We start from the raw sequence: 56,925 nt of genomic DNA, 5'->3' as shown, positions 1-56,925 counted from the left end.
GTAACCAATATTCTGACTACCTGGAGGTAAATGATCTGTTTAAGTTAACCGGGCACGATCTGATAATTGGCGGTAATTATATAGGCGCATATTTTAAAAAGAGACAATCAGATGTAACACCGTTAAACGATTTTACTTACCATACGGTAGGCGCTTTTATACAGGATGGGTGGCATGTGGACGATAAATTTTTGATCGAGACCGGGTTACGTGCCGATCATCATAATGTTTTTGGCTGGTTTGTATTACCGCGCATAGCGTTTTTATATAAACCGGTGTATGCCCTGTCGCTAAGGTTAAGCAGCGGGCTTGGCTACAAAGCCCCCAATATTTTTATCCCCGAAAACCTGGCCGCCGGTTTTGGGGTTTTAAACCCGCTTACCGGCCATGAAAAAAGCGAACGTTCTATAGGGGTTAACTTTGATGCCGGTTACCATATCATTTTAAGCGACGAGGCTACGCTGGATATTGACCAGGCCCTTTATTATACCCAAATTACTGATCCGCTGGTACCGGTTATGAACGGTAACGGCACCATATCTTTAAATAACGCAGCCTATCAAATCAAATCCATAGGTACAGATACCTATTTGCGTTTAAAGGTTAATAGCCTGGAGTTTTATTTAGGTTATAACCACACCATAGCCAAACAAACGCTAAATAATGCGGTGGTTTACCTGCCGTTTAGTCCGCAAAATAAGGCTTCGTTAACGCTGGCTTATGAGGTTGAGGGCGAATGGCGATTTGGGGTGGAGGGTAGCCTGGAAACCAACCAATACATTGCCCAAAATGTGCGGGTACGCAACTTCCCGTTTTTTGCCGGTATGGTAGAGCGTAAGTTTGGCGAACACCTGAGCTTTGTATTGAACTGCGAAAATATTAATGATTTCAGGCAATCGCGGTACGAAAGCCTGTACACCGGCAGTATCACCAACCCTACATTTAAACAATTATGGGCACCTATTGATGGCCGGGTGGTTAATTTGGCTATGCGGGTAAAACTTTAATTAACATATATGCTGGATGTAATAAAAAAATTAAAATTCAGAGGTGACGGAATTATTATTGATGCCCCGGCGGCATTAGCGACCGAATTTATCAAACATGGGTTTAAAACAAGTTTTGCGCCTGAAACCCAAAGTGCCAACACCTTGATATTTGTAAATAACAAAGAAGAGTTTTTAAATTTTTTGAATACCCGGCTAACTCAAATAGAATTTGATAGTGTTTTGTGGTTTGCTTACCCCAAAGGAACCTCAAAAATAAAAACCGATATAAACCGCGATATGCTATGGAAGTTGGGCGAAGAATTTGGCATTACATCAGTTGCTGCCATATCTATTAACGAAACCTGGAGCGCCTTACGTTTTAGGCCGATAGATAGGGTAGGGAAGTAGCTGGTTGGGTCGAAGTAAAAACTTCGGCCATTAGTAAGTGTTTTTTGGGCGTTCCCCTGCGGGTCAGGCTTTCCATTCATACGCCTGCAGGCCTTAGGCTCAGGGCCGGTATCCATTGCAATCCTTAACGCGAGCATCCGTGCATATATGGTATGGTGATAACACCGACCAAAGGTTAAATAAAAAAATAAATTTGGAAGTACGACAAAAATCGTATAATATTGTACGACAAAAATCGTAGTTTAGATTATGGAGCAACAAAAACCAACCGATGCCGAAATGGAAGTATTATTAATACTGTGGCAATTGGGGCAATGCACAGTTAGACAGGTGCATGATGAGTTAGCAAAAAGCAAAGACGCGGGGTATACAACCACTTTGAAAATAATGCAAAACATGTTTGAAAAAGAGTTGATAGAACGTGATGATAGCGCGCGCAGTCATTTGTATAAAGCGGTTTTTACACAGGAGCAGGCGCAGCACACTGCGTTGGATAAAATTATTAATACCGTTTTTAAGGGTTCAACTACCGATCTGATAGTACAAGCGCTTGGACAACATCGGGCTTCGAAGGACGAGATCGATTTCTTAAAAAATTATCTGGAACAATTTAAATCTGAAAAATAGATGATGCAGTTGTTAATTGATAATATGGGACAGGTTTTGGGTATAACGCTTATTCATTCGTTATGGCAGGGGCTGATAATTTATGTGGCATTGCAAATGCTTTTATTATGGTTCCCTGATTTTTCTTCTGACAAAAAATACGCTGTTTCATTATTCGCGCTTTTCAGTATAGCGGCAATTTTTGTTTATACCTTTGTTTCACAGGTGCAGCTATATGATTGGGAACCTTCCGTTTCTAGAGATTACATACCTGTTTCTGCGCCAACAGATATAAAACATCAGGTAGGTTATACTCCCAACGCTAACTTAGTTGAGTTTAACCTGGCCCCCTCAAACATCTCGTTTACCAGCATATTCAAAGCATCGTTACCTTACATCACCTCGTTATATCTTATCGGCCTGGTCATCAATTTGAGTATGCTAGGGATAGCATGGAATAAGATCCAAATTATTAAAAAAAGCCTTTGGGACGCGCAATACCTGCAGGCTAAGGTTAATACCTTTTCAATGCAGTTTAAAATAAACCAAAAGGTGCGTGTCAGCTTTAGCCGCTTAATAGATGTGCCATGTATTGTAGGCTATTTAAAACCCATCATATTATTACCTGTAACCTTAACTACGCTTTTATCTACCGAAGAGGTGGAAGCCATATTGCTGCACGAGCTTTCGCACATAAAAAACAATGACTATGTGCTGAACCTGGTACAACAGATGGTAAGTGTTTTATTGTTTTTCAATCCTTTTGCACAGCTTATAAGTAGGGAAGTAACAGCAGAGCGGGAAAACCGTTGCGACGATTGGGTAGTAGCGCAAACCGGGAAGCCGCTCATTTATGCCAGCGCGCTGGTTAAGTTAGAGGAAACCCGGCATGATGAGGTTAGACTAGCATTGGCTGCAAGCGGTAAAAAACATTTTTTAAGAAGCAGAATAGAACGTATTTTAAATACTCACCAATCTGCCCGAAACACCAGGCATTGGTTACTGCTGGTGCTTTTTATTTGCGTGGTTTTTTGGTTTTCTTTTAAAACAACTTCTAAAACAGCATTTAACCTGTCGGGCAAAATATCGGGGGGGATAGATAGTGTTAGCCTGTCTTACATTAATGAACAAGGGCAGCCGATTACAGAAAACCGCACTGTTAAAAATGGATCATTTGACTTTAATGGACATATAAACGGGTCACGGCTGGTGTTTCTTACTGCTTTCAAAGGAAAAAACAAGCCTGTTAATACGAGTTTTTTCATTGATCCGGGCACAGTAAGTGCAACCGGCAGCTATACAAGTCTGGAACACATAACCATAAATGGTTCGTCCGCCCAGCATGATTATCAAAACTTTAAAACACAATCAGCTTCTTTAAATCAGGGTGCAGCTGTTCTTATTGCACAATGGAAACAGCTTAAAACAGAAGAGCGAAAAACCATAGCGCAGCACAAAAGTGAAAAGGAAATTGATTTGATTGAGCAAAAAATGGAAGAAAATACTGATCAACTTATACCTTATCGCAATAAAATTGAAGACTATGCACGAGAATATATCACCACACACCCCCAGTCCTACGTAAGTGCCTTGCAACTTGTAGTTTATGCAAAAGGATGGCCAATTAATACCGTAAAAGGCTTATTTAACAATTTCGATCCTGAGATAAAAAACAGTTCTTACGGCAAAAGTATTACCCGCATAATATTTGAAATGGAGGGCAATCCGCCGGGAACAATGGCTCCAGATTTTACAGCAAAGGAGCATAACGGAAAGCAGATACGTTTAAGTGATTTAAAAGGAAAGGTTGTAATGCTTAATTTTTGGACAAGTGCTCAGCCTGGACTGGCTAATACGCCTTACCTTATCAATGTTTATAAAAAATATCAGCATAAAGGGTTTGATATAATCAGTGTGGCAGATGATGATAAAGACACCGATTCATGGAGAAGATACATCAGAAAAACCGGAGTTGACCGCTTATGGCACCAGCTTTTAAGAGGGGTGAAGTATAATGAGGATAATATAGATATGACCAACGCCATCGACAGAAAATTTAATGTCAGCGTTTTACCAACCCGGATATTGATTGGAACTAATGGCGAAATTATAGGGCGTTACGTAGGGACCGAAGGGATTGCTGAATTAGATAAAAAATTAACCGCGCTATTTGATTAGAGGGCTTAGCGCCAATTACCACACACATATAACAATTAAATCATGATGAAAAATGTTATGATAACACTGGCGTTTTGCCTTTGTGTAGCTACGCTTTTTGCCCAAAAAAACTGGTCGGTTAAAGGCATAGTTGTAGATAAAACAGAAAAGAACGCACTGCCAAATGTAACAGTAACCATAATAAGTGCGCGCGATTCCATGCTGCAGGCTTTTGGTTACACGCTTGCGGACGGGTCATTTTCTGTCAATAAATTAGATACAGGTAGCTACTTGTTGCTGGTTAGCTTTCATAGCTATGCTGACTATGTAACACCTTTTACTTTAAACAAACAGTCGCCCGATTATGATTTTGGCAGCGTAGGCATTACTCTTAAAGCTACGCTTTTAAAGGAGGTTATTATAAATGGCGGCGTAAAAGCCATTAAGATGAAGGGGGACACTACAGAATTTAACGCGAAGGCTTATGTTATACAACCCAACGACAAAGTAGAGGATTTGCTGCGTCAGTTGCCTGGCATACAGGTAGACAACAATGGCCGTATTACGGCACAAGGTCAAACTATTAGCAAAATACTGGTTGATGGCGAGGAGTTTTTTAGCGACGACCCTTTATTAGTGACAAGAAATATCAGGGCGGACATGGTTTCGAAAGTGCAGCTGTTTGATAAAAAAAGCGATCAGGCCACCTTTACCGGTATTGATGACGGAAAGAAAACCAAAACCATCAATATTGTATTAAAAGAAGATAAACGGAAGGGTACTTTTGGAAAGGTGGAGGCTGGTCAAGGGACCAATAACTATTACCAGCTTCAGGCCATTGCCAACCGTTTTAATAAGGATGAAAAGTTTTCGGCCTATGGCACAATAGCCAATACCGGCAAACTGGGTCTGGGTTTTCTGGATAATAACAGGTTAGGCTCGGGTAACCTGGAAATACCTGATGACGGTGTTGTCCCTTTGCCAACCAACGGAGATCTGGATGCATCAACCGGCGTTTACGATGGTCGCGGGAATCCCTTAGCGCGAAGCGCAGGCGCTCATTATGATAACAAATGGGCCGGCAAAAAACAGTCCATCAATACCAACTATAAAATAGGATCGCTGGATGTAAGCGGGATAAATACCACCGATGTTCAACAAAGTCTGCCATCAAACAGCATTAATACTAACTCCACTCAAACATTTAAAAACTACGTTTCAAGGCAAAAGGCAGATGTTACTTACCAGTTGGCTATTGATACTTCGGCAAACATTAAGTTTTATGTAGATGGAACAACCAAATCTATACGCAATACCGGCGATTTTTACACAGTGAACAAGGACGAGAATAATATATTGTTAAATAACGAAGCCAGGAGTAATAGTAGTAATGGCACGCAAGAGATTTTTAACGCTAATATGTTCCTAACAAAAAAAATCAGCAAACCGCGTCGCACGCTTTCGTGGAACTTTGTTTTCTCGCATAACAAGGCCAGCACTAATGAGCAATTAAATTCTGCGATCAACTTTTATGATAATGCGGGTTTGGTTAGCAGCTCGCAAATTACAGATCAGCATAAGGACGTTGAAATAAAAAATGAGATATTGAGTAGCAATATTGCCTACACAGAACCGCTGAGCAAGCGTTTTTCATTGATGCTTAATTATGCGTTGGGTATAAATAATAATGATTCGCGCAGGGAAACATTTAACCCATCGGGTGCGGGGCGATATGATATTTTGGATCCCCTTTTTAGCAACCACTATAAATTTAACCAGTTATACAACCAAGCTGGGGCCATTATAAATTTCAAGAGCAATAAAGCGGTGTTGAACTTTGGTACGCGTGTGTCATTAGTTGATTTTAAGCAGACTAATATTTATTCGGGCGATGTTAGCAACAGAGATTTCCTGAACTGGGCACCACAAATTAACTATCAATACACTTTCTCAAAAAACCTTACGCTTGCAGCAAGTTACAATGGCAGAAACACACAACCAACTGTAGATCAAATTCAGCCGGTAACAATAAACAACACACCGCTGGTGGTAACGGTAGGCAACCCGGCTTTAAAGCCCTATTACGCCAATAACTTTAGCGTCACATTTAGGGGTAACCGGCCGTTAAGCAATGCATATTTTTATATAAGCCCCAGTTATTCAATTATATCCAGTCCAATTGTTGACGATGTTACTACTGATCCTCTAGGTAAAACAATTATAACCTACCGCAACCTGAACGGCAGATCGGCCTATAATTATGATCTGTTTGCTACCTATGGAAAATCCATTAAATCAATAGGCCTCTCACTGGAGCTAACCTTAACAACAGCGGGCAATATCTCCTACAGCTATAGTAACAGCTTGTTAAACACCGCGCGAAACCACGACTATTCAGCCGGATTAAACCTTTCTAAATCTAAACAAAACAAATACTCCATTTCCGGTAACTTCTCGTCTAACTATACGGTGAGCAATTTTTCGCTGACACCACAGGTAAACAACAACGCCGCAGGCTTTACCGCATCAGGAAACGGTATTCTTTATCTACCAGGAAAGCTACAATTATCAGCAAACGTAAACTACTGGTACAAAGCCAAAACGGAAATGTTGCCTGAGCAACGTGTTACCCTTTTAAATGCCGCATTAAGCAAGGCCTTTTTAAAAGGCAATAATCTTAAAGTGTCTGTTGCTGGGAATGACCTCTTAAATCAAAATGTGAACATAAACAGAGCAGTATCAGGTAATACCATTACCCAATCCAGCATTTCTGCCATCAGGCGATACTTTATGCTTTCCATATCCTGGGACTTTACAAAATTTGGTACAACAACTACAAATGAATAATATGAAACCACTTTATTGGCTTGGCATTGCCGTAATTCTATTGAATTGTAACACTGCCCTTTCTCAATCCTTACAGTTTAATGGTCCTTTTAGTATTGAGTACGATAGAACTGTAAATACCTATGCGGTAATTAAAAAGCTGCTCGGAAAAGATCCGACGGCTTTGGACGCGGAGAAGTTTGAGGTATACAAAAAAACGCAACAGCAGTTTAAGGTATTGAAAAGTACATTGAGCTATAAAAATGGTAAAAGTATTTTTGTTCCGGCGGCTGCCGATATAAGTGTGCGGCCATTATTTAATGTTCCCTTTGCCGAGCAGCAAAATACAGTTTACACCGATTTTTCAAATAAACGGATTATGTCACAGAAAGACCTTTCAGGCGATTTTCTGCTGTTAACCGATAGTATGAGGAACATTCGATGGAAAATAACCGACGAAACGCGCGATGTGATGGGCTATCAATGCCGCCGTGCTAACGCCCTTGTGCTCGATTCGGTTTATGTAGTTGCGTTTTATACCGATGATATTCATGTACCAGGCGGACCGGAATTATTTTCCGGTTTACCAGGAATGATATTAGAACTTGCCTTACCGCATGATAATGTGATTTGGAAAGCATCTAAAATAACCCTTACAGAGCCTGCAATTAATATAGTACCGCCACAAAAAGGCAGGATGATGAATTACAAACAACTAGAAGAATTCTTTAAAGCGCGTGCTAAAAATAAAGTCGGTGTAGAGCAGGGTTTGTTTATTAAGGACTGGTTGTTATAAATAACCTCACTCCTCACTGGTCGAAGTTTGCACTTCGTCCAAAAAAACATGCAAGCGTACTGTTTCACCCTCTGGTCGGTGTTATCACCACACTAGTGCTTAGTGATTAGCCTATGCAGAGATTATTGATTTATAATTTGTTTTTTAAAGGCATCAATGAACTCACTTTGTTCGGTTGTCCACGCTACGCACGCAATGACGCGCGGAGAGAGGAGTTAACACAATTTTATATTTTTTGACCGGTGAGGTGAATGGTTACCAAACTGTTTTATAATTCGTGTTCCTGAATTTTTTCGAGCAATGATTGCATTACAGTTTTAGGCAGTACGTTATTTTTTACCTGCAAACCTTTCTCGCCGATGATGATCTCGGCCACCGTCTCTTCGTTTTCTAATATGGCGTAATGGCCTACGCTTGGCACTACTTCAAATTCTCTTACTTTGCCGCGGGATCTTACCGGAACAAAAAATCTTTCGTGTATACCTTCCATAATTAATAAGCTTTGGTTGGTTGTATAACAGTTATGGTACTGATTATGTTTGTTTTAGATGGTTAGTTTAATAAAACTCGTGCCTTTGTTGATTACAACATCAATAAGGGCGGCAGGCGTACTTTTACCGGAAAGCATTATAGGCAAAAATAGGTGATACATGCATATAACACAAAAAGCCCTGATAACTTTTCAGGGCTTATGTGTTATTAAATTAATCTTACTTGCTTTATTGCCTTACCCTATTTTGTTCACTGCCCGAACTTCCGGTGTCTCGCTTTTTAGGAGTTTTACCAGATTGGCCAAATGAGTAACTAAAGCCTAAAGATATAGCCCGGTTTGCATTATCGTTATGGTAAGTGGCGGCAACACCAGGAATATTAGTGATCGATCCGGCCGAGAAATTTTGCCTCAATATATCCCGTAAACTTAATTTTATAGCTCCTTTATCATTCAGTATCTTTTTTTGAAACCCTGCATTAACAATACCCCGTGCATTACCCACAAATTGCCCGGTAGTTGATTTTGAGATATGGAAAATAGCAAGGTCGGCACTCCAACCTTTTCCTAAACGAAACTGGTTATTGATGTTGTAATAATAATACGTACGGTTAGTGTTTAAATAAGTGCCATACAAGTTGCTTTTAAACGAATTATTGACCAATTCTGCGTAGATATTAAAGTCCCACCATTTAACAGGGCTAATAGCAAAATAAGCGTTTACACCTTTGTTGATGCTTTGACCAAAATTTACGGTTTGCGCTATAAAAATATTACCGCGCTGAAAATCTGCCTCTGCCTGATATCCGCTTATATGGGTATAAACCAATGATATGGAGAATATACTTTTATAGTTATATGTCAATTGATAATTAGACGAAAATTGTGGTTTTAGCAAAGTATTACCTATAAAATAGCTGTATTTGTCAATAATAGTCACAAAAGGATTCAGGTCCTGATAATAAGGTCTCGTAATTCGCTTTCCATATGAAAGATTTAACTGATGATGGCCTGTTGTATCCAGTTTATACGAAATATAAGTTGTAGGGAATAGGTTTGTGTAGCGCTGTGTGAATGTTGAATCGGGATTTTTTGCATTACCTAATTGGTGCCCATTTACGTTGGTGTTTTCGACACGTAATCCGGCCTGGATAGAAACACGTTTAAATTCTTTATTAAAGTTAAAATAAGCGGCATTAATGTTCTCTTTATATAAAAAACGGTTAGTATTATTTTCGTCTACCGTACTGATATTGTTTATAACATTAAAATAATTGGCAGCATTATCCGTATTTACATAGCTGCTTTTAAAACCGGCTTCAAATTTTGATTTACCTTTTAACGGCTGTGTATAATCAACTTTAGCGGCATATATATTGATGTTTGCCGGCAGGTTAGCATTAATTTGTTCTACAGCATCCAAATTATTATTGCTATTGTATATGCTATTAAAAAAAGATTGATTTTTATTGGCATTATACTTAACATAGTCCAGGTCAGCGGTGATGGTTTTTCCTAAACTATCAAATTTATGACTGTAGTTTAAATTGATACCTGCATTATGAAATTTGCCTGTTGAAGAGTTATTAGCAATAATTGTCGAATCAATTTTGCCGATGTTATTTTTGATGGCGCTATTAACATTAATATTATCCTGTGATGAAGTAAACAAGCCGGAAAGCACAACACCAACAGTGGTTTTAGGGGTCAAGTAATAATCCATGCCTAATTTAAAATTCGGGCTTTTGGTAACGGGATTAAAAACGGCCTGCTCACCATACGTTGATCTTAAATTTCCGGCCGGGTCAAAATAGGTTCGGCCAACAGTTAAGCGGCGATAATCTTTTTGATGATTGTAACTACCGTTAAAGAAAAGGTAAGTTTTGTTTTGGCGGTAATTTAACACCAGGCTTTCATTACTGCGCCAATATTGTCCTTTACCGGCGCTTGCGCTTACCATGCCATTAAAACCGGCATTTTTTAAATGCTTAGTTTTAATATTAATTACGCCGGCGTCGCCTGCAGCATCATATTTTGCAGGCGGATTAGACATTAACTCTATTTGATCAAGTTGAGCAGCGGATAATGACCTTAGATAATTTGCCAGGTTATCGCCAGACAGGTATGTAGGTTTATCATCGATCATTACCATAACGCCGGTTTTTCCTTTAAAAGTGATCTTACCATTACCATCTACCTGTACGCCTGGCGACCGTTCCAGAACTTCTAAAGCGTTAATGCCGGTAGTTGAGATCATAGCACCCACATTAACTACCGTACGATCAATTTTTTGTTCAATAAACGGTATTTTACTGGTCACATTAACTTCTTTTAACCGTATAGAATTTGCACTTAATACTATATCAGGAAGTTGTAGTAATCTCACATCTGCCAATAACACGGCAACAGATAAACTATCCATGCCAATTGAAGAAATAGTGATGAGATAATTCCCTTTTTGAGCTACCGATAGTTTGAAATAGCCGCCTGTGTCGGTTTGCAAAGTTTGATAGGTGTGAACGGTTGTAGCTGCTTTAATACTTACAGTTGCAAATTCAACAGGCTTTTGATTAATATCAATTATCCGCCCACGAACTTCATAAGCAGTTTGATTGGCTTTTTCGATAAAAATACTCTGGCCCGATTGTCTGAAATTTATAAACGTGTTTTTCAACAGTTCATTAAGCGTTTCTTCTACCGTGCGCGTGGCGTAGGGTAAAGTAAGATTACTGAGCGTTTTTATATCGGCCCTGCGATAATAATAAACAAAAGAAGTTTGCTGTTGAAGTTGTTTAAGCGCTGTTTCCAGGCTTTGTTGTTTAATACCAAACGTCACTTGTTCTGTAGCCAAATTTTGACTTTTAACAGGCGTAGCTTGCATAAGCCCAACAATAGTTAATAATAAGACGATTATAACAAAACTTACACGCACCAGCTGTATGATATATTTTTTTACTTGTTCACCAGTTATTAAAGCATACAATGCCCCTGGTTTCCGCATTATTGCAGAAAAATTCATAATTTTAAATGTTTTAATGATTTCCGAATGAGTTAAAACCCCGGTTTTCCGGGATTACCTGTAAGCCGGTTACCGCCGGCTTGCAGGTTATAATGATCTTTCCGCCTTGCGGATGATCATTGTGTTTCTTGCTATCTCTTGTTAGTACATTAATAGTTTATGTATTAGTTATTACAACCCGGGCCATCAATAATAATGCTGCCGTCGGGTTGGGTTTTATAGGTTGCATTATTGTAGTCACATATAGTTTTTAATACCCTATCTAATTTTTCGCCGTTTAATGAAGCCCCGGAAAAACGGCATCCTTTAATACGTTCGTTCGCAAAATCAATACGGACACGAAACCGTTGCTCCAGTTTTTTAGAAGCCTCGGCAAAAGTGACATCGTCAAACTGAAGATCAGTTTTTTGCCAGGCAATAACCTGTGTTGCATCCACAGCTTGTTTAACAATTTGCTTACTGGCAGTATTGAAAATAATTTGTTGATTGGGAGTTAAAATGGCTAACTGCTGGTTGTCATCAGCTACACTTACTTTTCCACGGGTTACAGTAACTTGTACTGTATGGGTATGAATATCTTCTTTGATGTTAAATGCGGTACCTAATACGGTTGTTAACACATTCCCGGTATGAATGATAAATGGCCTGTCAGCATCATGCTTAATGTCAAAATAAGCCTCTCCATTAAGGTAAACCTCGCGGTTTTTGCCATTAAATAGGGCAGGATATCTCAGTTCTGAACCAGCATTTACCCATATCTGACTACCGTCTGGTAAAGTGATTTGTTTTTTTTGATTAACCGGAGCATGAAGAGCCGTTAATTGTATAGGGTGCAACCTGTTTTGTAAAACCGGCCACCCGATATAAACAGAAAAAAAGATAATTAAAATAGCTGCCGCTGCGGTAACGCTTGGCAGCCACTTAATTTTACGCACAGGCACATATAATGGCAGACCACGGCCAATCAATTCCAGGTCTTCATTAAATTCTGATAACGAAAGTTCCTTTATGGAATGAATATTATGTTTTAGATACCAACTTTCCAAAAGTGATCTTTCAGCTTCAGTAGCTTCACCATTATTATATTTATCTAAAATTTCTATTATTTCGCTCTTTTCCATTATACCGAATGTTGCCTTATTAATAACATAGTCGGTTTACAAAGGCCCTGGGCGTAGGGAAAAAAGAAAAATATTTAAAATAGAAGCGAAAAAAGGCTGTCTCCTAATTTAGAGCGCAGTATTTTAAGTGAATTGTTCACTTGTTTTTTTACTGTTTTTTCAGATAGGTTAAGTCGTTCGGCAATTTGCTTGTGGCTAAAATTGTTTACACGGCTTAATTCAAAAACTTCGCGCATTTTGGCAGGCAGGGCGGCAATTTCTTTAGCAATCAATTCGGCTAACTGCTTTTCTCTTATCAAATGGTCAGTTATAAAAACGCCTTCGTTGGCAAATTCTCGTATTGAATCAATATACTTAGCTTTTACCTGTTGCCTGGCAATTAGGTCAAAAACCCGGTAGCGTATGGCTGAGTGTAAATAAGCCATCAGTGTTGTTTGTAGCTCCAAACTCTCTTTTTTATGCCAAAGGCTAACAAATAAGTCGTGCACCATGTCCCTTGATTCTTCACGATTACCTAATTTATTATAGGCATTAATATAAAGTTGAGCATGATAGCGTTTATAAATTTCTGTATAAGCGATTTGATCCCCCTTTTTTAAAAGAGAAATTAATTCATGATCATCTAATTTATTATACACCGACATTTCCTGAACGAAAGTAATATTTAACAAGACATGTTCAAGTATAATTTGTTACACATTAGTAAATCCAATGTTATCATTACATCAGTTATTGATTAGCGTGTGCAGAGATTATTGATGTGTTGTTTGCTTTTTAAGGAATCAATGAACTTCCTTTGGCCGGTTACCGCGCTCGTAATTACGCGTGGTAAAGGAAGATTACCGCAATTTTTTATTTTTATTTATATTGTTGATTATCAATTAATTATGATTTTTTAACATGGTTTACATATTTTTACGTAATTTTTTGTTAAATCATTGATTATAAGATATTTATATGTTATATTAACCCAAAATGTGTTAAGTTGTGTAAACCATGATTTGGATGGAGAGCGTTGTCATGGTGAGCCCGTCGAACCATAGCGGGCAAAGGCCATCGCACGCACCCTTCGACAAGCTCAGGGTGACAGTCCCTTAAAACAAAAAACCCCCTCCGTCCCGATAGCTATCGGGACGGGAGAGGGTATACAGCTGCAAACCTGTAAGCCGGGTTCTGTTCGCCTGTTTAACGGACGCTTCTATCATTAATCTGGTATTACCGTTGCCGGCAATCTTAATCAACCTACCCATCCTAACGATCCACCGATGGTGGATACGGGAGCGAGCAGCTCCGCTTTCAGGACCTATTTGGTCTTTCAACTCCTGAGGTTTACCGCAATTACGGTCGCCCGTAAAAGCCGTGAGCTCTTACCTCACGTTTTCACCCTTACCCCCGAAGGGGCGGTATATTTTCTGTGGCACTTGCTGTCGCCCGCTGCGGGCGCCTTCCCGTTAGGAAGCAGGATGCTCTGTGTTGCCCGGACTTTCCTCCGTCCCGACGTGTCGGGACAGCGATAGAACGTTTTGCGGTGTAAAATTAAACAATAAATGTCATTTCGACCAACGGGAGAAATCTATACACAAGCCGGAGTAGCAGGTGTATAGATTTCTCTCTATGTTCGAAATGACAAAAAGGGAGGGGGACTATTTACACCCCTTTAAATCAGCTTCTACCATTAACGTAGTAGTAACCCCCATTTTATTACCAAACGAGTTGGTGATGTAGGTAATTACCTCGGCCAGTTCAACAGGGGCGAGGTCGTTGGCGGGCATTTGGCCTAAAAAGGCTTTGCCGTTTACTTTGACGGGTTTGTTAAAGCCATATTTAATGATACAGGGTAATTGTTTTTTGTTGGCTTGCAGGTAAACGCTATCCGTAAGCGGGGGTATCAGGGCAGATAATCCCTCGCCGTTATCGCCATGGCAGTTTTGACATTTACTTTGGTAAATAACCTTTCCGGTAGTGTAATAGCGCTTAAACTCCAGTTGGTCCTGGCTTTCGCAGGATATCAATCCTACAACCAATAAGCTCAACGCTATTATTACACCTGCTTTCATTGGGTTATTGTTGATCGAGTTCGGCCTTTAAAATGGTGATATCGGCTATTAGTTTTTCAACCTGTTTAGTGTCGGTACCGTCGTATGTTCCGCGTACGCGTTTTTGTTTATCTACCAAAATAAAATAGCCATCGTGTATAAATTGCTCCTTAGCATCCTCTTGTGGCATGGTTACCAAAAAGCTTTTGGATAGCTGGTAAGTTTGCTCTTTTTGTCCCTGTAAAAAAAACCAGTTATCGCCTGTAATGCCCAGCTTGTCGGCATAGTTTTTTAATACATCAACACTATCATGTTTTGGGTCAATGGTGAAAGATATGATCTTCACGTCCTCCATGTTTTTAAACTCGTTATACACCGTTAGCATATTGCGGTGCATAATAGGGCAAATGGATGGGCAGGAGGTAAAGAAAAAGTCGGCCACGTAAATATTGCCGTCCAGGCTTTTATTGGTTACGCTGTCGCCATATTGGTTAACAAAATTAAAATCAGGGATGGTATGGTAAATTGTATCGGTAACATCTGTTCCGCTTACGGTTTTAACTACTGTTTCACGCTCGCCGTATATAGGCAGGCTTTTAGAAGCATCGCCATCAAATTTACACGCACTATATAAAATTATAATTGCCGCCGCACCTATCAGTTTCTTCATGATTATTTTTTTAGGGTATTCAGGTATTCATTCGACTTATCAATAGCCGCGTTCATTAACGAATCAATGGTTATGATCTGTTTTTTTTGCTCAGTTAAATAAGCCACTTTTTCTTCGTGCGATTTACTGCCCTGGTCCGGATCAAATTTTTGCATCCAGTTTTCCATCGCTTCTTCAGATACCGTTAATTCGGCCTTTAAGCGGGTTAGTTCTGCTTTTTGGGTAGTATCGGTAGTGGTGCTTATCAGGGTGTCGATCTTCATTTTGTTATCCATCAAACGATTATCATTGCCCATTACTTTATCATGCACTTCAATTACTTCGTCTTGCAGGGCTTTTTCCTGTTCCTTGCCATCATTACAGGCGCTTAACGCCAATACAGCAAATGCGGCTATTAATAGTTTTTTCATGGTTGTATAGTTTATGGCTTCAAAATTACATTAATGTTGATTGCGGATGTAGAAAATATAATCAGTAATAGGTAAACTTTTATCAGCCTCTTTTAACAATTGTCCAATTTGTGCCCGATGGTGCGTGCCGTGGTTGGTTACCTGGGTTAACATATCTTCCAGTTTATTACTAAACTCGTCCCCTTTAAAATCACGGTAAGTTATTTTGGTTGCAAAATCGCTTTCGTTTAACGCGCTTAAAAAAGCTATCCATTGGTTATGGTTATCATCGATGATCTGCTTAAACATATCCGCATCTGTATCGGGCCATATTGGTCCGGTGAGTACATTTTCGCGCTTACAGCGTAATAACCACACTTGTTGTGCACCCAGTAAGTGCGCCATCAGTTTCCTGGTTTCTTCGGGTTTACCGGCTGCTAACAGGGCATCAACAATAATATGGTTAACGTAATGGTCGTATTTAAAAAGTTTGATAAAGTAATCTTTCATGATGTTGTAAAAATAGGGAAGAATTAGGGTTTTGAGATGTAAATTTCTTCCAAAACACTTCACAATAACATAACATTAACCTCATCATAACTACACACCCGCGCACTAACTTAGTATCAACATAAAAGATAAGGTTATGAAAGCTATATTAAATATATTCAACAGTATGTTTGAGTGGATGATCTTAAAAAACATGAGGTCTTCATTTATTCATTAAGCCGTTTTTTAATAAACGTTTCTTTTATATAATTATACTATACTTTTGGGCTTCGCGTTTAGCTCAAGCTTAATGGACTCTAATACACCTAACATACTTCTAAATAAACAACACTTTGGCGATGATTTTGCCTGGGGTGTTTCTACGGCAGCGCTTCAAATTGAGGGCGCGCACGATGCTGATGGCAAAGGCGAATCTATCTGGGATGTTTTTTCGGCCCGAAAAGGGAAGATATTTGGCGGGCATCACCATTATACCGCTTGTGATTTTTATAACTGCTATCAGCGGGATATCGACTTAATAAAACAACTTAATATACCCAATTTCAGGTTCTCTATAGCTTGGTCGCGGTTGCTGCCTAATGGTGTGGGCGAGGTGAACCAGGCGGGAATTGACCATTACAACAAAGTAATTGATTATTGTTTAGCGCAAGGTGTTGAGCCCTGGATAACGCTTTATCACTGGGACCTGCCACAGGCGCTTGAAGCACAGGGCGGCTGGACAAACCGTGCTGTTGTTGATTGGTTTACCGAATACGTTACACTATGTGCCCAAAGCTTCGGCCATAAAGTTAAGCATTGGATGGTGATGAACGAGCCTACGGTATTTACCGGGGCGGGCTATTTTTTCGGTATACATGCGCCGGGAAAAACAGGATTAAAAAATTTTTTACCCGCCGTACACCATGCTACTTTATGTATGGCCGCAGGGGGTAAGGTTTTGCGAGAGTTACTGCCCGATGTGCAAATTGGTACTACCTTCTCATGTTCGCACATCGAGCCTTACTCCAATAAAGCAAGAGATGTAAACGCCGCCAAAAGGGTAGATGCATTGCTTAACCGATTATTTATTGAGCCGGTATTGGGTTTAGGTTATCCCGAGTTATCGGTTTTAAAGGGGATGGAAAAATATATTTTGCCCGGCGATAGGGAAAATTTACAGTTTGACTTTGACTTCATCGGCATACAAAACTATACCCGCGAGATTGTAGCCTACTCTTTATTTACCCCCTATATACACGCCAAACTGGTAAAGGCCGAGAAGCGTAAAGTACCCACTACCGCTATGGGGTGGGAGGTTTATCCGGAATCTATCTACCATATTTTAAAGCAGTTTAACGCTTACCCGCAGATCAAGAAGATATACCTGACCGAAAGCGGCTCTGCTTTCCCGGATGAGTTAATGGATGGCGAAGTTAATGACCCCGAAAGGGTGGCATACCTGCAGCAATACCTGCAGCAGGTATTACGCGCCAAAAATGAGGGCTGCGAAGTGAGTGGCTATTTTATTTGGACGTTGACCGATAACTTTGAATGGGCCGAAGGGTATAATCCCCGCTTTGGCCTTATCCATGTTGATTTTGAAACCCAGCAGCGTGTAGTTAAAGCTTCGGGCAGGTGGTATGCTGATTTTTTGAGGTAAATTCTTGGATTAATAATCCAAATCTTCTCCATTTAAAACACGAAAAATGTTTTTCTTAGTATTATCGTCAGGTTCAACTTTGCTTAATTCTTCCAATTTTAGGGATAGGTTTTGTGACCAATTTTGTTTGCCCCATTTATGTAATGTTTTAATAGCCATGTTTCTATTTCTGGTGACAGGGCTATCTAATGCAGCGAGTACTATTGGTTCGCCTTTAGCAGGATAATTTTCAAGTAAAGTTATAACATTATCAAAGGATTGATATTTTGAATAGTTTAAACCTAACCCTAATAGATTGCTTGGTCCAGTTGCAATTTCATTTAACGGAAATGTATTAATAGCTAATTGAATAACTTCTTCTATGTTTTCGGGTTTAGCTTCATGAGTGACATCATACCATAGAGAGATCTCATGAGGATTGTCTTTCAATTTATGCCATACGATTTCCCAAATGTCAATATCAAGTATCTTTGCAGCCATTTTTGCGTTCCAATAAGTGATATTATCGTTGCTGTTTAAGGCTTCCATTGCCATTGATAACCAATCTTTACTATTTAAGATATCTACTATATCAATTAAGCAATTTGAAATTATATCTTGCGTCCAGCCGTTTTTTGATTGTTCATCTAAGTCATTTTGAAGTTCTATTAAAAAATCTTTTAAATGGTTAAGCACCACAAAATGAAAAATGTCATTAGCCTTTGTTTTGGCGTGCCTTACAAAATTCTCTACCACAACGGATGCATATTGATAATCCGAAAAGTCCTCAGCTGGCCCTCCGGCTATTAAAGCCCCTATAATGTCGGCTGATGCTTTAAAAATTTTGTTATCTACGTTTTCTTGTTTTAGGGTGTTATGTAGTTCTCCATTTACTGCACAGGTGTAAGCCAATTCCTCGTACATGATACTGTTTTTGTACCCCTCTGTAATCAACCAAGTTTTAATCTCATCTGGTAACTCCATTTTTGCTAAACGATCTACTACCTGAATCTTTCCCCAGCCGTCTACTTTTTTGGCTATTTCCCAAAGGTCATTAACTACATTATCAGTCATGTTTGAGATAGCCACGATTGCAAACACAGTAAATTCATCGTGCAAAGCAATGGTTTTAATTTGCTGGATTACGTTTGTACCTCTACAAATACCAATCAGTGCCACGCCAACCTTAACACTATTGCGGTGGGCTGTTTTAAACGCCATAGCTTTAGCAAACTCAAAAAGATAAGGATTTACCGCAAGCGATAAATTAGTGGCTCTCTCCAACAGGTCATCAATAATGGTGATTATAGAATCTGTTTCTGTAATGAGTTGATAAAACCTCGCTTCACTTCTTTTATCCCCATATACTGATATGTGCTTTAAAAGCTTAGCTAATTCCTCTATTATCAATTTTGATTCCTCTGAATCCTGTGGTCCAAACATTGAATCAAGTAATCCCGGTGCCCATCTTAGTTCATTTTCGGCGGTTGGTTTCTCATCTGGTAAGTCAATTGCGCTATCAATTAACCTGTATTCTTCCGTTAAGTTATCGGTTATGAATTTATATATAGACGCATCTGTTTTCCACTCTAAAATTTCAGAATTGTCGTTGTTAATAAATAGGTTTTTTATCCAATTTAGCACGGCGATGTTGGTTTAGCTTGTGTTTGAAAGACCAATTTAGCAAAAATCCGCGCTACCACAAACAAGGGATTAACTAAACAATTCTATTAGAAACTTAATTGTCATTTTGCTATTCTTACTTACATTTGAAACATGATTAAAATAGCTTTACACGGAGCAGAGTTTTTTGCCTACCATGGTTTTTATCCGGAGGAACAGAAGCTGGGTACTTGTTTTTTGGTAGATATGGAAGTAAGTTTTACTCCCGCAGCCGACCTGAGCGATGATAATTTGGAGAATACGGTTGATTACGAACAACTGCATGCCATTGCTGCTGACGAAATGAAGCAAACCAAAAAGCTTATAGATACCGTGGCGCAATCTATCCTCAATAAAATAAAAACCAAATACCCGTTTGCCGAGAAAATAGAGGTGAGCATTAAAAAGCTTAACCCGCCATTGGGCTGTAAAGTAGCCGATTCAAACGTGGTAATTACCTATAGCAAATAACATGGCTTTTAATAAAATAACACCTGAACTTTTAACTGCTATAAAAGCCATAGTTGGCGATGAAGCGGTAATAACTGCCGAAGCGGGACTGGAAAAATACAGTCGCGATGAAACCGAGGACCTGGTTTATTATCCCGAAGTAGTAGCCAAACCTAAAACACCCGAAGAAGTTTCGGCATTGATGAAGTTGTGTAATGAAAACATGATACCGGTAACTCCGCGTGGCGCAGGCACAGGTTTAAGTGGCGGCGCATTGCCCATAATGGGCGGCTTGTTGCTGGCAATGGAGCGGTTCAACAAAATAATAGAAATTGACGAAGCAAACCTGCAGGCAACCGTTGAACCGGGTGTAATTACCGAGGAATTTATCAATGCCGCTGCTGATAAAGGTTTACTATATCCTATTGATCCCGCCAGCAAGGGTAGTTGTTTTATTGGCGGGAACGTGTCGCATGGCTCGGGCGGGCCAAGGGTGGTTAAGTACGGAACCATACGCGAGTATATTTTAAATCTGCAGGTGGTTTTGCCTAATGGCGATATGATATGGACAGGTGCCAATACCTTAAAATATGCGTCGGGATATAATTTAACGCAGCTAATGATCGGCTCAGAAGGTACTTTGGGTATTATTACCAAAATTGTGGTAAAACTAATTCCGTTGCCTACGCAAAATGCATTGATGCTGGCTTCTTTTCCAAGTAATGAAGCTGCCAGCAGTGCGGTATCGGCTATATTCAGGGCCGGTGTAGTGCCTTCGGCATTGGAGTTTATGGAGCGGCGGGGATTTGAGTGGGTAATAGAGCATGATGGTATTGTTTTCGATCTGAAAGAAGGGGCGGAAGCATTTTTACTGATAGAGGTAGACGGAACTAACCTTGACGTCATATTCACTGATTGCGAGGCTATAAATACCGTTTTAGAGGAATTTGGCTGTATGGATGTTTTGTTTGCCGATGCCTTTGCCCAAAAGGAAGAACTATGGCACATCAGGCGTACTATGGCTGTTTCGGTTAAATCAAATTCAATTTATAAAGAGGAGGATGCTGTGGTACCACGTGCCGCGCTGCCACATTTAATAAAAGGCATTAAAGATATCGGTGCCAAATATGGCTTTGATTCGGTATGCTATGGACACGCCGGCGATGGCAATGTACACCTCAACATTCTTAAAGCATCCATGAGTGATGAGGATTGGAACACTAAACTGAAAGATGGAGTTAGCGAAATATTTGAACTTACCGTGGCTTTAGGCGGTACTATATCCGGCGAGCATGGCATAGGCCTTGTACAAAAGGATTATATGCCGATAAAATATAGCGAGATACATTTTGCACTATGGCGCGGTATCAAACAAGTATTTGATAAAAATGGGATATTGAATCCTGGGAAAATATTTTAACAAAAAAAGCCGTCCGCGATCCAGGCGAACGACTTTTAAACATACTTATAATTATAGAAAAGGTTTAGGGTATTGTAATAGGGGTATTAGGGGTATTTAGTATTTATTAAATGCTGGCCATCACTCTTGGAGCATTGCGGAACGCCGGGCTTACCGGTGCAACAACCCTGTTCTCGGTAGTGGTCATGGCAGCAAGTGCAGTACGGTTAACTGTTGCAGCGTAGCTGTAAGTTAAGTTGTACTCCATAACATCGCCTGATAAGTCGGCTTTAGCCTGGTCATTTACATTAATGCTGGCTGCATAGTTGTTTAATTGTAAACCTGCATAAGCATTGTTGTATAAGTCTACGCTTAGATCAACTAAAGCTAATTTATCAGATTTGATAACCGCGTTATCATAAGCAACTACATTACGCAGGTCAGTTACCGTAACTTCAACTAATAATTTTTTTGCTTTATCATAATTAGTGATACGTAAAGTACCGTTTTGCTCTTGTACCAACGCGTTGCTGGCATAGTAAGCGGTATCGTATACTTTTACAGCATCTTTAGTACCGTTGGTGACAAATACTTCCACGTTACCACGTGCTTCAATTTTATTGATGTTTTTGATACCGGTTAAAGTGATATGATCGGTAGTGGTTGCTGCAGTAGCTTTAGTAGTGCTAACAGTTGCTGTTAATATTACTGCTGCGATAAGGGTTAATATGGTAGTTTTCATGATATAATATTTTAATGTTGTTAATGTCTCTGTTTGTTATTTACACCCTTATGACTACGTGAATTACAATTTGTTAATCCAAATTTTGGTGTAATAGACACACTACCTGTAACCGGCTACCAACGCCTGTATTTTATAGACGAACGGGTTGCGGTTTTTTGTAACGATGGAGAGAAAAGGTAAAGTAAAGATCAAATTCCGATCATTCTATTCAATGTAATTAGGTTTTGCAGGGCATCGCCCATGGTATTATTAAAGTAGGCAAATATGGTTTTTCCTTCATCCCGCCAGTTGCAAATATAGCTGGCATATTCTGCCAGGTGCTCATCGGTATAGCTGCCGCGATAGCCCCCATGAGGGCCATGAAAACGCAGGAATACAAAAGGTACATCGCTATCAATAAACGGTGTGGCTGACTTGGGCATATCCTGTATTACCATAGCCATTTGATAATTTTCCAACAACTCATAAACATCATCGATATACCACGACTTGTTCCTGAACTCAACGGCTACTTTCCATTCGCGATCAACATCTATCATAACAATAGCATCCAGCAAAACCCGTAACTGGTTAATATTTACACCCAGGCTTGGAGGGAACTGTATCAGCAAACAACCTTTTTTACTACCTGCACCATTAATGGCATTCATAAATTTTTCCAGGTCCTGTGGTTTAAAGGCCAGGTCTTTATTATGGGTGATGTCTCGCCAAAGCTTAAAGGTAAATTTAAAATCAGCAGGCACATCTGCCGCCCATTTTTGGACGGTGGATTGCATAGGTGCTTTGTAAAATGAACTGTTTATCTCCAGGCTATTAAACAACGAGGCATAGTAACATAACCTGCTTTTATCCCGGTAATCGGGCGGGAATAATGATTTATTGGGTACAGGAAGTACAATATTACTGGTGCCGGTATAAATGTTATCCTTGTAACTCATAAATTATGCGGCGCATAGGCACGCCGCATAATTAACAGTTATGGCCTTATTATGTTGCTGATTATTTTCCGTCGGCAGCGGCTTTTAACGCGGCGATATCCAGTTTTACCATTTGCATCATGGCTTTCATCGCCCTGTCCGCCCTGGCGTGGTCTGGGTCACCCAAAAGTTTGCTTAGTACAGAAGGTATTATTTGCCATGATACGCCAAATTTATCTTCCAGCCAGCCGCAACGCGATTCTTTACCTCCGCTTTCAATAAATTTGTTCCAGTAGTAATCTACTTCCTCCTGCGTTTCGCAGTTTACATAAAAGGAAATAGAAGGATTAAAAGAATACATGGGTCCCGCGTTTAACAACATAAATTGTTGCCCTTCCAGCTCAATAGTGCCGGTCATAATTGTACCTTCCTCACCGGGGCCGGTTTTGCCATAGCGGTGTACATTAATAGTTTTTGAGTTTTTAAATATGGAGGTATATAATTCTATAGCCTCGCCGGCATTATTGTCAAACCATAAAAATGGGGTTATTTTTTGCATGATGTATAGTTTAATAATGTGTTATACAAAATTATCTTTATTAAGTGGTCGGATGCGGGGCGTATAAGACAATTTTGCGGTGTAATTGTGCAAGGTGGTTAATATTGCGCTATATTTAACCAACCAATTATTCAATAAGATCAAATTATGAAAAGAATTTTCTTGCTTGTTTTTAGCATAGCTCTGTTTATAAGTACCGCCAACGCGCAGTTTGAAGGTTATACCTGGAAGGTAATAAAAACCACCGGTGATTTTTTAAAGCGCGAGGAAGCAGATTTTGTGGAGGTAAATGGTAAGTTCTACTTAATAGGCGGCAGAAAAATACAGGAAGTATCCATATTTGATCCCAAAACTTCTGCATGGTCAACAGGGGCTAAACCACCCATGGAGTTGCACCATTTTCAGGCGGCAGTATATAAAGACGAGATTTATTTAATATGCGCCATGACGGCCGGTTATCCGCACGAAAAACCGGTAGACAATATTTACATATATACTCCCAAAACAGACACCTGGCGCATGGGTGCCGCCATACCTGCAGACAGGAGGAGGGGATCAGCCGGCGTGGCATTATATAAAGATAAGTTTTACATTACCAGCGGTATATTAGATGGACATTATACAGGCAACGTAACCTGGGTAGATGTGTACGATCCTAAAACTGATAAGTGGACACAACTGGCTGATGCACCAACCGCACGCGACCATGCCCATGCAGCTATAATTGGCGATAAATTATATAGTATTGGCGGCGTACAGTCAAATGCAAAGGAGAATAAAGGATTGCAAGGCGTAGTAGCGCAGATTGATGTATATGATCTGAAAACCGGAAAATGGAGCGTAGCGGATGCTAAACTGGCCATTCCACGTGCAGGCAACGCTACCGTAGTTGTTGGTAACGAGATATTGGTTATAGCCGGCGAAAGCGCCAAACAGCGTGTAGCCCATAACGAGGTAGATGCTTACAATGTTAAAACCGGGCAGTTCAGGTCGTTACCACCATTGGTACAGGGCCGACATGCCGTTGGAGCCATTTATCACGACAAAAAAATATATACTGTAGCAGGCGTAGGCAATGCCGGTGGTTCGCCGTTATTAAGTAGCATTGAGGTTTTTAGTAAGGATTAAAATTTAGTTATCTTTGAAATCCTATTACCATATCAAATGAAACTAAGATTTTTTTTTGCCGCTTGTTTGCTGCATCGTTTTAATTAACAGCTGTAAAAAAGCGGATGAAATGCCTGAAGCCGCCACAAGTATATCCTTTAAGGTTGATGGGGTGCAAAAAACAATGACTCCGTGTAAAGTAACTATTCAACCTAATAACCTTACAGGGTTTACTGAGTTAAGACTAACTTCATATGTGGGAAAAGGAGATGAGGGTATCTACGTGTCCTTTATTCGGCCGACTATGTCAAATTTGACACAATATAAACCTAAAACATTATATTATTTTATCGGCGCAGCCAATGCGAATTTGTATCAGGCAAGTACTTTTGATGATGGCAGTTTTTTCCCAGACACTCCAGGTGAAGCAAAGTTTACAACTTTAACAGATGATTATGTGGCAGGCACTTTTAAATTTACCGGTTTGATATTTTCTACTATCGAAAAAAAGGAGATAACCGAAGGTAAATTTAGTTGTAAAATAACAAAGTAGAGAGTTGATTTCAATAGGATTTCTCAACCTGCCCGCAATGACATGGTGGGTAAATTTAGCTATCTTGTTAGCGAAATATGCCCGCAAATAAATCATCCGCTCCCGAAGAAAAAAATAACCTGCATCCGCGTAATAAGCACCGCCAGCGGTATGATTTCTCGCAGTTGATAGCCGCCAGTGCTGAATTAGCGGCGTATGTTGCCCCAAACCCGTACGGCGACCTGTCTGTTGATTTTAAAGATCCGCAAGCTGTAAAGGCCCTTAACCGTGCGTTGCTTCAATTTTTTTATAAGATTGATCTATGGGATATACCCGAAGGATATTTGTGCCCGCCAATACCCGGTAGGGCAGATTACATCCATTATTTAGCTGATCTGTTAGCCGCAGATAATAATAGCGTTATCCCGAAAGGTAAAAGCGTTAAGGTATTGGATGTTGGTGTAGGTGCCAATTGTATTTACCCATTAGTAGGCCACCGCGAGTATGGCTGGAGTTTTGTAGGATCAGATATTGACCACATTGCGGTTAACTCTGCCAAAAATATTGTTGAGGCTAATAAATTGGGTAAATCAATTACTATCCGCAAACAAAGTTCACCAACCGATATATTTCACGGCATTATCAAACCCGGCGAAAAGTTTGATGTAACCATTTGTAACCCGCCGTTTCATGCCTCTATGCAGGAAGCTACGGAGGGCACATCGCGCAAATGGAAAAACTTGGGCCATAAACAGCCATCATCCTCTCTCAACTTTGGTGGTAAAAATACCGAATTATGGTGCGAAGGCGGCGAAGAACGATTTGTGCGCCGCATGATAGAAGAAAGTACCCAATTTGCACAAAGTTGCCGCTGGTTTACCTCGCTGATATCTAAAAAGGAAACGCTGGAAAGCTGCTATCGTACATTGGAACGAGTAAAAGCGATGGAGGTGAAAACTATCCATATGTCTCAAGGGCAAAAAATTAGTCGGGTGCTGGCGTGGACGTTTAAATAGTTGGTATATTTAAACATCTTTGTGATTACCAATGTTAAACCATAAAATAAATACCATGAAATTTAAAATTGCACTTTCTTTATTGCTGTCGATGGCCGTAGCATTCGCTTATGCCCAACGCCCTGCTGCCGACCATGAGCCTGTTAAAACAGGGGATAACATCACTATACAACCCATTACCCATGCTACGTTGGTATTAACTTACCAGGGTAAAAATATATATGTTGACCCAACGGGCGGGGCAGATGCTTTTAAAGGTATGACTGCGCCGGATATGATTTTAATAACCGATATCCACGGCGACCATTTTGATCCTAAAACTATTGAGGCGGTTAATACCGCAAAGGCAGTTATTGTCGTTCCGCAGGCGGTGGCTGATAAATTGCCGGCCACTACCGATAAAAGTAAACTGGTAATTTTGAATAACGGTGATAAAACTATACAGTTATCCGGTATTACTATTGACGCTATCCCGATGTATAATTTGCCCGAATCGGCTACGGCCATGCACACCAAAGGCAGGGGTAATGGTTATGTGCTGACTATTGGCGGCAAACGGGTGTATATATCAGGTGATACGGCGGATATCCCCGAAATGCGCTCGTTAAAAAATATTGATGTGGCATTTGTATGCATGAACCTGCCTTATACCATGGATGTTGCTACCGCGGCAAAAGCGGTATTGGCTTTTAAACCAAAAGTGGTTTACCCGTACCATTATCGGGGACAGGATACCAATACATTTAAAGCTTTGGTTAATGCCGGGGATAAAAACATTGATGTGCGCCTGCGCGACTGGTATGCTAAATAATTATTATAAGTTAATAATATTATTTTGTAATAAATAATATTAGCATAATAAGTCGAAATTGTTCCTTATAGTGCACAAATGTACCGGATAGGAGTCAGTAAAATTGGGCATATGCACATATTATAGCTATATGTTTTATTGGGTATTGTTTTTGATATGATGGAGTTACTTAACTAAAATTAATTTAATCTATCATGAAAAAGCTACTATTATGTGCCCTGGCCCTAACCCTTACTATTTATGCCTGTAAAAAAAATGACGGCGGAGCTACTACCCGCGTAACCGTTAAAATGACGGATGCTCCCGGTGCATTTGATGCAGTTATCGTTAACATTAAAAGTGTTGTGGTTATTACAGATAAAGGCGAGACCACGTTAAACGTTGGTGGTGGCCCTATTGATATCCTGCGCTTCAGGATGGGTAAAGACACTATTCTTGCTGATCAGGACATACCCTCTGGAAAAATTCAACAAATCAGGTTAGTTTTAAATGAAACCGGTAACCGTGTAGTGGTTGGTGGCGTTTCGCAAGACCTAACCACTCCAAGCGGACAAACATCCGGTGTTAAGTTAAATGTACAGGATGTATTAACACCCGGAGTTGCTTACACCTTGCGTTTGGACTTTGATGCAGCAAAATCAATTGTATTAACCGGAAATGGTAAATATATTTTAAAACCGGTTATCCGTACCATTGCCGAAGCCGCTTCTGGTGCTTTAACAGGTATGGTATCACCCGCAGCAGCCTCAGCAAAAGTATACGCAATTGCAGGTGTTGATACAGTAGGAGCCATTGCCGATGCAACAGGTAAATTTTATTTCTCGGGTTTAGCAGCTGGTACTTATAATGTAGATGTTGTACCGGTTAGTCCTTATATATCAAAAACTGTAACCGGTGTAGTTGTTACTACCGGTGCTGTAAAAGATATGGGCACTATAACCCTGCAATAACTTATTTACTTAAAAAGATTAAAGGGCTGTACAATTTGTACGGCCCTTTTTATTAAATTAGTTTTCAATATGGAAACAAAAAAAACTTCCCCTCAATCAGTTCCTAATGTTGCCGACCACCTGGCTAATGAGCGCACTTTTTTAGCCTGGATACGCACCAGTATTGCCTTAATGGGGTTTGGCTTTGTAGTGGTTAAGTTTTCGTTGTTTGTAAAGCAGTTATCATTGATGCTTGCCGATAAAACAGTTGTTCCGGGTAAGGGGTTTTCGGCATACATTGGCATAAGTTTAGTAATAATTGGTGCCGCTACTGCTTTAATAGGATTTTTGCGGTACCGTCAAATAAGAAAGCAATTGCTTCATCAAAGCTTTGCCCCTTCATTTAACCTGCTATTGCTGCTTACTATCGCTGTTGTCGCGGTAAGCGGAATGTTAGTATGGTATTTAGTGCCTAATCTTTAAATATGAAAAATATCATTTTCCCTAAGGGCGATAAAGTGAACCCGGACTACTTTGTAGGAACTGCCTGGTTGAATACCTTAGTACCGCAGGATGAAACCGGAACATATATAGTTAACAATGTATCGTTTGAGCCGAGCGGCCGCACCAACTGGCATACTCATGCTACCGGGCAGATATTATTAGTAACTGATGGTGAGGGCTTTTACCAGGAAAAGGGTAAACCTGCAAGGCCTTTAGCCAAAGGCGATGTGGTAGTCATTCCGTCAACCGTTGAGCACTGGCATGGCGCATCAAAAAATAGTGGCATGATACATATAGCCATCACCAATAACTCGCCCGAAGGGCCGGTTAAATGGTTAGCGCCGGTTACTGCAGAAGAATATGAGAGTGTACATGGGTAAATGATTGATTATCTTGGCTAAACATAAAATAAGTGTTAATTTTAAGTTCCAATTAGTCATTGAACCATGAAAGCAAAACTTAAATTTTTACTGGTCACTTTAGTGTCGATATCAGCAACCGCGATATTTATCTCATTCAAAACTACCACGATAGATTCCAAAGACCTAAAAGGCGCGTGGGAGTATGGTCCGGCAAATAACCATACCGTAATGATCAATACCGATAAGGTATTTTCTGTGGCTACTTATGATGGCCCCGGTAAAAAGTTTATCAGCTCGTATGGTGGTACCTGGCGGGTAGACGGTAATAAGTTGATCCAAAAAATAGAATGGAACAGTAAAGAGCCTGAACAGGTAGGGAAGGAGATCACTACTGATGCCACGTTAGCAGGCAATAAACTTACTGTGGCCGCAACCAAAGAAACCTGGAATAAAATTGCTGAGGATAGATCCAACGAATTAACCGGCGCCTGGATAATTACCGGCAATTACACCAATGATAAAGTAAGCAAACGCCCTGCGCCGTTTTTTCCAAGAAGAACGATGAAGGTGCTGGCGGGCTCGCGTTTCCATTGGATAGCTTATAATGTAGAAGCTAAACAATTTATAAATGCGGGCGGCGGTAGCTACTCTGCGAAGGATGGAAAATACACAGAGCAGGTGGAGTTTTTTACTAAAACGCCCGAGAGTGTAGGCAAAACTCTTAATTTTCAATATTCATTTGTAGATGGCGACTGGCGCCATAAAGGCGAAAAATCAACCGGCGGCCCTTTAGATGAATGCTGGAGTAAACGCGAAACATTAGAAAAATAAAATCCTAAAACGTAAAAAATATGAAACGTGTTGTTTTACTATTTGGTTTATTGCTGGGCGTGTTGTTCTCTATAAACCTGGTTTATATGGTTTACCTGTGCTACAATGATCCTAATTTTACGCCTAATATGTTTTTGGGTTTCGCGGTGATGCTGGTAATGTTATCTACAGTTTATTTCGGTATAAGAAATTATAGAGATAAACAGCTGAATGGTACCATCTCATTAGTGAAGGCTTTTAAAACAGGTGGTTTAATTGCTTTAATCGGCTCAACCATTTATGTTGTGGTTTGGCTAATAATGTATTATCTGTATGTTCCGGATTTTATGGATAAGTATGCCGTGCAGGAGTTAAGAAATGCTATAAAAAATGGTGCGTCTTTAAAAGAAATAGCCAAAATAAAACAAGACACTGAAAGCTACAAAGAACTATATAAAAGTCCCGTTTGGGTAGTAATATTAACCTACATAGAGGTTTTCCCTTTAAGCCTTGCCATAGCCTTTATTAGCGCGCTTGTTTTGAAAAGAAAAAATCCTAAACAAGTTATTTAAATCCAAATATCATTGGAAATAAAAAGGTAACGATGATAGTCCAGATGGCATAAAACGGAAGGTAAAAGGCAATAGCTCTTTCTACTCCGGACAGGTCTGTCTTTTTGAATAATGTTCTGAAAAGCTGCGCGGTTACCAATAGTAAATTGATCAAAATTAACAGGTTGCTACCCAATACCGCGGCCCGGTTTGGCGTAATTCCCCATTCATTAATACGCACAATAATAGCCGAAAGTGCAACGCCATTAACTATAATAGTTACTGCGGATAATAAGAACAGCACCCATAGCTGTATATGGTTTTTAGGTGTTTTTGATGTTTCGGCAACCGAGAAGAAAATGATGGCCATTACACCTATCAGCAAAGCGTTAAATATCATTAAAAACTCACGGTCGTTATAAGGGTTTTTGCCCGAGTACACTATGGCTATAAGGTAGGCTACCAGCATAATTAATACCAGCGGACTAAACAGTTTGGCTATTACCGGCGAAACTTTACCCACCAATTGTGGGTTGGTTTGAGTAAGATAGGTACCCACAATTGGTGCCCCGGCAAGTCCAAAAATGCCTACATACTTAAAATAAAATTCCTCTATCCTTAAACCAATTAATGAGAAAAGCCCTACGGTTATAGCACTCATGATCCCACCCGCTATCAGGATAAGCCCGGTCATCACCAAAAGGTCGCCGTTATATTTTAAAAAGGCTATCCGTTTGGTATCATCATTTATTTTATTGCCTACAAAAGCAAAACCTAATATCGACCATAAAAACAAACCTAAATGAAGGCAGGCTAATATTAACGTGTCGCTTTTTTTAACGTCAGGCAGTAAATTGATATAAAATATACTGGCAACGGTTACGCCAACAATCAAAGCAATTTTTTGAGTCGATAATTTGTTTTTCCAGGCGAAGTATGCCGTTAGCAGTGGAAGAACAATAAAACCAATATTGCGGTGATAAAAGAAATCTTCGTTTATAGCAAAGTAAGCAGGAAGCTTTGCAATATTCCCGGCAATTAATGCGGCAATTATTACGATTAATAACTCTTTACCTGTGCCCCAATTAATATCATTGGTTTCATACTTGAGCCTTTCGTTCCAGGCATCGGCAAGTAAGTTGCCTTTTATCCCGGGATAAAGTGTTCCAAACTCTCCTTTAAACGCTGCTTTATTGCTTCTGTACAGTTTTTCAAGTTCTGTCGGTTTGTCCAAATTAGCCAGTATTTCCTCTTTCATGATCTATTCATTTATATTGTTAAACAAATTAAATAAAAGTACTTTGTATTTCAAAGTATTATTGAGAAAAAATAAAATATATTTGATAACACCAATTAAACCAACTTGTTATGAGAATAATATTATTAGCCTGCTTTTTATTTACCGGACATTTTGTAAATGCGCAAAGTGTTGCTAAAGTGCAAACGTTATTTAATGGCACCGACCTGAAGGGTTGGTACACCTTTTTTAATAGCAAGGGGAAAAATAATGATCCTGATAAAGTATTTACTGTACACGATAAACTGCTGCATATCACCGGGCAGGAATTTGGTTATATAGCCACTGAAAAATCTTACAAAGATTTTCATTTGGTAGTTGAGTTTAAGTGGGGAATCAAAAAGTATGCACCCAGGGCTGCTGATACCACAAAGCGTGACAATGGTATATGTTTTTTTGTGCCTGCTAACGCGGCGGATAAAGTATGGCCAAAATCAATTGAGTGCCAGATACAGGAAGGGGACGTAGGTGATATATGGCTGATTGATTATACCACCGTAGTTGTTGATGGCAAGCGCACAGTACCTAAGGATTACAACCGGGTGCAAAAGAAAAAAGATGGGGAAAAACCAAATGGCGAATGGAACCGTGTAGAGGTGATAGCTAATAAGGGAAAAATACAATATATCGTAAATGGTGTGGTGGTAAATGAGGCCGAATCACCGTCGGAAACTGAAGGAAAGATACTGGTACAATCAGAAGGGGCAGAAATTTATTATAGAAAAATTGAAATAACAGAATTGTAATCTGTTTACAATTTAACAGCATAAAAAGCCTGATCCGCCATAGCGGACCAGGCTTTTTTATTAGGGGATTTGTCATCAAAAACTAATAAATAAAAATAACGGAACGATTGTTCCAATATGTGTTTACATTTGCGGAACGATTATTCCAAAATAAAAAAAATAATCATCTCATAACATGAAAAAATTAGAAAATAAAGTAGCGGTAGTGACCGGAGCATCAAAAGGAATTGGAGCCGGAATTGCTAAAGAATTAGCCGCAGCCGGTGCTTCCGTAGTCATAAACTATTCTTCTGCTAAAGCAGGAGCAGACAAAGTAGTTGAAGATATTGTTGCCGCAGGCGGTAAAGCTATTGCCGTACAGGCCGATGTCGCCAAAAAAGCGGATGTTGAAAGATTATACGCCGAAACCAAAGCGGCATTTGGTGCCGTAGATGTGTTGGTGAATAATGCCGGTGTTTACCAGTTTGGCGCTTTGGCCGATATTACCGAAGAAGAATTTCATCGCCAGTTTAACACCAATGTATTGGGCCTGCTGTTAGCTACACAAGGCGCGGTAAATAACTTTAATGATAAAGGCGGAAGTATTATCAATATCAGTTCAACCGTAACCAGGATAACCCCTCCGGGAAGTTCAGTCTACACCGGTACTAAAGGAGCCGTTGATTCCATTACCCAGGTTTTATCAAAGGAGTTGGGCCATAAAAAAATACGTGTTAATGCTATCAACCCGGGTATTGTTGAAACCGAGGGAACCCATACTGCCGGTTTTATTGGCAGCGATTTCCATTTGGAAGCGGAGAAGCAAGCACCATTGGGCCGTATCGGTCAGCCTAATGATATCGCAACTATTGCTACATTTTTAGCCTCTGAAGATTCAGGTTGGTTAACCGGCGAAATTTTACTTGCCAGCGGCGGCATACGTTAATCTGCCTCTTTAAATCAATAAAAATCAATAGCTTTGCCTTAAACAGGCAAAGCTATTTTACTATGGCAAGGACGAAAGATTTTGACGAGAACGAAGTACTAAACAAAGCTATATGCCTGTTTTGGCATAAGGGGTACAATGGTACGTCTATGCAGGACCTGGTGGACGGTTTGGGTATAAGCCGCTCAAGCCTGTATGATACTTATGGCGACAAGCACACGCTTTATTTAAAGGCTTTAGAAAGCTATGAACAATCGGCCGGGAGTGAGTTAAGCCGTATTTTAACCGGGGCAAAATCTGCAAAAGAAAAACTAAAGCAGTTGATGGAATGGGTGGTTTACAACTTGGTAAATGACAAGGATCATAAAGGTTGTTTTATGGTAAATGCCAAAATTGAAACCGCAGGTACCGACCCTGATGTTTATGCCGTTGTTTGCAGAAGCGAACAGCAGGTTATTGATGCCTTTTATAAAACCATTAAAACAGGGCAGGATAAAGGCGAGCTAACCAATAAGCAAGATGCACACACACTGGCAAATTTTATGGTGAATACAGTTAATGGTATGCGCGTAACCGCCAAATCAACTACGGATAAAAGTTTTTTTGACGATATTATCAGTACTACATTAAAGGTGTTGGATTAATGTATTACACTCTTAATACACCTCTAAATCCTCGCGCAGCATAATAAGATTCCGCCCCGTTATGATAGGTAAACACAGTATCGTAGCGCCTATCACAAAATATAGCTCCGCCCAGTTTGCGGATATGATCCGGTGTTTTTACCCAACTGGATGTTTTGAGGTCGAACTTGCCTAATTGTTGTAAGTAACGATATTCTTCTTCGTTTAGCAATTCAATACCCATTTCTTCGGCCACATCCATAGTGGTATTTGTAGGCTTGTGTTCCTTGCGCGCATTGTGAGCTGCACGGTCATAACAAAGGCTCCTGCGCTCCTTAGGGCTTTCGGGCGAGCAATCGTAAAATAAATATTCGCCTGTTTTCTCATCATAGCCAACTACGTCAGGTTCTCCGCCTGTGAATTCCATTTCGTCTAACGACCATAGCTTTCCAGGTTTAGCCTCCAATTTTGCCTGTACTTTTGCCCACTCCAAACCGGGGTGACGGTTCATATTCTGCTCAAATCGGTTTTTTAATATGCCTAGCAGTTCGGTACTTTGATCGGGTGATAATTGCTTAGTCATTTAGTCCCTTTCCGTTAAGTATTAGCGGTATGTATTTTTCGACCCTTGCCTCGCGGGTTTTTGATTGTTTGGCTTGCGAAAAGTAAAGCTTGTAGGCACGCTGTCTGCCAGGAGTCAGCGCCTCAAAAGCGGTTTTTAACTCAGGTATTTTATCCAGCTTGTATTGAAACTCTGCCACAGTTTCAAAATCTTCGGTTTTTTTCAATTCAACCTTTAAGCCTGCTTTTTCTATTTCAACGGCTTCATGGATAATTCTTTTAAGTATCGAGGCCTGTTCCTCTATCTCTTTGATATGGGTGAACCTAATTTGGCGCGCCGACTGTACATTGTCTGATTGTTTAATTAACAGGCCATGGTCGTTATTTAGCAACGCACCTTTAAAGAACAATAAAGCACAATACTCTTTAAAGCCATGTATTAAAACAACGTTGCTTTTACCAAGCATATAGCAGGCCTGTCCCCATTTTAAATCTTCATTTAACCCGGTAGATAAAGCAATGTTTCTTAATTGTTTAAACTCCTGCTGCCACTGTTGTGGTTTTTCAAAAATGAAATCAACTTTTGGATTACTAATATTCATCTTAATTAAGTTCGCTTATTTTTCTATCGGCAGGCCTGAAATACCAGGACAAAATAATAAAAATAGTTTGCATCAATGGTCCTATAATAGCCTTTAAGCTGGCATCGCCACTTGCCAGGTGCGAAATAAGCGCACCCGTCATCAAAAAAAATAAACCTGCGTAAGCCCACTCTTTAATTAATTTGAATCCTGGAACTAAAATGGCAATTACCCCCAGTAGTTTCCATGTACCTATAATGTAAAGTAAATATGAGGGATAACCCAAAGGGGTAATTAAGGTAATCATATCTTTTGCCTGGAGTATTTGCGCCAGGCCACTTCCTAACATACCAACCGACATTAAAGTGGTAGCCAGCCAATAAATAATTGAATTTCTTTTTTTCATATCTACTGTTTTTTGCTAAAAATATCCTGTAACCGGTTGTGAGCCATATTGATGCCCTGTGCAAAAGGTAATAGTAACATTTGGTCTCTCAATTCAACAGATCTATATACTATTTGCATGGTAAGTTTGCTGGTATCTTCTGTAAGGTGCTCAAATTCTAAAAACTCCAGTTGTACATCAAAAGGAGTGTTCTCCATTTCAAAAGTCCTTGTTATCTTTTGGTTAGTTATAAATTCATGAATAGTTCCATTGGCCCTAAATACAACGTTCCCATTGGCATCTGATGTTTCAAATTGGTAGCTGCCATGCTTTTTACTTTCCTGTTTCAATACTTTGGTTCCCATCCATTGCTCCACAATTTCGGGCTCTGCATAGGCTTTAAAAAGTAGTTCAACAGGCAGTTCAAAATGCCGGGTTATAACCAGGTACTGCTTGCCTTCTTCGGCATCAATCTTTGTTTTTTGCTGCATATTATTTGCTTTTATATTTTTTCATTACATCTTCCAGCTTATTAAACCTTTCATCCCACATTTTGCGAAATGGCTCTATAAAGTCGGCTATGTCTTTCATTTTTTTTGCGTTGGTATGATAGTAAATCTCTCTGCCATTTTGTTCTTGTTGAAGTAATTGACATTCGGTGAGTATTTGCAGGTGCTTAGATACCGTTGGCCTGGCTGTATCAAAGTTTGCTGCTATGGCCCCGGCCGTCATTGATTGTGAGGCAACCAACAGGAGTATAGCCCTTCGGGTAGGGTCGGCAATAGCCTGGAATACATCTCGTCTTAAATTCATTGCGTAGTTATTTGACTACAAATTTATATGTAGTCAAATAACTACGCAAATATTTTTCAAAATAAATTTGCGTAACTCATAAGTTACGTATACATTTGAGTAACCTTAAAGTTACTTATTATGAAACAGACAATAAAACACGATTTTTTTTATGCTCAGCCCATCGAAACCGTTTGGGAATATTTTACCAATGCCGACCTAATGGGCCAATGGTTAATGAAAAATGATTTTTTACCCATAGTAGGACATGAGTTTCAATTCAGAACCGGCGGTAAGCCCAACCTTAATTTTGATGGTATATTTTATTGCAAAGTATTGGAAGTAGTACCTTTTAAAAAGTTATCCTACACCTGGAACTGCGGACCGGGAGAAGGAGAGATAGACCTGACATCGGTTGTGGTTTGGCAATTAGAGACCAAAGACAACGGCACACAGGTTTATCTGGAGCATAGCGGCTTTGAGCAACCACAAAATTTTGATATGTACAAAGGCCTTAACCATGGCTGGGTGGAGAAATTCCAGAATATTGAAAAACTATTAAACGCTTAATAATATGGCAGTACCCGCACTTGATGTATTCCAGGTAATAGGCGACCCCAGCAGGCGTCAAATGCTGATGTTGCTATCAAAGGATAGCCTTACCATCAACAGCTTGGCAGATAATTTTGACATGAGCCGTCCTGCGGTTTCTAAACATATAAAGATTTTGCACAACGCCGGGTTTATATCTATAAAAGATATAGGCCGCGAACGCTATTGCACCCTTAAAAAGGATGGCTTTGACGAACTGCAGAAATGGATAAACTACTTCGATCAGTTCTGGGGAGCAAAACTGAAAAACCTGGAGAATCTATTAAACAGCAAATTACCCAACTAATATGAAAACACAAGATTTTACAACTACCATACTGGTAGATAACACACCACAAGAAGTTTTTAGCGCTATAAACCAACCGCAGCAATGGTGGAGCGGAGAGTTTACCGGCTATGCCGAAAAGTTAAACGATGAATTTACATATCGGTATAAGGATATGCATTATTCAAAACAAAAGGTGGCCGAAATGGTAGCGGATAAAAAGGTAGTATGGCTGGTTACCGAAAGCCGGCTAAATTTCATTGATGATAAAAGCGAATGGACTGGCACCAGGATGATCTTTGAAATTGCCGAAAAAGATAACAAAACCGAGTTGCGTTTTACCCATGAAGGATTAACACCAAAAATGGAATGTTATGATTCGTGCGAAGGAGCGTGGACAGAACTTATGCAGAGAAGTTTGTTTAAGTTTATCACTACAGGTGAGCGACAACAAATATCCTTAGATTAATGTACACCCATTTTGATGCTCTATTGGCGCAATGGTCATTAGTATTAGCTGTTTGTTATTAATTGCAATAATTTGTATTCATCTTTTATAAAAATACTTTTTCCTTCTACTGTTAAAATGTTTTCTGCTACCAAATCATTAATAGTACGAAACAAAGATTCATAAGCCGCACCCGAAAATGAAGCTAGGTCCTGCTTGGCCAATTCTATATTAATGGCACCTTTCGTGTTTAAACCAAATTGTTTTTTTAATGTAATTACAGCTTGGGCAACACGCCCTTTAACAGTCATATGAACCAGGTTACGCATTCGCTTTTCTGAATTATGAAGCTCATTTGCAAAAAAACGCATTAGCTTAATAGTAAATCCATTATTAATATTTAAGGATGATTCAAAAAATTCCATAGGGAGGAAGCAAACGGTTACGTTATCTAGTGCCGTTGCAGATATAGGATAAATATTATTACTTTCTAAACCAAGATGGCCCAAAATGTCGCCTTTTTTTGCAAACCTGATAATCAATTCCTTTTCATTATCCCATTTTTTATGGACCTTAACATATCCTTCGTAAACAAAGTATATTCCCGTTACTGAATCACCTTCTTTAAATATTTCCTGGCCTTTTTTAATTCTGAAATTTTGCTTGTTGGTTTCAATAACGGGTTTCCAGTCGTTAATGCATGTTTTGCATAAAAAACAGGTACCCAAGTCGCATTTATACTTAGTTTTTTCCATTATTGAAGGTCCAAAATCGCCCTAAATTAAGAAAATTGAAGTCTTTTAGGCTCATCAATTGTAAAGTAAATCATAGCAACTAATGATAACATTTCAAAACCTAAGAAATCGGGCCAATTAAAAGATTTTATCCCATTTAAGCTTATTCCCCATGAGTGTGAATCAACTGCATTGAGCGTGCTGATATCAGTGAAAAATAATTGCCCTATAATAATGGCGACAATCCCGGTTATCCCCAATATGAAACTAACTTTTCTGTACATTGCGTATGTGGTTTTATTATATAATAATAACGTATTTAATGAATTAAAACATTGCACATGACATATTTATTTATAAATTAGAGTTAATTAGATTTTAAGAATTTGTACTTTTGCAAAATCGGGTAAGTATTACTCGTTAAATTATATACTTAAAATTATGAAAGACCAACAGCAGCAAGCTGGTATACCTATTTCTCCTATATTATCCGACCTTAGCGCAAACTCACCATCTTCGGGAAATAGTTTTTCAAAAAGCAGGTTATTACGTATTTGCACTTTGTCTGTTTTAGTTGCAGCTGCTACTAGTTTAATTGCTAAGTTTTTGGTCACATTAATTAACATTGTTACCAATCTTTCATTTTTTGGAATCTTGTCAGTAGCTTATCATAGTCCGGCCACAAACCAGTTAGGTCCATGGGTAATAATTGTGCCCGCTGTAGGTGGACTTATAGTTGGTATAATGGCGTTGTATGGTTCAAAAGCTATACGCGGGCATGGAATTCCGGAAGCAATGGAGCAGATATTAACTAATCAAAGCCGAATCAAGCCATCGATTACACTATTGAAGCCAATTTCTTCGGCAATTGCCATTGGCACAGGTGGCCCTTTTGGTGCTGAAGGTCCTATTATAGCTACAGGTGGTGCACTTGGCTCAACTCTTGGCCAAATATTTAAGATCACATCCAATGAACGTAAGATCATTCTGGCTGCCGGTGCAACAGCTGGCATGTCTGCCATATTTGGAACACCAATTGCAGCAATATTTTTAGCAATAGAGTTATTGCTTTTTGAATTTTCACCAAGGTCAATACTTCCGGTAGCGTTGGCGTGTATTACAGGAGCGGCAGGGCACCACTTATTATTTGAAACGGGCCCGGTATTCCCCATGCTCAATTTAAATCCGCCGGATAACGGTGCGCTTGCCATATATAGCATCATAGGCTTGGTTATAGGGTTTCTTTCAATTGGTGTAACTAAAATAGTTTATTGGGTAGAAGATGCTTTTGAGAAAATACCAATACACTGGATGTGGTGGCCTGCATTAGGTGGTTTGGCAGTGGGTATTGTTGGCTATTTAGCACCACATGCACTGGGTGTGGGCTATGACAATATAATAAGTGTGCTTTCGGGGTCTGTTGCTATTATACTCATGTTGCGGTTGTTCTTTTTTAAGTTTTTATCCTGGGCTATAGCATTAGGAAGCGGGACCTCAGGCGGCACATTGGCACCATTGCTAACAATTGGCGGGGCAGGGGGAGCACTTAGCGGAGCGATAATTATGCATATATTTCCTAACGCCGGTATTAGTATTCCTATGTCTGCGTTAATCGGAATGTCTGCTATGTTTGCAGGTGCGTCCAGAGCATATCTTACCAGTATTGCATTTGCTTTAGAAGCCACAGGACAATTTAATGCTTTACTGCCGTTGCTGGGCGCATGTACCGCCTCTTATCTGGTTTCCATCTTCTTAATGAAGAATACTATAATGACTGAGAAAATTGCACGGCGTGGCGTTTCAACCCCTGATTCTTTTGAACCCGATATACTGGGTAAATTAACAGTTGCCGAAATTACTAACGCGAATGATCTTATTTTAAACTCAGAATCAGAGATCAGTGAGGTAAGAAACATTATTGAATCAAAAAATACGGGTACTCAATTTTTTATCGTGGCCGAAGAGAAGGGTAATTATGTGGGTATAGTAAATCTTGCAGATATTTATAAATATGATATTAATGCTGCAGATTCTTTGAAAAGTATTCTACTATCTTCCGATCAGTCAGTAAAAAGTACTGACAGTTTGCGTACAGCTGTGGAGAATATGGCAGAAAAAGAAGTTGAAGCTTTAGCCGTGGTATCACAAAACAAAGTGATAGGGTTAATTAGCTATAAAGACATTATCAATGCTTATAAATCTCATCACGAAGAGAACGATCGTACAAATATCAATATTTCATTAAAAAGGCAACGACTTAAGGTCTTTGTACGCGGTAGAAAGTTAAAGCAGCATTTTGAAACCGAATAATGGAGAATGAACAGCTATCTATATATTTGAACATAAATGGTTAACCCCGAAAGCGACGTACAAGTAGATTATCAAATAAGGATAAATCGGGTTTTTGATTATATCGAGAATAACCTGGTTGCCGAATTGCAGTTAGCCACCATTGCAGATATCGCCTATTTTTCACCCTATCATTTTCACCGGGTATTTAAAGCCATCACAGGTGAGACACTTAATGAGTATATTACCCGCAGAAGGGTGGAGAAGGCAGCTTTGGATCTGCTTCATAAAAAAATTGCTGTAAGCGAGATATTCCTTAAGTATGGTTTTACTGATAACTCTACATTTACCCGCACATTTAAAAAATTTTACGGCGTAAGTCCCACAGAATTCAGGAAGCAAAACCCGAACCGGTTTAGCAAGATACGCCAACTGAATAGCAAGAATGGTCAAACCTATCCCGACCGTGAGCAATACATTTGTGCCATTACTCACCTTAAAAACTGGATACAAATGAATGCTAAAATTGAGATCAGGGAAATACAACAAATGGAGCTGGCAGGTGTGCCTGCCGTTGGCCATAACAACATTGCGACTGCTTACCAAAAGCTGATGCGCTGGGCAGCGCCACCGGGCCTGCTGAATGAAAACACCAAAATGCTTACCATTTACCACGACAGCTTTAAAGTTACCGAGGCCGATAAGGTTAGGACTGAGGCCTGTATGGTACTGAACCAACCTGTTAAGCCTGGGGGCGAAGTTAAATTATCCACCATAGAGAAGGGCCGGTTTATAGTAGGCAGTTTTGAGATAGTATTGGATGACTTTGAAAAATCATGGACGGGCTTGTTTATATGGATGAACGAGAACGGCTATAAAAAAGCCGACCGTAACATCTTTGAACTGTACCACAATAACTTTAACGACCACCCGGATAAAAAGGCTATTGTTGATTTTTGCATACCGATAGCGTAAGGTAAATAGTGCTGCGATAGCACCAATCATAGGCCCCAAATCATGGTTTACAAAGGTTTACACATTTCGGAAAAATAATTTTATAATATATTGATTATCAAATATTTATGTAAAATTGGTGCAAAATTATGTAAACCATGATTTAAGCTGTTTTGCCAATATTTTCTGCCCAATCGTTTTATTGGTACAACAGCATAGATGTATGATAACTATTTTTATAGTTATTTTTTGAAAAATGCTTGCAATGTTCAATAATACTCTTTAGCTTGCTGTTACTAAACCAGATTTTTATATGAGCAAGCTAAAAAATACCATCTATTTAGTACTGGTTGCTAACATAATAAGTCTATGCAATGTAATAGCCCAAAAGCTACCCAAAATACAAACCGCCGCTGTACGCGCACCTGCCAATATCAAAATTGATGGGAGGGCTACAGAGTGGGACGACAAATTCCAGGCTTATAATTCGGGTCAGCATGTATATTATACGGTATCTAATGATGACCAAAATCTTTATTTAGCCCTGCAAACAGATGATAAACTGGGTAGCGCGAAAGTATTCAGAGGGGGTATCACTTTTTCTATTGTACCCGCATCCGGTAAAACCAAATTAGCAGTTACTTATCCTGCCATTAAAACGCGTATGGATGGACCAAACATACTTGAAGGTAATTTATTGAGAACGGATAAAATATTATATGGCGATACCACCAATAAAGCAAAAATGGATTCGGCACTGGCTTTTACCAATAATATGCTAAAAACCACCTATAAACAAATACACGTAACCGGAATACCCGAACTCAATGACCCATATATCCCGGTTTATAATGCTCAAAATATAGTGGTAGGGGCAACCTTCGATAAAAAGTTACGATATACTTACGAACTGGAGATTCCGCTAAATTATGTACAAGCTGTCGCCGGTACGGGTAAAATTAAATATAACTTTAAGCTAAACTCAGAACCGCTTACGCTACCTCCGCCACCACCGCCCGGAGGCAGGGTAATGATACTTGAACCCCTTAAGCCAGCAGGTAATGCAGGAGTTGGCGGGCCGAACCTGGATGATGAATTTATGTTTAGAACCACCGATTTTTCGGGCGAATATACTTTGGCTAAATAAATCACCGGCTAATTTACTGATCATCAGTCAGGAATGTGACCGTGGTCAATAAATAATTATTTGCTATTAATGATCTTTATTAAAAAAAACATTATGAATTTTTTTAAGATCAAAACAGCGTGGTCAAATGCCGAATTTATCCCGCTTAAACTTTGTGTAGCTTCTGCCTATGTTTTAATTGGTAGTTATTTTCACGCTTTTATTAAGCAGTATACCATCCCAATAATAATAGTGTTTATTGTTACCTGTGTATGGTGTTTGTATTTATGGTTGGGTAAAATGAAAAAGGCTGAATCATAATGGTGCGGTGGTAACACCGACCATGGGCTGAATTCGTAAAAAGCAACATCTTTTAAACAAATTACCTCCATTCCAACGTGTTATATTATTAAAATCAATAATATTGTATTATGACGTATCTAATATATGAATATAGATATTAGTGTTTAAACCGATAGACTTATAAATGATTAGTATTTCCGGCGTTCATATTTATCGAGATGGTCAAACATTGGTTTGTACGGTTAACAATTTTAATACAGAATTGGAATCTTTAATTAGAGAACAATTAAACAGTGTTTGGAATGGTTTCGCAGAGATTGAAAATGATCCTGAGATATACACCTATCAACGGACTTTAGGGACTTTTTTAGATCGTTATAAAAGTAAGGCAGAGGAGACACAAAAAGGGATGATAGGTGAACTTCTCGCACATATCTTAATCAATAATGTACTTACCGAATTTAAAACTTTGTCTGTTCTTCGTAACAAAGAGGATCGATCAATAAAAAAAGGATTTGATATAATTTATCACCAAAACGGCACAAATTATCTTTGGTACTCAGAAGTGAAATCAGGGGGAAAAGAAAAACCAACCGAAACTTCTACTGACTATAACAGCGTATTATTGAAAAGAGCTGACGCAAGTATTAGTGTTATGTTCGACGAAAAGCGTCAATCACTTTGGGAATCAGCACTGACAGATGTTACCTTAATTATTGCGGATAAAAAATTGAGAAGTAATCTAAAAGCCCTTCTAGATAACGACTCTCCCCATCATAAGCCAACCGCCAAACACAACGTCATTTTAGTATCCGTGTTGTATCACTGCCCAACTGAGCCGATCGATGTAAATAATGTTAAAGCCTTTTATGATGATATAGTTCTTGCGAATAATTATGAGGCCGCTTTGGTGTTTTCAATACAGAAAAAGACTTTTGAAAAAATTGCAAGTTTTCTTGAGCGTGAACATATATCTACATGATGGAAAAAGCATTTACAATTAGGCAGTTACGAAATCAAATAGGCTCAACAACCTTTAACAATGCCTATCAAAACTTGATTTTAGAAAATAAAGAGGTGCTTGATGACACATCAAAAACTCATTTGCTTAAAATTGGAGTGCTTTTTCTAAACCTAGGCGACGATAATTTAAAAAGATTTGGATATCATATAATTCTTAGGTACTCCATTTTATTTGATAGATATAAACCACTATACGACATCGCTTTAAACAAAGGTTACATACCGGTTTCAAAATTTATTGAGGATAAGTATATTAATAAAACTTATTCGGATAATTTTTTTCACTCATATTTCTCAGCATATCAAGATAATTTTTTGGAAAAAGGCATTTATTTATCTTACGGACAAAAAAAGCTATTTAATTATTCCAAGATCAATGAAAATAACTACGTTTTAGTTGCACCTACTTCTTACGGGAAATCAGAAATAATTGTAAATAAAGTTGGTCAAAATTTGGCAAAAAAGGTTTGCATTATTGTTCCTAGCAAAGCTTTATTAGCACAAACTAAACGGCGACTATTGGATAGTGATTATGCCTCAGAAATAGGGAGAATAATAAGCCATCCAGAAATGTATCGCGGTGATGAAACGAACTTTGTCGCAGTCCTAACGCAAGAACGGCTTTTACGATTACTGCAGAAAAATGAAGGGTTAGTAATAGATGTTGCATTGGTTGATGAAGCACATAACTTATTAAAAAATGATAGCCGTGGAATATTACTTGCTCAGGTCATAATGATTTTAACAAAGCGAAACCCAGAAATAACTTTCAATTTCTTTTCGCCATTTATTTCGGATGGTAAAAATCTTAAAATTCCATACTCAGACTATCAAATCGAGGATCAACGAACGGCAGAAAATATAAAGGTTGAAAAGTTCTTTTTGTGCAATTTTCATACTGATAGAAAATTAAGGCTATATGATCAGTTTTTAAATCAGTTTTTTGATTACAAATCGAAAGAGTACCATGACGAGTTAGGACTTATTATGGCGAATAAGGCTAAAAAAAATATTATTTATTTTAACCGCCCACGACATGTTGAGTTATTCGCAAAAAATCTTTCTGAAGCTAACTCAAATTCTACGAGCTTAGTAATTACCGACATAATAGCCACTATCGCGGATTTTCTTCACCCAGAATATACGCTTCTAAAGTGTTTGAAAAACGGTGTTGTGTATCATCATGGCGGTATGCCCGAATTGATTAGGTTATATGTTGAAAACGTATTTACTACTAATAATGCTCTAACCTTTATTGTAACCAATTCTACACTTTTGGAGGGTGTTAATATTCCAGCCGAAAAAATATTTTTGCTAACAACAAAAATTGGGAGACGTGTATTTAGTAAGTCTCAGTTTAGAAATTTAATTGGTAGGGTATGCCGATTCAGTGAAATTTTTAATAGAGAGACAGGGAACTTAAAGATGTTAGAACCTGAAGTTTATTTATTAAAGTCAAGTTTTGAAGACAAAGATGCTAATCACGAAACATTCATTATTGAAAAGGCTAAAACAGATATAACCTTCAAAGACGATGTAGATAATTTACTTCTAAAAGACCCAAATTCTGAGCTTTCACCCGAAGAAACTCAGAATATCAAAGACGCGATTGAATATTTAGAAAATATTGAACCTAACACTGTAGCTAACGAAGAGGTGGAATACGCAAAAACAGAAATTGGTCGTTTGTGCTACAAAAATAATGTCGAAGATTTTATTATTAAAGAAGTCGAGGATATTTTGGATAGCAATTATAAAGCTTTCCCTAAAAATAGACCTTTAGATAATGCAAACGATGTTATAGATGCTATCTACAAAATATTTATATCAGGTATCGAAAATTCAGACAAAAGTGTTTCTCGATTACAAGAAGAAAAAACAAGAAATTTTTACTCTATGTTTTTAAGTTGGAGGACAACTAGCAGTTCCTATAAAGAAATGATTGCGAAATTTATGGGCTACTGGGAAAAAATTGAAAACAAAGTCATTTTCTTTGGTAGTACCTGGGGAGAAGATAAACGAAACGAAACTGATCACATTCCTCTTTATATAAATTTAAATTCAAAATCTAATGGCGAGCGTATTAATCTTGCTATTTTAAAAATTAAAGACGAGCAAGATTACGTTGAGTTCAAATTACTTAAATATATAGATATCCTTGCTGAACTTGGTTTAATAGAAAACAATTTCTACGAGCGTATTAAATATGGTAGTGCTGACCCATTAGTGATATCATTACTCAAAAATGGTTTTTCAATTGAGTTAGCCAAAATAATAGTTGAAAAACCTTACGCAGATCTAATACAAATCAATACGGCTACGGATGAAATTTTAATTAATGAGTTTGTAGTTGAACTAATGGAAGAAAACTTAGTAAATAAGATTTTGATTTTTGAAATCAAACACCATATCAGATATTCTCAGAAGTAATGTTCTACCTAAGTTGTACCCAATAAAAAAACCGACCAGTATTACTGATCGGTTCTTGTACTCAAAGCGGGAATCGAATCCGCACGCCTTTGCAGCCTATGGCTTGTGTTATCACCACACCGTTGGCTAAATTTATACAATGTCAAACTTTGCCTTCAAATTCTCCACATGATGGGCAGATAGCCAATTTATAAAGTCACTTATGTTTTTAGGGGTAAAATGATCAATACCGCCATCCATTAGTAAAAGTGTAACTACGCCAGAGGTTGCAATGAACTTTCTCAATTGGCTCGGGCTATATTTAAAATCGGGATATAGTTCGGGTAAGTTCATAATTTTGATGTGAGGTTTTACAAAACGAAAATATCAGTTTCCGTACGGAATAATAAATACTAATTGGTAACAACTGTTAAAAAGTCTTGTTAAAAACAAACCTGTCAGGAAAGAAAATCTGAATAGCCGATGATCGGCTATCATTGCTAAACAAAAAAGCGCGATATGTTTATCAGGTTCAGTCGATTTTAGAAGTACTCAGAACCGAATTACTAACTAACCCTCCAATACCGATCGTACTTTTTCGCGATTGGGACGAGAAACCGGCACCTTATCGCCATTGGTTAATAGCAATACGCCGCCATCTTCCTTAAGCCAGCTTTTTACAAAGTTGATGTTCACCAGGTGACTTTGATGTATCCGTAAAAAACTATTGGTGGGCAGCATATCCGCATACTCTTTCAATCCTCTTGATACCAGTATCCTTTCACCCGTTTGTAAATAAAAAAATGTATAGGTGTTGTCTGCTTCGCAACGCACAATATCTGTTAAAGCCACATATCTTATTTCCTTTTGTTGTTGCAAAGCTATTTTAGTTGGCAGGCTGTCGTCTTTTTTAAGGTGGCTTACTAAAAAATCCAGCTGCCGGTTATGCTGCTTTTCTTTCAGTTTGGTTTCAACTTTGGCAACAGCGGCTACCAGTTCATCAATATCCACAGGTTTTAAAAGGTAATCAAGCGCGGCAAATTTTACTGCCTGTATACCATATTGATCATAAGCGGTAACAAATATCACCTCGAACGTTCGGTTGTGTACCAGCTTCAATAAATTTAAACCCGAATCATCCCTTAGTTGAATATCCAGAAAAACCAGGTGGGGCAGGTGGGTATTAATTAATTCGGCAGCTTCATGGTTATTTATTGCGGTGCCCATAACATTAACCTGCGGACAATGCTTTGTAAGTAACGCCCGCAGGTTTTCAATGTTTGATGGTTCGTCGTCAACTATTATTGCCTGTATCATTTATAACCAATGGGTTAATGTGATCTTTACTACCGTACCACCTGCGCCTGATTGTACATCCAGCTTGATGGGCGAATCCTTATAGATGGTATTTAACAAAGCTATGCGCTTTTTGCTGAGTTGTAAACCTATGCCATCGTTTTGTTTATTAAATCCCTTACCATTATCTGCAATGCTAAGTTCAAGATCGGGGCCATTTGTTGCCATAGTAATAGTAATTTTGCCCGTACTTTCATCCTTAGGAAGTCCATGTTTTACGGCATTTTCCACAAATGGGTGCAAAAGCATTGATGGTATCTGAATGTTTGATGTCTCCAGATTATGATCTATTGATATCTTATAATCAAACCCGAAACGCATTTGTTCCATCTGCAGGTAATCATCCAATAATGCTTTTTCATCGCTTAAATTGATCAGATCATTATTGTTTAATACGTTGCGGGTAAGGCGTGCAAATTTGGTGAGGTAACGGTTGGCCTCGTCGGTATCTGTTTTGTTGATGAGGTTTTGTATGCCCGATAATGCATTAAATAAAAAGTGCGGGTTTAGTTGCGAGCGTACGGCATCTAATTGTAGCTGCGCCATATCCTTTTGTTGTTTCTGCTCGGCCAATAGCTTTTTATTGCGCGTCCTGATCGTATAAAAAATAATTAAGACCAAACAGGTAATTACCACAAGCCCAATGATCACATATTTGATAACCGTTTTTTGGTCCAGAACGGTATCTGATGGTAAAACGGTGAAGCGAAAAGTTGTAGTTTTTTCGGGGAAAGATTTGATGCGGAAGCCACCGGGTAATTTGGGGATGATCTGTAACTCATAATCTCCGGGTTCATTAAAAAAGGTGGAATGGATCTTTATAAACGGCAGACTACCTGTTGGGCCTTGAAAATAATTATATTCCCAGTTGTTTGATACCAACTCACTTTTACCTGTTGCTATATTTTTTATATATACGGTATATATAAAAGTCACATCACTTGGTTTTGTTACCACATAAAGTGCGCTAACGGTTAATGTGTCATGTATCTTAAATTTAAAACCATCTTTCTGGTTCTCCATTTCTACACCTTCTCCCTTTTTACCTGTTACGCCACGAGATACAATTTCAATTTTGGCGGATTCAATTTCCTTGTTATAAATAATGGTTGATTTAACCAGGTGAGGGGCGGTTATTTTATAGGTTTCAATATTTAGCATTTTGTTTTCTACATTAAATACGCCCAGTTCAAATTCAATGGTTTTGTTTGCTCCCCATGATTTCTCGTTTCCTTTTACAATAGGTATCGCATTTGTTGCCAGTAGTTTGTTGTTGTTCTCAATAATATTGTAGCGGTAATAACTGGCACTATCTTTAGGTATATATCCAAATACTGTTACTTTTTTTGTGCCTTTTAAAAAAACATAGTTTTTAAGGGGTTGGTTGGCAAGCATATTATGATACTCTATCCATTTGGTGTTTTTATCAATACCAATAGTAAGACCAAAACCTCCGCCTCCGCCTCCGCCAAGCGCCGATGCAGAATACCTTATGAAATTACCTTTTTCGTCAACTGATTGATTAATTGGCTTTTTTTGTGCTTTAGCTATTACACAAAAAACGCTAAGCAAAACTAAAATGAGTTTTATTTTTTTCATTGTCGTAGGTTTAATTTTTCGTAAACCTGCAACTAATATATAGTTTACAAAACCATCAATTGGTAAACTACATATACTATATTGTATTCGGCATCATTTAAATGGAATATTGCTGCCCATAAAGAATCTTGGTCGGGAAAGAACGAATTGTAGTCAAAATACAGGTTAAAAACTTTCTAAGCAATTAGTTGCTATTCGCGTCAAATAACCTTTCTTGTCTTCCATATACTGAATTTCAATATGAATTTTTTTGTTTTTATCAGCGATCGCCAGTCGATAAATAATATTGCCGACAATAAAAGCAAGCCTATTACCAAACTCGTGATTGATTGCCAGGATAATCCTCCGGATATGATGGATGCGGCATTTTCTGATGCATATTTACCCAAATGCACGGAAATTGCATCGCTTGTAAATTTACCTACAAAAAATATCGGAATTATTTGCGATGCGTTTATTCTTGCCATACCGCTTGCCAGGAATAAAGGTGTTGTGGGCAGCGGCAGCAAGGTGTAGGCAAATATCGCCATCTGACCTTTCCAGCCTGTTTTTTTCATTTGTTCGCCCAAAAATTGTACGTCTTCATTCTTTGCTTTTTTAAAAATCCTGCCGGCAAGAAAAGGGATATACAAGGTAAGGACATATCTACCCAAAATAGAGCCCAACACGCCAATTGTAGTAACCAGCCAAATATTTAAGCCATATACGATTTGGAAAAAAGCCATAATAGTAAAGGCCGGAGGAAAGGGAAATGGTACAACATCAAACAAAAAGGAGCCTAAAAAAACAAAAAGATATTGCCACCACATTTAGTAATTTGTTAATTTTTGACTAAGATACATCAATAAATATACGGGTTAAATGACAACAATCATTTAATTCATTAATGAATATCAGGATTTTAAAGAGGCCACTTTTAACATTTGTTTAGCCTATTGTTGGTGTCACCGCGCCGTAATAACAAAAAAGCCCGATATTGCTATCAGGCTTTCAGTCGATTCTTTTTTGAAGTACTCAGAGCCCCGATACGATCGGGGCACGCCTTTAAAGGGCACCCCGATTGAAAATCGGGGCGTGTCTACCAGTTATTGGTCGTTTTTAAAAGCAGTGATAATTTTTTCAATATAGGCGCGGCTTTTCATCTTCTTTATATAAAGTTCCCTTGAATTTGCTTGGGGCTTTGTTTTGTAGGTTTCATAGGCCATAACTGTCCAGGGACCTTTATTTTTAGTGGCAGTTACTTTACCGTTGTTATGTCGTTCTATTCTTTCGTCGATATCAGATGTATGGCCGATATAATATCTTCCGCTTTTTGTAGATTGTAAGATGTAGGTGTAAAACATAAAGCAATATAAACACAAAAGCCATTCAAAAAGAATGGCTTTTGTACTCAGAGCGGGAATCGAACCCGCACGCCTTTAAAGGGCACAGGATTTTAAGTCCTGCGTGTCTACCAGTTCCACCATCTGAGCAGATGCTTTTAAATTAACTCATTGTGTTAAGTAGAATCCTTTTTCGGTAATTGATCATCAATCGCCTTTAAAGGGCACCCCGATTGAAAATCGGGGCGTGTCTACCAGTTCCACCATCTGAGCGTTTATGTACCAATAAATTGGGACTAAACTTTTAAAAATAAATCCCTTCTGCTGGTCAGAAGGGATTTAGAGCGAAAGACGAGATTCGAACTCGCGACCCCGACCTTGGCAAGGTCGTGCTCTACCAACTGAGCTACTTTCGCATTTTTTAATTTCCGCAATTCACTATCGCGTTTGCGGAGTGCAAATATAGCCAGAAATGAATATTCTGCAAGTAAAAGATTTATTTTTTTTAAGAAACTTTATAAGTCGCTGTTTTTCAAAACATCCGCGATCAAGTCTGCCTCATAACCGCGGCTCATGGCGTATTGCTACAGTTTATAGTGTCGCTTAAAGTTTGATTTCAACGTCAGGAGTTCATAAAAAAAAGTATTTTAGCATAGATTAAATAGTTTAATTATGAGCATGATCGGTAATTTGCTTAGGGTAAACCAAACTGAGCTGAACGAATATTTAAATGACAGTTCATTATTGGAAGGTCGAATTTATAATGAAGAAGCCGATGATCCTAGCTTGGTGGATATTGATAAGGCTTGGGAAGGAGTTATATTTTTATTAACAGGTCAGTGCTTGGCCGATGCTGACCATCCGCTACTCGCTGTGCTTTTTAGCGGTCAGGTTATTGACAATGATCAAGATCTAGGCTATGGACCGGCACATTACTTGACACCTGAGCAGGTGGTGGAATTGAATAACCAAATTTCTCAAATTACAGTTACAGATTTGAAACAGAGATTTGAACCAGTGAGAATGATTGAATTAGGTATTTATCCGGAAATATGGGATGATAGCCCTGAAACGTTTGAGTACTTAAACGAATACTTTAGTATCGTTCAACAAGTTTACAAAGAAGCATCACATAAAAATCAAGCAATAATTTCATTCATAAGCTAACTTTATAAGTTGCTGTTTTTCAAAACATCCGCGATCAAGTCGGCCTCATAACCACGGCTCATGGCGTATTGCTGTAGTTTATAGCGGCGCTTAAACTCGGTTTTTTCCTTAATTAATGGGGCTTTTTTGGCTATTACCTTTTGCAAAGCCTTTAAATAATCATCACCATCAATAGTTAATAACGCTTTTTTTATGAGTACATCGGGTACTTTTTTGAGTTTAAGCCCCTGTTTAATTTTAATGCGTCCCCAGGCTTTCTGCTTAAACTTGCCTTGTACATAGGCTTTGGCAAAGCGTTCCTCGTTTAAATAGTTACCGGTTATAAGTTGCGATATAATGTTTTCTACCGCGTCTGTCCATAATCCCCATTCATAAAGTTTATCCCTTACTTCCTGCTGCGAGCGTTCCTGGTAGGCGCAATAATGCTCGGCTTTGGTAAGGGCTACTTTCTCATCCGTAATTTTTCGGGGTTTTTGGTCGTCCATTAAAACCAAAATTCGTTAAAATTCTTCTATTGTTTAAAATATAAGCAAATTCGTATTTAATATGCTCAGCAACCATTATACCATAGCCCAAGTACAGCAAATTATCAACGCCGCAGGCGATATTGTAAAGGAAGATACCATTAGTGTACTGCTTACCGATAGCCGCCGTATTAATAACCCGGCAGGTGGTTTATTTTTTGCCTTAAGCGGCAGGCGCAATGGCCATGAGTTTATTGCCGAGGCCTACTCTGCAGGCGTACGTAATTTTGTGGTTAAAGATGGCCCCGAAATAAAACTACCCGAAGCTAATGTTTTAGTAGTGACTGATGTATTGACCGCCCTGCAGCAATTAGCCAAACACCACCGCAGCCAATTTGAGTTGGAGGTGATAGGCATAACAGGCAGCAATGGCAAAACCATAGTGAAGGAGTGGTTGTACCAATTGTTATATGCCGATAAAAATATTGTACGCAACCCAAAAAGCTATAACTCGCAGTTGGGGGTGGCGCTTTCTGTATGGCAAATTACGGTGAGTAATAACCTGGGCCTGTTTGAGGCGGGTATATCGCAACCCGGCGAAATGGAACGGCTGGAGGCCATTATACAACCCACTATTGGGGTGATGACGCATATAGGCTCGGCACATGACGAGGGATTTAATAGCGATACCGAAAAAGTACAGGAAAAATTAAAACTGTTTAAAAACTGCAAACTGCTGGTGCATAATTACGACCAACTACTGCCTTATAAAACAGATCTGCCCCAAACCACCTGCTTCACGTGGAGCCGCAGTTTTAACCAGGCGGATTTGTATGTGTTTACCGAGACTGTGATATCCAAAAGCTATTACCTGCGTGCTATTTTTAAGGGGGAGGAGATAGAGTGTTTAGTGCCGTTTACCGATAAAGCATCGGTAGAAAATGCCATTATTTGCTGGGCAACCATGCTGGCTATGGGCTATAAACCTGCCGAGGTGGATAAGCGTATTGAACGACTTACCCGTGTAAGTATGCGTTTGGAGTTGAAGAACGGGGTTAATGATTGCTCCATAATTGATGATTCTTACAACTCGGATATACAATCGCTGGAGATTGCGCTTAACTTTTTAAATCAGCAAAATCAGCATCAAAAAAATACGGTGATATTGTCGGATATATTTCAATCCGGTTTACCAGAACAGGAATTATACAGCCAGGTTGCCCAATTGATTAAAGCGCAGGAAGTAGACAAATTTATAGGGGTGGGCGAAGCGTTGATAAAATACCAGGAACTGTTTGATGTGCCCGAAAAGCATTTTTATCCGGATACCGTCGCACTGTTAAACCACCTAAATACGCATGAGTTTAAAGACGAGACCATTCTTATTAAAGGGTCGCGTACGTTTGAGTTTGAGCGGGTGAGCCGCGCACTTACCCAAAAGGCCCACGAAACGGTGATGGAGATCAACCTGAATGCTATGGTACATAATTTAAATTATTATCGCTCCAAGCTGCAACCGGGTGTAAAAACCATGGCCATGGTGAAGGCATTCTCGTACGGTAGCGGCACTTTTGAGCTGGCTAATGTATTGCAATATAACAAGGTTGATTACTTGGCAGTTGCCTATATTGATGAGGGAGTGGCCTTGCGCCAAACCGGTATTAACCTGCCCATAATGGTACTCAATGCCGAGCCATCAGCTTTTGACAAACTGGTAAAATGCAACCTGGAGCCGGTAATATACAGTTTCGGTTTGTTTGATGAATTTATAAAATATGTACAGCACCGCGATATTTTAAATTATCCTATCCACCTCAAAATTGACACGGGCATGCACCGCCTGGGTTTTGAACTGGTAGATATAGATATGCTGGGCGACCTGCTGGAGCAAAATAAATTTATAAGGGTACTCTCTGTATTCTCACATCTGGCTGCCAGCGAAGCAGAGACATATGATGATTTTACTTTAAGCCAAATAACCCGGTTTAAAACTGCATACACGCATATTGAAAAAACCTTAGGCTACCCGGTTATTAGGCATATTTTAAACTCATCGGGTATCACCCGTTGGCCGGGCGCGCAGTTTGATATGGTGCGACTGGGAATTGGCTTATACGGCATTGATGCAGCCATCCCTGCCGATGATAACCCTTTGCAACCCATAGCCAGTTTAAAAACCAATATATCACAAATAAAAAAATTACCCGCGGGCGAAACTGTAGGGTATGGCCGTAACGGTGTATTACCCAACGGCGGTAAAATTGCCACGGTACGTATTGGCTATGCCGATGGTTATTTACGTGCACATGGCAACGGTGTAGGTAAAATGATGATAAACGGCATAATTGTGCCTACCATTGGCAATATATCCATGGATATGACCATGCTGGATGTGAGCGAGGTGGTAAATGTGGAGGAAGGTGACGAGGTGATCGTGTTTAACGATCAGCTTAAAGTAGAGGATATGGCCGCCCAGATCAATACTATTCCGTATGAAATTTTAACTAATATTTCTCAAAGGGTAAAAAGAGTGTATTTTTATGAGTAATTAGCACTCATGAAAAAGTTAGCCGGAGCACTGTTAAATTATTTCTTTAAAGGACTCATTATTGTGGTACCCTTGGGTGCCGCTGCATACCTCATGTTCTGGGCCGTATCGGCAGTTGATAGTGCTTTAAACCTAAGCGATGTTTTATGGGTCAATCCTAAAACCGGAAAATCTATGTATATACCCGGCCTGGGTATATTAAATGTGGTAGTAATTATCATGATAGCCGGCGTATTGGTTACTAATGTAATTACTGATCCTATTAAACTTTGGTTTAACCGCTGGATAAACCGCTTGCCGTTTTTTAACTTTCTATATTCTTCTATAAAAGACCTCACCGAAGCTTTTGTAGGCGATGAAAAGAAATTTACCGAAGCCGTAATTGTGCAGGTAAACGAATTTGGCTTAAAAAAGATCGGCTTTTTGGTGCAAAAAGATTTGACCAAACTCAGTCTTCCGGGCGAGGTTGCTGTATATTTTCCTTATTCCTATTCGTTTGCGGGGCAGGTAGTTATTGTGCCTGCGGATAAGGTAAAACCTATTGCTAAAAACTCTGCCGATATGATGAAGTTTGTTATATCGGGTGGGGTGAGTGGGTTGGAGGGGTAGTTTCAATTTTCCCTTTACCTTTTCCATTTGGTTTTTTAAACGTTCTCATCACTAATACAACACTAATCAGCATCAGTAAAGCGGCTAAAATATAAGGCGCCCCCGGGAAATAATAGCTGCTGCTTTTGTCTTCGGTAAAGTGATAAAAGATATAACTGAACAGTAATGGCCCAACAATTACACTTAAACTGTTCACAATAGTTAGCGCGCCCTGTAATTCGCCCTGCTCGTTTTTAGCAACTTTGTTGGTGGCCCAAGCCTGCAGCGCAGGGCCTGAAATACCCCCAAGGCAATAAGGTATCATACATAGATACATCATCCAGCCTTTATTGATAACCGCAACCAGCACGAGGCCAACGGCATAAAATAACAGCCCCCAGATGATGTTTTTTTGCTGACCGAACTTAGGTATGGTATAACGTATCAATCCGCCCTGTATGCCCACTAATAGCAGGCCTATAACCACACCTAATGTACCAATGCTGGTTAGCGTCCAGTCAAACTTCTCTATCAGGTAAAAGGATAATAAATATTCAATAGCTTTTTGGCCAATATAAACCAAAGTGATAGCACCGATCAATTTGCTCAAACCGCTATGCCTGGCAAATACCTTTACCAATGCACCAACCGGATTTGCACGTTTCCATTCAAATTTGCGGCGGTGTTCGGGCTTTAATGATTCGGGCAAGATAAAGAAGCCATACAGGGCGTTAAAGGCCGCGAAGGACGCTGCCGCTAAAAAAGGAAATTTAACATTCAATTCGCCTAAATAGGCCCCTAATGCAATACCAATGATCAATCCTACACCCGATGCAGCGCCTACCAAACCAAAATTGGCCGAACGTTTATGCCCGGTGCTAATATCGGCTATATATGCCGTAGCGGTCGAGGTAGTGGCGCCGGTTATACCGGCTATAAAACGCCCAACAAATAACCAGGCAATTGTAGGGGCAAAGGCCATAAATACATAATCTATACTAAAGCCTGCTAATGAGATCAACAGTATTGGCCTTCGTCCGTACCTGTCGCTCAAATTACCCATTATAGATGCAAAAATTAATTGCATACTGGCATATACAAAGGTGAGCCAGCCGTTATATCTTGAAGCGGTACTTACATCTACATGCCCCAAGGTTTCTAATAACTTAGGCATTACAGGTATAATGATACCTAAACCCAGTACATCAATAAAAATGGTCAGGAAAATAAACCCCATCGCCGCTGACCGTGATTTGGTTTTTGGGGGAGATGGGTTTGGAGCAGATGCCAGTTTATCGGCCATAAAAATTAAACAGGGTTTTGTTAAGCAATGTTATAACCAATAATTTTAATTTGTGTTTCTTTTAAAACTACGCACCGCTAAAATTGCACTGGTAAACATTAATAAAGCACCCAGTAAAAATGGTGCGCCGGGTAAATGTAAAGGTGTGCCGGGTTTGGTAAAATAATAAAACAGGTAGGTCATTACCCACGGGCCAAATATGGCGCTTAAGCTCATTAAACTGGTTAAAGCACCTTGTAGTTCGCCTTGTTCGTTTCGTGGCACCTGCTCGGTCATAATGCCCTGCAGGGCGGGGCCCGCAATACCACCCAGTGCATAAGGTATCATAAAGGCAAACATCATCCATCCTTTATCGGCAATGCCAAATAATATTAAGCCAATGCCATATAGCACCAGGCCTATCCAAATACTGCGTTCTTTACCTAATTTAGGTATAGCCACACGTATTAATCCACCTTGTACAGCAGCAATAGTTAAACCTACAAAGCCTAATGAATAACCAACCATGGCTTCATT

61 protein-coding genes, 2 tRNA genes and 1 other RNA gene (2 of these 64 cut by a window edge) are annotated in these 56,925 nt (G+C 39.2%); 33 read left to right on the top strand and 31 right to left on the bottom strand.

Annotation, left to right across the window (positions count from 1 at the left end):
- The 6 genes from ACYVJ6_RS09575 to ACYVJ6_RS09550 form a co-directional block, all read left to right on the top strand.
- Positions 1-1,007, top strand: the 3' end of a protein-coding gene (locus ACYVJ6_RS09575) for a TonB-dependent receptor (RefSeq protein WP_460693835.1). The gene continues 1,159 nt to the left of window position 1, outside the view; 1,007 of the gene's 2,166 nt are visible here — the last part of the coding sequence; its start codon lies off the left edge, out of view; the stop codon is at positions 1,005-1,007.
- Between the two features lie 9 nt (positions 1,008-1,016).
- Positions 1,017-1,397: a hypothetical protein gene (locus ACYVJ6_RS09570; RefSeq protein ID WP_460693834.1), complete on the top strand. Its 381-nt coding sequence runs from the start codon at positions 1,017-1,019 to the stop codon at positions 1,395-1,397.
- Between the two features lie 249 nt (positions 1,398-1,646).
- Positions 1,647-2,024, top strand: coding sequence for a BlaI/MecI/CopY family transcriptional regulator (locus tag ACYVJ6_RS09565; RefSeq protein WP_460693833.1), 378 nt, complete (start codon positions 1,647-1,649; stop codon positions 2,022-2,024).
- Positions 2,025-4,181 carry a M56 family metallopeptidase gene (locus ACYVJ6_RS09560; RefSeq protein WP_460693832.1) on the top strand — a complete coding sequence of 719 codons (2,157 nt, stop codon included), beginning with the start codon at positions 2,025-2,027 and terminating at the stop codon, positions 4,179-4,181.
- 42 nt (positions 4,182-4,223) lie between these two features.
- The gene (locus ACYVJ6_RS09555) at positions 4,224-7,007 is read left to right on the top strand and encodes an outer membrane beta-barrel protein (protein ID WP_460693831.1); all 2,784 of its coding nucleotides are present in this window, start codon (positions 4,224-4,226) and stop codon (positions 7,005-7,007) included.
- Positions 7,000-7,782 (top strand): GLPGLI family protein, encoded by a 783-nt coding sequence (locus ACYVJ6_RS09550; protein WP_460693830.1) that lies wholly within the window; start codon positions 7,000-7,002, stop codon positions 7,780-7,782. Before ACYVJ6_RS09555 ends, ACYVJ6_RS09550 begins: the two co-directional genes overlap by 8 nt.
- A gap of 268 nt (positions 7,783-8,050) precedes the next feature.
- On the opposite strand, the gene ACYVJ6_RS09545 is transcribed toward ACYVJ6_RS09550, so the two are convergent.
- The 9 genes from ACYVJ6_RS09545 to ACYVJ6_RS09505 form a co-directional block, all read right to left on the bottom strand.
- Entirely contained in the window at positions 8,051-8,272 is a 222-nt protein-coding gene (locus tag ACYVJ6_RS09545; RefSeq protein ID WP_460693829.1) for a hypothetical protein, read from the bottom strand.
- Between the two features lie 229 nt (positions 8,273-8,501).
- A complete protein-coding gene (locus ACYVJ6_RS09540) occupies positions 8,502-11,291 on the bottom strand; it encodes a TonB-dependent receptor (protein WP_460693828.1) in 2,790 nt (929 codons plus the stop codon).
- A gap of 164 nt (positions 11,292-11,455) precedes the next feature.
- The gene (locus ACYVJ6_RS09535; protein ID WP_460693827.1) at positions 11,456-12,412 is read right to left on the bottom strand and encodes a FecR family protein; all 957 of its coding nucleotides are present in this window, start codon (positions 12,410-12,412) and stop codon (positions 11,456-11,458) included.
- 74 nt (positions 12,413-12,486) lie between these two features.
- Complete coding sequence (locus ACYVJ6_RS09530; protein ID WP_460693826.1) at positions 12,487-13,056, bottom strand: RNA polymerase sigma factor; 570 nt, start codon at positions 13,054-13,056, stop codon at positions 12,487-12,489.
- A gap of 502 nt (positions 13,057-13,558) precedes the next feature.
- Positions 13,559-13,942: RNase P RNA component class A (gene rnpB / locus ACYVJ6_RS09525), an RNA gene on the bottom strand.
- 113 nt (positions 13,943-14,055) lie between these two features.
- Positions 14,056-14,469: a c-type cytochrome gene (locus ACYVJ6_RS09520; RefSeq protein ID WP_460693825.1), complete on the bottom strand. Its 414-nt coding sequence runs from the start codon at positions 14,467-14,469 to the stop codon at positions 14,056-14,058.
- Positions 14,470-14,473: 4 nt separating this feature from the next.
- On the bottom strand, positions 14,474-15,118 hold the full coding sequence (locus tag ACYVJ6_RS09515; protein ID WP_460693824.1) for an SCO family protein: 645 nt from the start codon (positions 15,116-15,118) through the stop codon (positions 14,474-14,476).
- Positions 15,119-15,120: 2 nt separating this feature from the next.
- Positions 15,121-15,528, bottom strand: a complete 408-nt coding sequence (locus ACYVJ6_RS09510; RefSeq protein WP_460693823.1) for a lipoprotein — start codon at positions 15,526-15,528, stop codon at positions 15,121-15,123.
- A 30-nt stretch (positions 15,529-15,558) separates the two neighbouring features.
- Positions 15,559-16,017, bottom strand: a complete 459-nt coding sequence (locus ACYVJ6_RS09505; RefSeq protein WP_460693822.1) for a DinB family protein — start codon at positions 16,015-16,017, stop codon at positions 15,559-15,561.
- A 289-nt stretch (positions 16,018-16,306) separates the two neighbouring features.
- On the opposite strand from ACYVJ6_RS09505, the gene ACYVJ6_RS09500 reads away from it, so the two are divergent.
- A complete protein-coding gene (locus tag ACYVJ6_RS09500) occupies positions 16,307-17,656 on the top strand; it encodes a GH1 family beta-glucosidase (RefSeq protein WP_460693821.1) in 1,350 nt (449 codons plus the stop codon).
- Between the two features lie 9 nt (positions 17,657-17,665).
- Here ACYVJ6_RS09500 and ACYVJ6_RS09495 read toward each other — a convergent pair whose 3' ends face one another.
- Positions 17,666-19,279, bottom strand: a complete 1,614-nt coding sequence (locus ACYVJ6_RS09495; protein ID WP_460693820.1) for a hypothetical protein — start codon at positions 19,277-19,279, stop codon at positions 17,666-17,668.
- Between the two features lie 132 nt (positions 19,280-19,411).
- Here ACYVJ6_RS09495 and folB point away from each other — a divergent pair, with 132 nt between their 5' ends.
- Positions 19,412-19,768 carry a dihydroneopterin aldolase gene (gene folB / locus ACYVJ6_RS09490; RefSeq protein ID WP_460693819.1) on the top strand — a complete coding sequence of 119 codons (357 nt, stop codon included), beginning with the start codon at positions 19,412-19,414 and terminating at the stop codon, positions 19,766-19,768.
- Position 19,769: 1 nt separating this feature from the next.
- Positions 19,770-21,167: an FAD-binding oxidoreductase gene (locus tag ACYVJ6_RS09485; RefSeq protein ID WP_460693818.1), complete on the top strand. Its 1,398-nt coding sequence runs from the start codon at positions 19,770-19,772 to the stop codon at positions 21,165-21,167.
- 106 nt (positions 21,168-21,273) lie between these two features.
- On the opposite strand, the gene ACYVJ6_RS09480 is transcribed toward ACYVJ6_RS09485, so the two are convergent.
- The 3 genes from ACYVJ6_RS09480 to ACYVJ6_RS09470 all read right to left on the bottom strand — a co-directional run bounded on the left by ACYVJ6_RS09480 (position 21,274) and on the right by ACYVJ6_RS09470 (position 23,367).
- Positions 21,274-21,888: a GIN domain-containing protein gene (locus ACYVJ6_RS09480; protein WP_460693817.1), complete on the bottom strand. Its 615-nt coding sequence runs from the start codon at positions 21,886-21,888 to the stop codon at positions 21,274-21,276.
- Positions 21,889-22,079: 191 nt separating this feature from the next.
- Positions 22,080-22,829: a DUF72 domain-containing protein gene (locus ACYVJ6_RS09475; RefSeq protein ID WP_460693816.1), complete on the bottom strand. Its 750-nt coding sequence runs from the start codon at positions 22,827-22,829 to the stop codon at positions 22,080-22,082.
- Between the two features lie 61 nt (positions 22,830-22,890).
- Entirely contained in the window at positions 22,891-23,367 is a 477-nt protein-coding gene (locus ACYVJ6_RS09470; protein ID WP_460693815.1) for a VOC family protein, read from the bottom strand.
- Between the two features lie 147 nt (positions 23,368-23,514).
- On the opposite strand from ACYVJ6_RS09470, the gene ACYVJ6_RS09465 reads away from it, so the two are divergent.
- The 9 genes from ACYVJ6_RS09465 (at position 23,515) to ACYVJ6_RS09425 (ending at position 30,010) form a co-directional block, all read left to right on the top strand.
- Positions 23,515-24,495, top strand: coding sequence for a Kelch repeat-containing protein (locus ACYVJ6_RS09465; protein WP_460693814.1), 981 nt, complete (start codon positions 23,515-23,517; stop codon positions 24,493-24,495).
- A 109-nt stretch (positions 24,496-24,604) separates the two neighbouring features.
- Complete coding sequence (locus tag ACYVJ6_RS09460; protein ID WP_460693813.1) at positions 24,605-25,027, top strand: hypothetical protein; 423 nt, start codon at positions 24,605-24,607, stop codon at positions 25,025-25,027.
- Between the two features lie 77 nt (positions 25,028-25,104).
- Positions 25,105-26,022 (top strand): 23S rRNA (adenine(1618)-N(6))-methyltransferase RlmF, encoded by a 918-nt coding sequence (gene rlmF / locus ACYVJ6_RS09455; protein WP_460693812.1) that lies wholly within the window; start codon positions 25,105-25,107, stop codon positions 26,020-26,022.
- A gap of 55 nt (positions 26,023-26,077) precedes the next feature.
- Positions 26,078-26,833, top strand: a complete 756-nt coding sequence (locus ACYVJ6_RS09450) for an MBL fold metallo-hydrolase (protein ID WP_460693811.1) — start codon at positions 26,078-26,080, stop codon at positions 26,831-26,833.
- A gap of 194 nt (positions 26,834-27,027) precedes the next feature.
- Entirely contained in the window at positions 27,028-27,783 is a 756-nt protein-coding gene (locus ACYVJ6_RS09445; protein WP_460693810.1) for a DUF4382 domain-containing protein, read from the top strand.
- Between the two features lie 69 nt (positions 27,784-27,852).
- Entirely contained in the window at positions 27,853-28,245 is a 393-nt protein-coding gene (locus ACYVJ6_RS09440) for a YidH family protein (protein WP_460693809.1), read from the top strand.
- A 2-nt stretch (positions 28,246-28,247) separates the two neighbouring features.
- A complete protein-coding gene (locus tag ACYVJ6_RS09435; RefSeq protein ID WP_460693808.1) occupies positions 28,248-28,646 on the top strand; it encodes a cupin domain-containing protein in 399 nt (132 codons plus the stop codon).
- Positions 28,647-28,712: 66 nt separating this feature from the next.
- Positions 28,713-29,459, top strand: coding sequence for a hypothetical protein (locus ACYVJ6_RS09430; RefSeq protein WP_460693807.1), 747 nt, complete (start codon positions 28,713-28,715; stop codon positions 29,457-29,459).
- Between the two features lie 20 nt (positions 29,460-29,479).
- A complete protein-coding gene (locus ACYVJ6_RS09425) occupies positions 29,480-30,010 on the top strand; it encodes a DUF4199 domain-containing protein (protein WP_460693806.1) in 531 nt (176 codons plus the stop codon).
- Here ACYVJ6_RS09425 and ACYVJ6_RS09420 read toward each other — a convergent pair.
- The gene (locus tag ACYVJ6_RS09420) at positions 30,003-31,247 is read right to left on the bottom strand and encodes a hypothetical protein (protein ID WP_460693805.1); all 1,245 of its coding nucleotides are present in this window, start codon (positions 31,245-31,247) and stop codon (positions 30,003-30,005) included. The genes ACYVJ6_RS09425 and ACYVJ6_RS09420 overlap by 8 nt on opposite strands.
- A 110-nt stretch (positions 31,248-31,357) precedes the next feature.
- Here ACYVJ6_RS09420 and ACYVJ6_RS09415 point away from each other — a divergent pair, with 110 nt between their 5' ends.
- The 3 genes from ACYVJ6_RS09415 to ACYVJ6_RS09405 all read left to right on the top strand — a co-directional run bounded on the left by ACYVJ6_RS09415 (position 31,358) and on the right by ACYVJ6_RS09405 (position 33,601).
- Positions 31,358-32,032, top strand: coding sequence for a 3-keto-disaccharide hydrolase (locus ACYVJ6_RS09415; RefSeq protein WP_460693804.1), 675 nt, complete (start codon positions 31,358-31,360; stop codon positions 32,030-32,032).
- Positions 32,033-32,207: 175 nt separating this feature from the next.
- Positions 32,208-32,957, top strand: a complete 750-nt coding sequence (locus ACYVJ6_RS09410; RefSeq protein ID WP_460693803.1) for a glucose 1-dehydrogenase — start codon at positions 32,208-32,210, stop codon at positions 32,955-32,957.
- Positions 32,958-33,019: 62 nt separating this feature from the next.
- Positions 33,020-33,601, top strand: a complete 582-nt coding sequence (locus tag ACYVJ6_RS09405; protein ID WP_460693802.1) for a TetR/AcrR family transcriptional regulator — start codon at positions 33,020-33,022, stop codon at positions 33,599-33,601.
- 4 nt (positions 33,602-33,605) lie between these two features.
- Here the strand turns inward: ACYVJ6_RS09405 and ACYVJ6_RS09400 are convergent, their stop codons facing one another.
- Genes ACYVJ6_RS09400 through ACYVJ6_RS09380 form a run of 5 tightly spaced genes read right to left on the bottom strand, consistent with a single transcriptional unit; the run spans position 33,606 to position 35,920 of the window.
- Entirely contained in the window at positions 33,606-34,163 is a 558-nt protein-coding gene (locus ACYVJ6_RS09400) for a DUF4256 domain-containing protein (protein ID WP_460693801.1), read from the bottom strand.
- Positions 34,156-34,743, bottom strand: coding sequence for a YdeI/OmpD-associated family protein (locus tag ACYVJ6_RS09395; RefSeq protein WP_460693800.1), 588 nt, complete (start codon positions 34,741-34,743; stop codon positions 34,156-34,158). The genes ACYVJ6_RS09400 and ACYVJ6_RS09395 overlap by 8 nt, the downstream gene beginning before the upstream one ends.
- A 1-nt stretch (position 34,744) precedes the next feature.
- Positions 34,745-35,128, bottom strand: coding sequence for a DoxX family protein (locus tag ACYVJ6_RS09390; protein ID WP_460693799.1), 384 nt, complete (start codon positions 35,126-35,128; stop codon positions 34,745-34,747).
- Between the two features lie 2 nt (positions 35,129-35,130).
- The gene (locus ACYVJ6_RS09385) at positions 35,131-35,598 is read right to left on the bottom strand and encodes an SRPBCC family protein (protein ID WP_460693798.1); all 468 of its coding nucleotides are present in this window, start codon (positions 35,596-35,598) and stop codon (positions 35,131-35,133) included.
- Between the two features lies 1 nt (position 35,599).
- The gene (locus ACYVJ6_RS09380) at positions 35,600-35,920 is read right to left on the bottom strand and encodes an ArsR/SmtB family transcription factor (RefSeq protein ID WP_460693797.1); all 321 of its coding nucleotides are present in this window, start codon (positions 35,918-35,920) and stop codon (positions 35,600-35,602) included.
- A 120-nt stretch (positions 35,921-36,040) separates the two neighbouring features.
- Between ACYVJ6_RS09380 and ACYVJ6_RS09375 the strand changes: the two genes are divergently transcribed.
- From ACYVJ6_RS09375 to ACYVJ6_RS09365, 3 genes are read left to right on the top strand one after another with little or no spacing between them, the layout of a single operon-like run.
- The gene (locus tag ACYVJ6_RS09375; protein ID WP_460693796.1) at positions 36,041-36,469 is read left to right on the top strand and encodes an SRPBCC family protein; all 429 of its coding nucleotides are present in this window, start codon (positions 36,041-36,043) and stop codon (positions 36,467-36,469) included.
- A 4-nt stretch (positions 36,470-36,473) separates the two neighbouring features.
- Positions 36,474-36,797, top strand: coding sequence for an ArsR/SmtB family transcription factor (locus ACYVJ6_RS09370; protein ID WP_460693795.1), 324 nt, complete (start codon positions 36,474-36,476; stop codon positions 36,795-36,797).
- Between the two features lies 1 nt (position 36,798).
- Positions 36,799-37,245 (top strand): SRPBCC family protein, encoded by a 447-nt coding sequence (locus ACYVJ6_RS09365; RefSeq protein WP_460693794.1) that lies wholly within the window; start codon positions 36,799-36,801, stop codon positions 37,243-37,245.
- Between the two features lie 44 nt (positions 37,246-37,289).
- Here ACYVJ6_RS09365 and ACYVJ6_RS09360 read toward each other — a convergent pair whose 3' ends face one another.
- Positions 37,290-37,979, bottom strand: coding sequence for a Crp/Fnr family transcriptional regulator (locus ACYVJ6_RS09360; protein ID WP_460693793.1), 690 nt, complete (start codon positions 37,977-37,979; stop codon positions 37,290-37,292).
- Positions 37,980-38,005: 26 nt separating this feature from the next.
- On the bottom strand, positions 38,006-38,242 hold the full coding sequence (locus tag ACYVJ6_RS09355) for a hypothetical protein (protein WP_460693792.1): 237 nt from the start codon (positions 38,240-38,242) through the stop codon (positions 38,006-38,008).
- A 157-nt stretch (positions 38,243-38,399) separates the two neighbouring features.
- Between ACYVJ6_RS09355 and ACYVJ6_RS09350 the strand changes: the two genes are divergently transcribed.
- The 6 genes from ACYVJ6_RS09350 to ACYVJ6_RS09325 all read left to right on the top strand — a co-directional run bounded on the left by ACYVJ6_RS09350 (position 38,400) and on the right by ACYVJ6_RS09325 (position 46,083).
- Positions 38,400-40,268, top strand: a complete 1,869-nt coding sequence (locus ACYVJ6_RS09350; protein ID WP_460693791.1) for a chloride channel protein — start codon at positions 38,400-38,402, stop codon at positions 40,266-40,268.
- A gap of 36 nt (positions 40,269-40,304) precedes the next feature.
- The gene (locus tag ACYVJ6_RS09345) at positions 40,305-41,222 is read left to right on the top strand and encodes an AraC family transcriptional regulator (protein WP_460693790.1); all 918 of its coding nucleotides are present in this window, start codon (positions 40,305-40,307) and stop codon (positions 41,220-41,222) included.
- A 292-nt stretch (positions 41,223-41,514) separates the two neighbouring features.
- Positions 41,515-42,348, top strand: a complete 834-nt coding sequence (locus tag ACYVJ6_RS09340) for a hypothetical protein (protein WP_460693789.1) — start codon at positions 41,515-41,517, stop codon at positions 42,346-42,348.
- 93 nt (positions 42,349-42,441) lie between these two features.
- The gene (locus ACYVJ6_RS09335; protein WP_460693788.1) at positions 42,442-42,648 is read left to right on the top strand and encodes a hypothetical protein; all 207 of its coding nucleotides are present in this window, start codon (positions 42,442-42,444) and stop codon (positions 42,646-42,648) included.
- 166 nt (positions 42,649-42,814) lie between these two features.
- Positions 42,815-43,612 carry a Hachiman antiphage defense system protein HamA gene (locus ACYVJ6_RS09330; protein WP_460693787.1) on the top strand — a complete coding sequence of 266 codons (798 nt, stop codon included), beginning with the start codon at positions 42,815-42,817 and terminating at the stop codon, positions 43,610-43,612.
- Positions 43,609-46,083: a DEAD/DEAH box helicase gene (locus tag ACYVJ6_RS09325; RefSeq protein WP_460693786.1), complete on the top strand. Its 2,475-nt coding sequence runs from the start codon at positions 43,609-43,611 to the stop codon at positions 46,081-46,083. Before ACYVJ6_RS09330 ends, ACYVJ6_RS09325 begins: the two co-directional genes overlap by 4 nt.
- A 132-nt stretch (positions 46,084-46,215) precedes the next feature.
- On the opposite strand, the gene ACYVJ6_RS09320 is transcribed toward ACYVJ6_RS09325, so the two are convergent.
- The 7 genes from ACYVJ6_RS09320 to ACYVJ6_RS09290 all read right to left on the bottom strand — a co-directional run bounded on the left by ACYVJ6_RS09320 (position 46,216) and on the right by ACYVJ6_RS09290 (position 50,755).
- Positions 46,216-46,416, bottom strand: a complete 201-nt coding sequence (locus tag ACYVJ6_RS09320; protein WP_460693785.1) for a hypothetical protein — start codon at positions 46,414-46,416, stop codon at positions 46,216-46,218.
- Positions 46,417-46,632: 216 nt separating this feature from the next.
- The gene (locus ACYVJ6_RS09315) at positions 46,633-47,379 is read right to left on the bottom strand and encodes a LytR/AlgR family response regulator transcription factor (protein ID WP_460693784.1); all 747 of its coding nucleotides are present in this window, start codon (positions 47,377-47,379) and stop codon (positions 46,633-46,635) included.
- Positions 47,380-49,017 (bottom strand): sensor histidine kinase, encoded by a 1,638-nt coding sequence (locus ACYVJ6_RS09310; RefSeq protein ID WP_460693783.1) that lies wholly within the window; start codon positions 49,015-49,017, stop codon positions 47,380-47,382.
- A 200-nt stretch (positions 49,018-49,217) separates the two neighbouring features.
- Positions 49,218-49,742 (bottom strand): hypothetical protein, encoded by a 525-nt coding sequence (locus tag ACYVJ6_RS09305; protein ID WP_460693782.1) that lies wholly within the window; start codon positions 49,740-49,742, stop codon positions 49,218-49,220.
- A 360-nt stretch (positions 49,743-50,102) separates the two neighbouring features.
- Positions 50,103-50,360 (bottom strand): GIY-YIG nuclease family protein, encoded by a 258-nt coding sequence (locus ACYVJ6_RS09300; protein WP_460693781.1) that lies wholly within the window; start codon positions 50,358-50,360, stop codon positions 50,103-50,105.
- Between the two features lie 44 nt (positions 50,361-50,404).
- Positions 50,405-50,489: transfer RNA gene (locus ACYVJ6_RS09295), tRNA-Leu, on the bottom strand.
- Positions 50,490-50,682: 193 nt separating this feature from the next.
- Positions 50,683-50,755 (bottom strand) — tRNA-Gly (locus tag ACYVJ6_RS09290).
- A gap of 256 nt (positions 50,756-51,011) precedes the next feature.
- Here ACYVJ6_RS09290 and ACYVJ6_RS09285 point away from each other — a divergent pair.
- A complete protein-coding gene (locus tag ACYVJ6_RS09285) occupies positions 51,012-51,506 on the top strand; it encodes a YfbM family protein (RefSeq protein ID WP_460693780.1) in 495 nt (164 codons plus the stop codon).
- A 2-nt stretch (positions 51,507-51,508) separates the two neighbouring features.
- Here ACYVJ6_RS09285 and ACYVJ6_RS09280 read toward each other — a convergent pair whose 3' ends face one another.
- A complete protein-coding gene (locus tag ACYVJ6_RS09280; protein ID WP_460693779.1) occupies positions 51,509-51,991 on the bottom strand; it encodes a regulatory protein RecX in 483 nt (160 codons plus the stop codon).
- 61 nt (positions 51,992-52,052) lie between these two features.
- On the opposite strand from ACYVJ6_RS09280, the gene ACYVJ6_RS09275 reads away from it, so the two are divergent.
- Positions 52,053-54,518 carry a bifunctional UDP-N-acetylmuramoyl-tripeptide:D-alanyl-D-alanine ligase/alanine racemase gene (locus ACYVJ6_RS09275; RefSeq protein WP_460693778.1) on the top strand — a complete coding sequence of 822 codons (2,466 nt, stop codon included), beginning with the start codon at positions 52,053-52,055 and terminating at the stop codon, positions 54,516-54,518.
- Positions 54,519-54,527: 9 nt separating this feature from the next.
- Positions 54,528-55,127 (top strand): DUF502 domain-containing protein, encoded by a 600-nt coding sequence (locus ACYVJ6_RS09270; protein ID WP_460693777.1) that lies wholly within the window; start codon positions 54,528-54,530, stop codon positions 55,125-55,127.
- On the opposite strand, the gene ACYVJ6_RS09265 is transcribed toward ACYVJ6_RS09270, so the two are convergent.
- A complete protein-coding gene (locus ACYVJ6_RS09265; RefSeq protein ID WP_460693776.1) occupies positions 55,093-56,409 on the bottom strand; it encodes a TCR/Tet family MFS transporter in 1,317 nt (438 codons plus the stop codon). The two genes, ACYVJ6_RS09270 and ACYVJ6_RS09265, sit on opposite strands and share 35 nt — an antisense overlap.
- 45 nt (positions 56,410-56,454) lie before the next feature.
- Positions 56,455-56,925: the final stretch of a TCR/Tet family MFS transporter gene (locus ACYVJ6_RS09260; protein WP_460693775.1), read on the bottom strand. It continues 747 nt past the right edge of the window; 471 of the gene's 1,218 nt are visible here — the last part of the coding sequence; the start codon falls outside the window, past its right edge — the gene reads right to left on this strand; the stop codon is at positions 56,455-56,457.

The organism is Mucilaginibacter puniceus (assembly GCF_054783175.1).
This window is presented reverse-complemented; position numbering and strand designations above follow the sequence as displayed.

Excerpts from the sequence above, each read along its gene's own strand:
- ACYVJ6_RS09570 (WP_460693834.1), top strand. The coding sequence starts at position 1,017 with ATGCTGGATGTAATAAAAAAATTAAAATTCAGAGGTGACGGAATTATT.
- ACYVJ6_RS09565 (WP_460693833.1), top strand. The coding sequence starts at position 1,647 with ATGGAGCAACAAAAACCAACCGATGCCGAAATGGAAGTATTATTAATA.
- ACYVJ6_RS09560 (WP_460693832.1), top strand. The coding sequence starts at position 2,025 with ATGATGCAGTTGTTAATTGATAATATGGGACAGGTTTTGGGTATAACG.
- ACYVJ6_RS09555 (WP_460693831.1), top strand. The coding sequence starts at position 4,224 with ATGATGAAAAATGTTATGATAACACTGGCGTTTTGCCTTTGTGTAGCT.
- ACYVJ6_RS09550 (WP_460693830.1), top strand. The coding sequence starts at position 7,000 with ATGAATAATATGAAACCACTTTATTGGCTTGGCATTGCCGTAATTCTA.
- ACYVJ6_RS09545 (WP_460693829.1), bottom strand. The coding sequence starts at position 8,272 with ATGGAAGGTATACACGAAAGATTTTTTGTTCCGGTAAGATCCCGCGGC.
- ACYVJ6_RS09540 (WP_460693828.1), bottom strand. The coding sequence starts at position 11,291 with ATGAATTTTTCTGCAATAATGCGGAAACCAGGGGCATTGTATGCTTTA.
- ACYVJ6_RS09535 (WP_460693827.1), bottom strand. The coding sequence starts at position 12,412 with ATGGAAAAGAGCGAAATAATAGAAATTTTAGATAAATATAATAATGGT.
- ACYVJ6_RS09530 (WP_460693826.1), bottom strand. The coding sequence starts at position 13,056 with ATGTCGGTGTATAATAAATTAGATGATCATGAATTAATTTCTCTTTTA.
- ACYVJ6_RS09520 (WP_460693825.1), bottom strand. The coding sequence starts at position 14,469 with ATGAAAGCAGGTGTAATAATAGCGTTGAGCTTATTGGTTGTAGGATTG.
- ACYVJ6_RS09515 (WP_460693824.1), bottom strand. The coding sequence starts at position 15,118 with ATGAAGAAACTGATAGGTGCGGCGGCAATTATAATTTTATATAGTGCG.
- ACYVJ6_RS09510 (WP_460693823.1), bottom strand. The coding sequence starts at position 15,528 with ATGAAAAAACTATTAATAGCCGCATTTGCTGTATTGGCGTTAAGCGCC.
- ACYVJ6_RS09505 (WP_460693822.1), bottom strand. The coding sequence starts at position 16,017 with ATGAAAGATTACTTTATCAAACTTTTTAAATACGACCATTACGTTAAC.
- ACYVJ6_RS09500 (WP_460693821.1), top strand. The coding sequence starts at position 16,307 with ATGGACTCTAATACACCTAACATACTTCTAAATAAACAACACTTTGGC.
- folB (WP_460693819.1), top strand. The coding sequence starts at position 19,412 with ATGATTAAAATAGCTTTACACGGAGCAGAGTTTTTTGCCTACCATGGT.
- ACYVJ6_RS09485 (WP_460693818.1), top strand. The coding sequence starts at position 19,770 with ATGGCTTTTAATAAAATAACACCTGAACTTTTAACTGCTATAAAAGCC.
- ACYVJ6_RS09480 (WP_460693817.1), bottom strand. The coding sequence starts at position 21,888 with ATGAAAACTACCATATTAACCCTTATCGCAGCAGTAATATTAACAGCA.
- ACYVJ6_RS09475 (WP_460693816.1), bottom strand. The coding sequence starts at position 22,829 with ATGAGTTACAAGGATAACATTTATACCGGCACCAGTAATATTGTACTT.
- ACYVJ6_RS09470 (WP_460693815.1), bottom strand. The coding sequence starts at position 23,367 with ATGCAAAAAATAACCCCATTTTTATGGTTTGACAATAATGCCGGCGAG.
- ACYVJ6_RS09465 (WP_460693814.1), top strand. The coding sequence starts at position 23,515 with ATGAAAAGAATTTTCTTGCTTGTTTTTAGCATAGCTCTGTTTATAAGT.
- ACYVJ6_RS09460 (WP_460693813.1), top strand. The coding sequence starts at position 24,605 with ATGCCTGAAGCCGCCACAAGTATATCCTTTAAGGTTGATGGGGTGCAA.
- rlmF (WP_460693812.1), top strand. The coding sequence starts at position 25,105 with ATGCCCGCAAATAAATCATCCGCTCCCGAAGAAAAAAATAACCTGCAT.
- ACYVJ6_RS09450 (WP_460693811.1), top strand. The coding sequence starts at position 26,078 with ATGAAATTTAAAATTGCACTTTCTTTATTGCTGTCGATGGCCGTAGCA.
- ACYVJ6_RS09445 (WP_460693810.1), top strand. The coding sequence starts at position 27,028 with ATGAAAAAGCTACTATTATGTGCCCTGGCCCTAACCCTTACTATTTAT.
- ACYVJ6_RS09440 (WP_460693809.1), top strand. The coding sequence starts at position 27,853 with ATGGAAACAAAAAAAACTTCCCCTCAATCAGTTCCTAATGTTGCCGAC.
- ACYVJ6_RS09435 (WP_460693808.1), top strand. The coding sequence starts at position 28,248 with ATGAAAAATATCATTTTCCCTAAGGGCGATAAAGTGAACCCGGACTAC.
- ACYVJ6_RS09430 (WP_460693807.1), top strand. The coding sequence starts at position 28,713 with ATGAAAGCAAAACTTAAATTTTTACTGGTCACTTTAGTGTCGATATCA.
- ACYVJ6_RS09425 (WP_460693806.1), top strand. The coding sequence starts at position 29,480 with ATGAAACGTGTTGTTTTACTATTTGGTTTATTGCTGGGCGTGTTGTTC.
- ACYVJ6_RS09420 (WP_460693805.1), bottom strand. The coding sequence starts at position 31,247 with ATGAAAGAGGAAATACTGGCTAATTTGGACAAACCGACAGAACTTGAA.
- ACYVJ6_RS09415 (WP_460693804.1), top strand. The coding sequence starts at position 31,358 with ATGAGAATAATATTATTAGCCTGCTTTTTATTTACCGGACATTTTGTA.
- ACYVJ6_RS09410 (WP_460693803.1), top strand. The coding sequence starts at position 32,208 with ATGAAAAAATTAGAAAATAAAGTAGCGGTAGTGACCGGAGCATCAAAA.
- ACYVJ6_RS09405 (WP_460693802.1), top strand. The coding sequence starts at position 33,020 with ATGGCAAGGACGAAAGATTTTGACGAGAACGAAGTACTAAACAAAGCT.
- ACYVJ6_RS09400 (WP_460693801.1), bottom strand. The coding sequence starts at position 34,163 with ATGACTAAGCAATTATCACCCGATCAAAGTACCGAACTGCTAGGCATA.
- ACYVJ6_RS09395 (WP_460693800.1), bottom strand. The coding sequence starts at position 34,743 with ATGAATATTAGTAATCCAAAAGTTGATTTCATTTTTGAAAAACCACAA.
- ACYVJ6_RS09390 (WP_460693799.1), bottom strand. The coding sequence starts at position 35,128 with ATGAAAAAAAGAAATTCAATTATTTATTGGCTGGCTACCACTTTAATG.
- ACYVJ6_RS09385 (WP_460693798.1), bottom strand. The coding sequence starts at position 35,598 with ATGCAGCAAAAAACAAAGATTGATGCCGAAGAAGGCAAGCAGTACCTG.
- ACYVJ6_RS09380 (WP_460693797.1), bottom strand. The coding sequence starts at position 35,920 with ATGAATTTAAGACGAGATGTATTCCAGGCTATTGCCGACCCTACCCGA.
- ACYVJ6_RS09375 (WP_460693796.1), top strand. The coding sequence starts at position 36,041 with ATGAAACAGACAATAAAACACGATTTTTTTTATGCTCAGCCCATCGAA.
- ACYVJ6_RS09370 (WP_460693795.1), top strand. The coding sequence starts at position 36,474 with ATGGCAGTACCCGCACTTGATGTATTCCAGGTAATAGGCGACCCCAGC.
- ACYVJ6_RS09365 (WP_460693794.1), top strand. The coding sequence starts at position 36,799 with ATGAAAACACAAGATTTTACAACTACCATACTGGTAGATAACACACCA.
- ACYVJ6_RS09360 (WP_460693793.1), bottom strand. The coding sequence starts at position 37,979 with ATGGAAAAAACTAAGTATAAATGCGACTTGGGTACCTGTTTTTTATGC.
- ACYVJ6_RS09355 (WP_460693792.1), bottom strand. The coding sequence starts at position 38,242 with ATGTACAGAAAAGTTAGTTTCATATTGGGGATAACCGGGATTGTCGCC.
- ACYVJ6_RS09350 (WP_460693791.1), top strand. The coding sequence starts at position 38,400 with ATGAAAGACCAACAGCAGCAAGCTGGTATACCTATTTCTCCTATATTA.
- ACYVJ6_RS09345 (WP_460693790.1), top strand. The coding sequence starts at position 40,305 with ATGGTTAACCCCGAAAGCGACGTACAAGTAGATTATCAAATAAGGATA.
- ACYVJ6_RS09340 (WP_460693789.1), top strand. The coding sequence starts at position 41,515 with ATGAGCAAGCTAAAAAATACCATCTATTTAGTACTGGTTGCTAACATA.
- ACYVJ6_RS09335 (WP_460693788.1), top strand. The coding sequence starts at position 42,442 with ATGAATTTTTTTAAGATCAAAACAGCGTGGTCAAATGCCGAATTTATC.
- ACYVJ6_RS09330 (WP_460693787.1), top strand. The coding sequence starts at position 42,815 with ATGATTAGTATTTCCGGCGTTCATATTTATCGAGATGGTCAAACATTG.
- ACYVJ6_RS09325 (WP_460693786.1), top strand. The coding sequence starts at position 43,609 with ATGATGGAAAAAGCATTTACAATTAGGCAGTTACGAAATCAAATAGGC.
- ACYVJ6_RS09320 (WP_460693785.1), bottom strand. The coding sequence starts at position 46,416 with ATGAACTTACCCGAACTATATCCCGATTTTAAATATAGCCCGAGCCAA.
- ACYVJ6_RS09315 (WP_460693784.1), bottom strand. The coding sequence starts at position 47,379 with ATGATACAGGCAATAATAGTTGACGACGAACCATCAAACATTGAAAAC.
- ACYVJ6_RS09310 (WP_460693783.1), bottom strand. The coding sequence starts at position 49,017 with ATGAAAAAAATAAAACTCATTTTAGTTTTGCTTAGCGTTTTTTGTGTA.
- ACYVJ6_RS09305 (WP_460693782.1), bottom strand. The coding sequence starts at position 49,742 with ATGGCTTTTTTCCAAATCGTATATGGCTTAAATATTTGGCTGGTTACT.
- ACYVJ6_RS09300 (WP_460693781.1), bottom strand. The coding sequence starts at position 50,360 with ATGTTTTACACCTACATCTTACAATCTACAAAAAGCGGAAGATATTAT.
- ACYVJ6_RS09285 (WP_460693780.1), top strand. The coding sequence starts at position 51,012 with ATGAGCATGATCGGTAATTTGCTTAGGGTAAACCAAACTGAGCTGAAC.
- ACYVJ6_RS09280 (WP_460693779.1), bottom strand. The coding sequence starts at position 51,991 with ATGGACGACCAAAAACCCCGAAAAATTACGGATGAGAAAGTAGCCCTT.
- ACYVJ6_RS09275 (WP_460693778.1), top strand. The coding sequence starts at position 52,053 with ATGCTCAGCAACCATTATACCATAGCCCAAGTACAGCAAATTATCAAC.
- ACYVJ6_RS09270 (WP_460693777.1), top strand. The coding sequence starts at position 54,528 with ATGAAAAAGTTAGCCGGAGCACTGTTAAATTATTTCTTTAAAGGACTC.
- ACYVJ6_RS09265 (WP_460693776.1), bottom strand. The coding sequence starts at position 56,409 with ATGGCCGATAAACTGGCATCTGCTCCAAACCCATCTCCCCCAAAAACC.